This window comes from Bacillus sp. 5w2 (assembly GCF_054353775.1).
The window spans coordinates 303,406-357,419 of the sequence record NZ_JBTIWT010000004.1 but is presented as its reverse complement, the minus strand read 5'-3'; the positions used below and the strand labels follow the sequence as shown (position 1 = coordinate 357,419).

General features: G+C 34.3%; 61 protein-coding genes, 4 pseudogenes and 2 riboswitches (1 of these 67 running past the window's edge). Of the genes and pseudogenes, 18 read left to right on the top strand and 47 right to left on the bottom strand.

From position 1 onward, the window contains the following. The 9 genes from ACXY7N_RS11725 to ACXY7N_RS11685 all read right to left on the bottom strand — a co-directional run. A partial coding sequence (locus ACXY7N_RS11725; RefSeq protein WP_488592417.1) for a recombinase family protein occupies positions 1 to 770 on the bottom strand: 770 nt, incomplete at its 3' end. Between the two features lie 675 nt (positions 771 to 1,445). After that, entirely contained in the window at positions 1,446 to 1,790 is a 345-nt protein-coding gene (locus tag ACXY7N_RS11720; protein ID WP_098486219.1) for a hypothetical protein, read from the bottom strand. Positions 1,791 to 1,804: 14 nt separating this feature from the next. After that, the gene (locus ACXY7N_RS11715; RefSeq protein ID WP_142327545.1) at positions 1,805 to 2,260 is read right to left on the bottom strand and encodes a hypothetical protein; all 456 of its coding nucleotides are present in this window, start codon (positions 2,258 to 2,260) and stop codon (positions 1,805 to 1,807) included. Between the two features lie 336 nt (positions 2,261 to 2,596). Next, on the bottom strand, positions 2,597 to 3,298 hold the full coding sequence (locus tag ACXY7N_RS11710; RefSeq protein WP_098413129.1) for an SMI1/KNR4 family protein: 702 nt from the start codon (positions 3,296 to 3,298) through the stop codon (positions 2,597 to 2,599). A gap of 32 nt (positions 3,299 to 3,330) precedes the next feature. Next, positions 3,331 to 5,022 carry a hypothetical protein gene (locus ACXY7N_RS11705; RefSeq protein ID WP_116363457.1) on the bottom strand — a complete coding sequence of 564 codons (1,692 nt, stop codon included), beginning with the start codon at positions 5,020 to 5,022 and terminating at the stop codon, positions 3,331 to 3,333. A gap of 32 nt (positions 5,023 to 5,054) precedes the next feature. After that, positions 5,055 to 5,381 (bottom strand): MFS transporter, encoded by a 327-nt coding sequence (locus ACXY7N_RS11700; protein WP_116363458.1) that lies wholly within the window; start codon positions 5,379 to 5,381, stop codon positions 5,055 to 5,057. Further along, positions 5,381 to 6,100, bottom strand: a complete 720-nt coding sequence (locus ACXY7N_RS11695) for a DUF5081 family protein (RefSeq protein ID WP_098986132.1) — start codon at positions 6,098 to 6,100, stop codon at positions 5,381 to 5,383. The genes ACXY7N_RS11700 and ACXY7N_RS11695 overlap by 1 nt, the downstream gene beginning before the upstream one ends. A 22-nt stretch (positions 6,101 to 6,122) precedes the next feature. Further along, complete coding sequence (locus tag ACXY7N_RS11690) at positions 6,123 to 6,428, bottom strand: WXG100 family type VII secretion target (RefSeq protein WP_016087084.1); 306 nt, start codon at positions 6,426 to 6,428, stop codon at positions 6,123 to 6,125. A 26-nt stretch (positions 6,429 to 6,454) separates the two neighbouring features. Continuing rightward, positions 6,455 to 6,877, bottom strand: a complete 423-nt coding sequence (locus ACXY7N_RS11685) for a hypothetical protein (protein ID WP_116363459.1) — start codon at positions 6,875 to 6,877, stop codon at positions 6,455 to 6,457. 366 nt (positions 6,878 to 7,243) lie between these two features. Between ACXY7N_RS11685 and ACXY7N_RS11680 the strand changes: the two genes are divergently transcribed. After that, positions 7,244 to 8,326 carry an S-layer homology domain-containing protein gene (locus tag ACXY7N_RS11680; protein WP_116363460.1) on the top strand — a complete coding sequence of 361 codons (1,083 nt, stop codon included), beginning with the start codon at positions 7,244 to 7,246 and terminating at the stop codon, positions 8,324 to 8,326. 147 nt (positions 8,327 to 8,473) lie between these two features. Here ACXY7N_RS11680 and ACXY7N_RS11675 read toward each other — a convergent pair. After that, a pseudogene (locus ACXY7N_RS11675) lies at positions 8,474 to 8,922 on the bottom strand (VOC family protein). A 364-nt stretch (positions 8,923 to 9,286) separates the two neighbouring features. On the opposite strand from ACXY7N_RS11675, the gene ACXY7N_RS11670 reads away from it, so the two are divergent. Beyond that, entirely contained in the window at positions 9,287 to 9,697 is a 411-nt protein-coding gene (locus ACXY7N_RS11670) for a DUF4279 domain-containing protein (RefSeq protein ID WP_016087080.1), read from the top strand. Positions 9,698 to 9,798: 101 nt separating this feature from the next. On the opposite strand, the gene ACXY7N_RS11665 is transcribed toward ACXY7N_RS11670, so the two are convergent. From ACXY7N_RS11665 to phaZ, 4 genes are all read right to left on the bottom strand, one after another. After that, on the bottom strand, positions 9,799 to 9,999 hold the full coding sequence (locus ACXY7N_RS11665) for an NETI motif-containing protein (protein ID WP_000166302.1): 201 nt from the start codon (positions 9,997 to 9,999) through the stop codon (positions 9,799 to 9,801). After that, the gene (locus ACXY7N_RS11660; RefSeq protein WP_016134993.1) at positions 9,983 to 11,179 is read right to left on the bottom strand and encodes an MFS transporter; all 1,197 of its coding nucleotides are present in this window, start codon (positions 11,177 to 11,179) and stop codon (positions 9,983 to 9,985) included. Before ACXY7N_RS11660 ends, ACXY7N_RS11665 begins: the two co-directional genes overlap by 17 nt. Before the next feature lie 119 nt (positions 11,180 to 11,298). Beyond that, positions 11,299 to 11,532, bottom strand: coding sequence for a hypothetical protein (locus ACXY7N_RS11655; protein WP_016087078.1), 234 nt, complete (start codon positions 11,530 to 11,532; stop codon positions 11,299 to 11,301). Between the two features lie 60 nt (positions 11,533 to 11,592). Beyond that, on the bottom strand, positions 11,593 to 12,510 hold the full coding sequence (phaZ, locus tag ACXY7N_RS11650; protein WP_116329296.1) for an intracellular short-chain-length polyhydroxyalkanoate depolymerase: 918 nt from the start codon (positions 12,508 to 12,510) through the stop codon (positions 11,593 to 11,595). Positions 12,511 to 12,684: 174 nt separating this feature from the next. Between phaZ and ACXY7N_RS11645 the strand changes: the two genes are divergently transcribed. The 3 genes from ACXY7N_RS11645 (at position 12,685) to ACXY7N_RS11635 (ending at position 15,676) form a co-directional block, all read left to right on the top strand. Further along, positions 12,685 to 13,101 (top strand): MarR family winged helix-turn-helix transcriptional regulator, encoded by a 417-nt coding sequence (locus tag ACXY7N_RS11645; RefSeq protein ID WP_016087076.1) that lies wholly within the window; start codon positions 12,685 to 12,687, stop codon positions 13,099 to 13,101. Positions 13,102 to 13,116: 15 nt separating this feature from the next. Next, complete coding sequence (locus tag ACXY7N_RS11640) at positions 13,117 to 14,316, top strand: MFS transporter (protein ID WP_016087075.1); 1,200 nt, start codon at positions 13,117 to 13,119, stop codon at positions 14,314 to 14,316. Between the two features lie 100 nt (positions 14,317 to 14,416). Continuing rightward, positions 14,417 to 15,676, top strand: coding sequence for a serine hydrolase domain-containing protein (locus tag ACXY7N_RS11635; RefSeq protein WP_488592416.1), 1,260 nt, complete (start codon positions 14,417 to 14,419; stop codon positions 15,674 to 15,676). 175 nt (positions 15,677 to 15,851) lie between these two features. Here ACXY7N_RS11635 and ACXY7N_RS11630 read toward each other — a convergent pair whose 3' ends face one another. Continuing rightward, positions 15,852 to 16,511, bottom strand: a complete 660-nt coding sequence (locus ACXY7N_RS11630) for a serine/threonine protein kinase (RefSeq protein WP_033660097.1) — start codon at positions 16,509 to 16,511, stop codon at positions 15,852 to 15,854. A 554-nt stretch (positions 16,512 to 17,065) separates the two neighbouring features. Here ACXY7N_RS11630 and ACXY7N_RS11625 point away from each other — a divergent pair. Then, positions 17,066 to 18,412 carry a short-chain fatty acid transporter gene (locus ACXY7N_RS11625; protein ID WP_016134996.1) on the top strand — a complete coding sequence of 449 codons (1,347 nt, stop codon included), beginning with the start codon at positions 17,066 to 17,068 and terminating at the stop codon, positions 18,410 to 18,412. Between the two features lie 40 nt (positions 18,413 to 18,452). Here the strand turns inward: ACXY7N_RS11625 and ACXY7N_RS11620 are convergent, their stop codons facing one another. From ACXY7N_RS11620 to ACXY7N_RS11605, 4 genes are all read right to left on the bottom strand, one after another. Further along, positions 18,453 to 18,806: a hypothetical protein gene (locus tag ACXY7N_RS11620; protein ID WP_016087071.1), complete on the bottom strand. Its 354-nt coding sequence runs from the start codon at positions 18,804 to 18,806 to the stop codon at positions 18,453 to 18,455. Continuing rightward, the gene (locus tag ACXY7N_RS11615; protein WP_016087070.1) at positions 18,803 to 19,378 is read right to left on the bottom strand and encodes an NAD(P)H-dependent oxidoreductase; all 576 of its coding nucleotides are present in this window, start codon (positions 19,376 to 19,378) and stop codon (positions 18,803 to 18,805) included. Before ACXY7N_RS11615 ends, ACXY7N_RS11620 begins: the two co-directional genes overlap by 4 nt. A 23-nt stretch (positions 19,379 to 19,401) precedes the next feature. Next, complete coding sequence (locus tag ACXY7N_RS11610) at positions 19,402 to 19,839, bottom strand: SWIM zinc finger family protein (RefSeq protein ID WP_116329297.1); 438 nt, start codon at positions 19,837 to 19,839, stop codon at positions 19,402 to 19,404. Between the two features lie 204 nt (positions 19,840 to 20,043). Then, entirely contained in the window at positions 20,044 to 20,301 is a 258-nt protein-coding gene (locus tag ACXY7N_RS11605; protein WP_000171478.1) for a hypothetical protein, read from the bottom strand. A 101-nt stretch (positions 20,302 to 20,402) separates the two neighbouring features. Beyond that, a riboswitch (SAM riboswitch) is annotated at positions 20,403 to 20,501 on the bottom strand. A gap of 122 nt (positions 20,502 to 20,623) precedes the next feature. Between ACXY7N_RS11605 and ACXY7N_RS11600 the strand changes: the two genes are divergently transcribed. Continuing rightward, a complete protein-coding gene (locus ACXY7N_RS11600) occupies positions 20,624 to 20,815 on the top strand; it encodes a hypothetical protein (protein ID WP_000544998.1) in 192 nt (63 codons plus the stop codon). A gap of 32 nt (positions 20,816 to 20,847) precedes the next feature. Here ACXY7N_RS11600 and ACXY7N_RS11595 read toward each other — a convergent pair whose 3' ends face one another. The 7 genes from ACXY7N_RS11595 to rraA all read right to left on the bottom strand — a co-directional run bounded on the left by ACXY7N_RS11595 (position 20,848) and on the right by rraA (position 28,385). Further along, positions 20,848 to 21,570, bottom strand: coding sequence for a YwiC-like family protein (locus tag ACXY7N_RS11595; protein ID WP_353811133.1), 723 nt, complete (start codon positions 21,568 to 21,570; stop codon positions 20,848 to 20,850). 184 nt (positions 21,571 to 21,754) lie between these two features. After that, positions 21,755 to 22,456, bottom strand: coding sequence for an ECF transporter S component (locus ACXY7N_RS11590; protein ID WP_353811132.1), 702 nt, complete (start codon positions 22,454 to 22,456; stop codon positions 21,755 to 21,757). Then, positions 22,429 to 24,090: an ABC transporter ATP-binding protein gene (locus tag ACXY7N_RS11585; protein WP_016087066.1), complete on the bottom strand. Its 1,662-nt coding sequence runs from the start codon at positions 24,088 to 24,090 to the stop codon at positions 22,429 to 22,431. The genes ACXY7N_RS11590 and ACXY7N_RS11585 overlap by 28 nt, the downstream gene beginning before the upstream one ends. Continuing rightward, positions 24,063 to 24,941 carry an energy-coupling factor transporter transmembrane component T gene (locus tag ACXY7N_RS11580; RefSeq protein WP_353811131.1) on the bottom strand — a complete coding sequence of 293 codons (879 nt, stop codon included), beginning with the start codon at positions 24,939 to 24,941 and terminating at the stop codon, positions 24,063 to 24,065. Before ACXY7N_RS11580 ends, ACXY7N_RS11585 begins: the two co-directional genes overlap by 28 nt. A gap of 22 nt (positions 24,942 to 24,963) precedes the next feature. Continuing rightward, positions 24,964 to 25,785 (bottom strand): DUF4430 domain-containing protein, encoded by an 822-nt coding sequence (locus tag ACXY7N_RS11575; protein WP_488592415.1) that lies wholly within the window; start codon positions 25,783 to 25,785, stop codon positions 24,964 to 24,966. 57 nt (positions 25,786 to 25,842) lie between these two features. Next, the gene (locus ACXY7N_RS11570; protein ID WP_488592414.1) at positions 25,843 to 27,567 is read right to left on the bottom strand and encodes a DUF4430 domain-containing protein; all 1,725 of its coding nucleotides are present in this window, start codon (positions 27,565 to 27,567) and stop codon (positions 25,843 to 25,845) included. 338 nt (positions 27,568 to 27,905) lie between these two features. Then, positions 27,906 to 28,385: a ribonuclease E activity regulator RraA gene (gene rraA, locus ACXY7N_RS11565; RefSeq protein WP_016087063.1), complete on the bottom strand. Its 480-nt coding sequence runs from the start codon at positions 28,383 to 28,385 to the stop codon at positions 27,906 to 27,908. A gap of 200 nt (positions 28,386 to 28,585) precedes the next feature. Between rraA and ACXY7N_RS11560 the strand changes: the two genes are divergently transcribed. Further along, positions 28,586 to 30,016 (top strand): YfcC family protein, encoded by a 1,431-nt coding sequence (locus ACXY7N_RS11560; protein WP_098413123.1) that lies wholly within the window; start codon positions 28,586 to 28,588, stop codon positions 30,014 to 30,016. Positions 30,017 to 30,163: 147 nt separating this feature from the next. On the opposite strand, the gene ACXY7N_RS11555 is transcribed toward ACXY7N_RS11560, so the two are convergent. The 6 genes and pseudogenes from ACXY7N_RS11555 to ACXY7N_RS11530 form a co-directional block, all read right to left on the bottom strand. Beyond that, the gene (locus ACXY7N_RS11555) at positions 30,164 to 30,991 is read right to left on the bottom strand and encodes an endonuclease I family protein (RefSeq protein ID WP_016135002.1); all 828 of its coding nucleotides are present in this window, start codon (positions 30,989 to 30,991) and stop codon (positions 30,164 to 30,166) included. Positions 30,992 to 31,438: 447 nt separating this feature from the next. Then, a complete protein-coding gene (locus tag ACXY7N_RS11550; RefSeq protein ID WP_001229419.1) occupies positions 31,439 to 31,795 on the bottom strand; it encodes a hypothetical protein in 357 nt (118 codons plus the stop codon). Between the two features lie 212 nt (positions 31,796 to 32,007). Then, a complete protein-coding gene (locus tag ACXY7N_RS11545; RefSeq protein ID WP_431154064.1) occupies positions 32,008 to 32,889 on the bottom strand; it encodes a 5'-methylthioadenosine/S-adenosylhomocysteine nucleosidase in 882 nt (293 codons plus the stop codon). A gap of 175 nt (positions 32,890 to 33,064) precedes the next feature. Then, a riboswitch (purine riboswitch) is annotated at positions 33,065 to 33,168 on the bottom strand. Positions 33,169 to 33,384: 216 nt separating this feature from the next. After that, positions 33,385 to 33,615, bottom strand: a pseudogene (locus ACXY7N_RS11540) (hypothetical protein); the annotation flags it as partial. Positions 33,616 to 33,947: 332 nt separating this feature from the next. After that, positions 33,948 to 34,406: a DUF2262 domain-containing protein gene (locus ACXY7N_RS11535; protein WP_016087058.1), complete on the bottom strand. Its 459-nt coding sequence runs from the start codon at positions 34,404 to 34,406 to the stop codon at positions 33,948 to 33,950. Between the two features lie 186 nt (positions 34,407 to 34,592). Then, positions 34,593 to 34,763: a DUF4083 family protein gene (locus ACXY7N_RS11530; RefSeq protein WP_016087057.1), complete on the bottom strand. Its 171-nt coding sequence runs from the start codon at positions 34,761 to 34,763 to the stop codon at positions 34,593 to 34,595. 353 nt (positions 34,764 to 35,116) lie between these two features. Here ACXY7N_RS11530 and ACXY7N_RS11525 point away from each other — a divergent pair, with 353 nt between their 5' ends. From ACXY7N_RS11525 to ACXY7N_RS11515, 3 genes are all read left to right on the top strand, one after another. Further along, positions 35,117 to 35,260, top strand: a complete 144-nt coding sequence (locus ACXY7N_RS11525) for a hypothetical protein (RefSeq protein WP_016087056.1) — start codon at positions 35,117 to 35,119, stop codon at positions 35,258 to 35,260. Positions 35,261 to 35,325: 65 nt separating this feature from the next. Further along, a complete protein-coding gene (locus ACXY7N_RS11520; RefSeq protein WP_016087055.1) occupies positions 35,326 to 36,084 on the top strand; it encodes a MerR family transcriptional regulator in 759 nt (252 codons plus the stop codon). A 13-nt stretch (positions 36,085 to 36,097) separates the two neighbouring features. Next, on the top strand, positions 36,098 to 36,754 hold the full coding sequence (locus ACXY7N_RS11515) for a GAP family protein (RefSeq protein ID WP_488592413.1): 657 nt from the start codon (positions 36,098 to 36,100) through the stop codon (positions 36,752 to 36,754). A 194-nt stretch (positions 36,755 to 36,948) separates the two neighbouring features. Here ACXY7N_RS11515 and ACXY7N_RS11510 read toward each other — a convergent pair whose 3' ends face one another. Further along, positions 36,949 to 37,908 (bottom strand): alpha/beta hydrolase family protein, encoded by a 960-nt coding sequence (locus tag ACXY7N_RS11510; protein ID WP_098486231.1) that lies wholly within the window; start codon positions 37,906 to 37,908, stop codon positions 36,949 to 36,951. A gap of 15 nt (positions 37,909 to 37,923) precedes the next feature. Further along, positions 37,924 to 39,048: a helix-turn-helix domain-containing protein gene (locus ACXY7N_RS11505; protein WP_488592412.1), complete on the bottom strand. Its 1,125-nt coding sequence runs from the start codon at positions 39,046 to 39,048 to the stop codon at positions 37,924 to 37,926. A gap of 719 nt (positions 39,049 to 39,767) precedes the next feature. On the opposite strand from ACXY7N_RS11505, the gene ACXY7N_RS11500 reads away from it, so the two are divergent. Continuing rightward, complete coding sequence (locus tag ACXY7N_RS11500) at positions 39,768 to 40,043, top strand: hypothetical protein (protein WP_001087721.1); 276 nt, start codon at positions 39,768 to 39,770, stop codon at positions 40,041 to 40,043. 67 nt (positions 40,044 to 40,110) lie between these two features. Here the strand turns inward: ACXY7N_RS11500 and ACXY7N_RS11495 are convergent, their stop codons facing one another. From ACXY7N_RS11495 to ACXY7N_RS11475, 5 genes are all read right to left on the bottom strand, one after another. After that, a complete protein-coding gene (locus ACXY7N_RS11495) occupies positions 40,111 to 40,344 on the bottom strand; it encodes a YuzF family protein (RefSeq protein WP_000122224.1) in 234 nt (77 codons plus the stop codon). Between the two features lie 238 nt (positions 40,345 to 40,582). After that, positions 40,583 to 40,816 (bottom strand): hypothetical protein, encoded by a 234-nt coding sequence (locus ACXY7N_RS11490; protein WP_000340028.1) that lies wholly within the window; start codon positions 40,814 to 40,816, stop codon positions 40,583 to 40,585. A 287-nt stretch (positions 40,817 to 41,103) separates the two neighbouring features. After that, positions 41,104 to 41,250: a BC1881 family protein gene (locus tag ACXY7N_RS11485; RefSeq protein ID WP_000738554.1), complete on the bottom strand. Its 147-nt coding sequence runs from the start codon at positions 41,248 to 41,250 to the stop codon at positions 41,104 to 41,106. Positions 41,251 to 41,798: 548 nt separating this feature from the next. Continuing rightward, positions 41,799 to 42,260 (bottom strand): CarD family transcriptional regulator, encoded by a 462-nt coding sequence (locus ACXY7N_RS11480; protein WP_016087051.1) that lies wholly within the window; start codon positions 42,258 to 42,260, stop codon positions 41,799 to 41,801. Positions 42,261 to 42,476: 216 nt separating this feature from the next. After that, positions 42,477 to 43,385, bottom strand: a complete 909-nt coding sequence (locus ACXY7N_RS11475) for an acyl-ACP desaturase (protein ID WP_016087050.1) — start codon at positions 43,383 to 43,385, stop codon at positions 42,477 to 42,479. Between the two features lie 550 nt (positions 43,386 to 43,935). Between ACXY7N_RS11475 and ACXY7N_RS11470 the strand changes: the two genes are divergently transcribed. Then, positions 43,936 to 44,235, top strand: coding sequence for a hypothetical protein (locus ACXY7N_RS11470; RefSeq protein ID WP_016087049.1), 300 nt, complete (start codon positions 43,936 to 43,938; stop codon positions 44,233 to 44,235). Between the two features lie 299 nt (positions 44,236 to 44,534). Here ACXY7N_RS11470 and ACXY7N_RS11465 read toward each other — a convergent pair. From ACXY7N_RS11465 to ACXY7N_RS11455, 3 genes and pseudogenes are all read right to left on the bottom strand, one after another. After that, positions 44,535 to 44,639: pseudogene (locus tag ACXY7N_RS11465) on the bottom strand (recombinase family protein); the annotation flags it as partial. A 348-nt stretch (positions 44,640 to 44,987) separates the two neighbouring features. Beyond that, positions 44,988 to 45,266: an AbrB/MazE/SpoVT family DNA-binding domain-containing protein gene (locus ACXY7N_RS11460; protein ID WP_016087048.1), complete on the bottom strand. Its 279-nt coding sequence runs from the start codon at positions 45,264 to 45,266 to the stop codon at positions 44,988 to 44,990. Positions 45,267 to 45,694: 428 nt separating this feature from the next. After that, positions 45,695 to 45,945: pseudogene (locus tag ACXY7N_RS11455) on the bottom strand (Tn3 family transposase); the annotation flags it as partial. A gap of 662 nt (positions 45,946 to 46,607) precedes the next feature. Between ACXY7N_RS11455 and ACXY7N_RS11450 the strand changes: the two are divergent. After that, complete coding sequence (locus ACXY7N_RS11450; RefSeq protein ID WP_000749684.1) at positions 46,608 to 47,000, top strand: RidA family protein; 393 nt, start codon at positions 46,608 to 46,610, stop codon at positions 46,998 to 47,000. Positions 47,001 to 47,334: 334 nt separating this feature from the next. Here the strand turns inward: ACXY7N_RS11450 and ACXY7N_RS11445 are convergent, their stop codons facing one another. The 3 genes from ACXY7N_RS11445 to ybaK all read right to left on the bottom strand — a co-directional run bounded on the left by ACXY7N_RS11445 (position 47,335) and on the right by ybaK (position 49,053). Beyond that, complete coding sequence (locus ACXY7N_RS11445; protein ID WP_016087046.1) at positions 47,335 to 47,637, bottom strand: hypothetical protein; 303 nt, start codon at positions 47,635 to 47,637, stop codon at positions 47,335 to 47,337. A 155-nt stretch (positions 47,638 to 47,792) separates the two neighbouring features. After that, the gene (locus tag ACXY7N_RS11440; protein WP_002096482.1) at positions 47,793 to 47,990 is read right to left on the bottom strand and encodes a hypothetical protein; all 198 of its coding nucleotides are present in this window, start codon (positions 47,988 to 47,990) and stop codon (positions 47,793 to 47,795) included. Positions 47,991 to 48,576: 586 nt separating this feature from the next. Continuing rightward, entirely contained in the window at positions 48,577 to 49,053 is a 477-nt protein-coding gene (gene ybaK / locus ACXY7N_RS11435; RefSeq protein WP_016087045.1) for a Cys-tRNA(Pro) deacylase, read from the bottom strand. A gap of 345 nt (positions 49,054 to 49,398) precedes the next feature. On the opposite strand from ybaK, the gene ACXY7N_RS11430 reads away from it, so the two are divergent. Both ACXY7N_RS11430 and ACXY7N_RS11425 read left to right on the top strand, forming a co-directional pair. Further along, on the top strand, positions 49,399 to 50,676 hold the full coding sequence (locus ACXY7N_RS11430; RefSeq protein ID WP_016087044.1) for a histidine--tRNA ligase: 1,278 nt from the start codon (positions 49,399 to 49,401) through the stop codon (positions 50,674 to 50,676). Positions 50,677 to 50,837: 161 nt separating this feature from the next. Continuing rightward, a complete protein-coding gene (locus ACXY7N_RS11425; RefSeq protein ID WP_016087043.1) occupies positions 50,838 to 51,149 on the top strand; it encodes a hypothetical protein in 312 nt (103 codons plus the stop codon). Between the two features lie 167 nt (positions 51,150 to 51,316). Here the strand turns inward: ACXY7N_RS11425 and ACXY7N_RS11420 are convergent, their stop codons facing one another. Next, positions 51,317 to 51,985 carry a YczE/YyaS/YitT family protein gene (locus ACXY7N_RS11420; RefSeq protein WP_033659731.1) on the bottom strand — a complete coding sequence of 223 codons (669 nt, stop codon included), beginning with the start codon at positions 51,983 to 51,985 and terminating at the stop codon, positions 51,317 to 51,319. Positions 51,986 to 52,123: 138 nt separating this feature from the next. Between ACXY7N_RS11420 and ACXY7N_RS11415 the strand changes: the two genes are divergently transcribed. Beyond that, positions 52,124 to 52,999 (top strand): LysR family transcriptional regulator, encoded by an 876-nt coding sequence (locus tag ACXY7N_RS11415; protein ID WP_016087041.1) that lies wholly within the window; start codon positions 52,124 to 52,126, stop codon positions 52,997 to 52,999. A 245-nt stretch (positions 53,000 to 53,244) separates the two neighbouring features. Then, entirely contained in the window at positions 53,245 to 53,526 is a 282-nt protein-coding gene (locus ACXY7N_RS11410) for a DUF1292 domain-containing protein (protein ID WP_098413156.1), read from the top strand. A gap of 50 nt (positions 53,527 to 53,576) precedes the next feature. Here ACXY7N_RS11410 and ACXY7N_RS11405 read toward each other — a convergent pair whose 3' ends face one another. Continuing rightward, positions 53,577 to 54,014 carry the final stretch of a pyruvate kinase gene (locus tag ACXY7N_RS11405; protein WP_016087039.1) on the bottom strand. 621 nt of this gene lie beyond the right edge of the window, so the window shows 438 of its 1,059 coding nt (coding positions 622–1,059); its start codon lies off the right edge, out of view; the stop codon is at positions 53,577 to 53,579.

The following is a 54,014-nucleotide window of genomic DNA, read 5'->3' as shown; positions in this document are numbered from 1 at the left end:
GGATGTTTCCCATTTGCTTGTATTTGTCCATATGTATATATCCCTCGATAAAAGCTCTCTCGGTCTAACATGCGTTTCACTTGTACTTTCGTAAACAACTTTCCTTTCTCTGTACAATAGCCTTCTATATTCAGTCGTTCTGCCAATTGAGTCAGTGACCAATGCCTAAAAAAGTGTCGTAATTCAAATAGCCTACGCACAACCGCTGCTTTTTCTGCATCTACTTCTAACACTTTTTGTCCTTTCTTTACTCTATAACCAAACATCACACCGCCACCTGCATATCCACCTTGTTCCGCTTTCTTCTTTCTACCTCGACTTAGCTTTAATGCAATCTCGAGACGTTGATATTGGTCTAGTAGTTCTAACATGCCATTTACTAAAAAGTCATTCGGGTCATGTGTGTATATACTGTAATTTGGTTGTTCAATTGCTTTTACATCAACCTCATGTTTCTTTAGCTCTCGTTGTATCAGTACTTTCGCCATGTCTGAGCGCCATAACCGAGATGTATTAAGTACAATCACGTGCTTCACTTGTTGATATGCCATATCTGACAATAATTCTTGTAAACCTTCACGTTCAACTGTTAATCCATCTTCATCTACTGTCGCTCCACTAATTCCTTTATCTTTGTATATGTGAAGCAGTTGTAGTTCATTCTCGTTACAGTACCGTTCAATTTCTTCTGCTTGATACGTTAAGCTGTATCCTTCACGCACTTGTCCTTCCGTTGAAACTCGTACATAACCAACAACTTTCTCCCCCATATCAAACTCCCTCCCGTTACAGCAATTACAATCCCTGTAACGTTTACCCGTTTTTTGCGGATAACGTGTGCATAACGTCCATCCGTTAAAACGTACTTTACGATGACTTCAAAAAATAATACAACCCTTTATTTTTCCCTCTACTATCGTCGTACACTGTACATAGCCATTACAATCTATAAAACAACAATAAAAATTTAACACTTAATGCACTTATAAAATTATAGTGCTCTTTTAAATTTCTACGCTAAAACGCAAAAAAAGCACTTGTTGCCTTTCATAGACAATCAAGTGCTTTAAGTTCATATGTTTTTAAGTAGCATAAATTTGTAAGTTTTATAACAACAGTATGACACCTTTTATATGTCATGACAACTCCTACGTTAAAACTTACGAGTTTTTACGAGTTCGTTAGTTTTATGTCCATTCCATGTCTTTATATTCGTCGCACAGTAAAATGTCATCTCGCCTAAGCTCGTACTTCGTTTTCTATTCTATCATTGCACACAGTACTCTATGATGGTACAACCATCATGAAGTACTTATTTTCAAATGCCTTATTATTTTTAAGTCAAATGCAAATATACTTTAGTATTCGTTTCTGTATACTTATGCACATTTAATTTTAGCATCACAAGCTTAGTCGTTCTCATATATAAAGACAAACAGTTAGTTTTATTTTTCACTCTCTTCAATGTCCTGTATTATTACCCAATCAATACCGTCTTCCAACTCATTTTCAAGTTCTTCTAACAACTTAAACCCTTCTTGTTCAATACCAGCATCATATCCATAAACTTCAAAATATCTTTTCTTATATTTTGTATACCAATAATATTTACTGTACAATATGGTATTTTTATCTTCTTTTTCCACTAAATCTATTACATTATTAGTAAAGAATTCATAATAACTTAAAAATCTCTTTAGTTTTTCATCACTAATATCCTTTCTAACGACTAAGCTATCTTTTTCTAGTTCAATCATTTTCTTCAATTCTAATTCACTTATTATTTTCATAATGCTACCCCTTTCTATTCTGGATAATACTTCACTTCTATATCAATATCCATTCTCTTAAATAACCTTTTTAGTTGTTCTACAGCTTTTTCTTCAGATACTAACCATTCAACTTTATATTCCGCTACTTTAGCAGCATCAATCTGTCTTAATGCTTCTTGAATCACCTTATCTTGTGCAAACTTAGGCATTTCTTCTACATGATAAAATGATTTTTGTTTAATTATTAATTTACCATCTTGAACTATATCTCCAGCTAAATTTTCAAATTGTACAAATCCACCCTTAGGATGTGGTAAATAGAAACTTTCATCACTTGGGTTTATCTTTAACTCAAATTCATCAACTCTTGGATTTTTTTGAGGTATTCTTTTTCCCCAATATCCCTTTCCATATGGCCTTGCTTCTATATCATTGATTCCCCATTTTATTTTAGTTGTGTACTTAGAATTTCCCGTACCCTTAACCAAAAACATAAAAGAAGAAAGAGGTATTCATTACAAACTACTAGTAGAAGAACGCAAACGTTCAGATAGACGAGAAATAGAATTGTTCATAAACTTAGAAAAGAATACAGAACAATTAGAAGGTATTGCTACTACCCTTTAAAAAGTTCAATTTAGTTATGCTAGCTTAGAGAACAAAGTAATGCAAAACTTCGAGTATCTTGAAAGTAAAATTGAAAATGTAAAAATGCAAGTAACCAAAAAGGAAGGCCACGAATAATTCCTGGCCTTCCTTTTTGGTTTCTAAACCTAAAAATCTCTTTAAGTTTATAGACTTTGTATCAAAATTTTAAAAACCTTTTATTCAAAACCGATAACAATCCATTCATCTACAAAATTCCAAAAGTGAACATTATATTTAGGCTGGCTCTTAGCTGACCAAAAAGTAGCATTGTTATTCTTACAATTTTCATAATCTATAGCTATGTAGCTCCCCATACCATTACTAAAGAATCCAAAAGATGTTTTTAAATTAATCCTTATAGGTTCTTCCAATTCATCTATAATCCCCCACTCTAAGTCATCATCCCCAAAGTAAGTTATAGCTTCTAATGGCATCAATCCCATTGATTCACTTGTGTAATCATAAAATCCATTATGAACATTTTCGTAAAAGTCCCTAATAGATTCAGGAATTTCTCTCCATGAAGATTCTAATTCCTCATTATTAAAACTATCTTTAGGATTTCTTCCTTCATAATATAAATCTTCTCCACCTTGATTTTTTATTGTATACAAGATTGAATAGGTGTCCTCACTTACCATCAGTTCAATATCCTCAAGGTATTCTGATAAGTAAGCAATAGTATTAGATAAATTATTATCTACATATTTTTTCCATATACTTAAAATTTTCTTGATTCTCTTTTCTCTATCCTGTTCACTAAATACTTCCACCCATAAATCAGGAATTAAAGATAAGTTTATATTCTTAAATTCATTTGCATTAATCAATTGAATATCTTCATTATACTCTCTTAATATATCTAACTTAGAACTCATTTTTTCCCCATCCTTTTTAATATTATTTTATATTATTCTTTGTTAAAATCATCAATTTGTTTTTGCAATATTCTTTCAAGTTGTTTTTCTCTTGTAAACATCTTGCTCCTAAAGTCAGGACTAACTTCTATCTCATCTGGTGTTCCCTTTTTATAATGTGTCCATTCTCCATACGATTTAGATTGCTTTGAAGTGTTTGCAGATTTACTTAATCCTGTAAAGTTTTCCGGGTTATTTAATACTTCTAACTGTTGTTTTTCTGTTAAATTACCAAAACCCTCCATACTTGCAATTCTGTCCATAGACACAATATGATCTGCTTCTAGTGAACCTATAAAAGTTTTTCCAGGAAGAGCTTGATCTTCCGTTTCTATCTTTTTATTGTGGCCTTTATTTACTTGTTTTCTTATTTTTGCTGTCGGTGTTTTTTTTCTTAATGCTTCATATTCTTCATCTGTAATCTTTCTCTCACCGTACCTAGGAGGAATTCCACTTTCACCCGTACCCTTAACCCCACCACTCTCCAAATTCGAGATCCTACTCTGAATGCTCGCCTTTGAGGAATCATGGGCTTCTTTTACGCTTTCACTGAAGTTCGTTCCACCATATCTACGTACGCTTCCATCAAGTAATACTTCTTCACCTCTAATGAAGGCGGTTGTTTCGTCCACACCTTTTGCTACTAAACCTTTAATGAAATAGTCCGCATCATTAATCTTATCTACGGTTTTCCAGCCTTGTATTTTTAAATTTTTTAATAGATTATTTTCCTTAAGCGATTGTACCACATTTTTACCCAAATTTGGATTAAAACCAGGCATTCCTTCTTTGAATTTTAATAATTTCGCTAAATCAGCTAATTCATTCGTGCCTTTGAATGCTTTTACTCCTTTTCCTACTGCTCCAACAACTGGGATTGCATCTAATCCGCCAAAAATGATGTTTCCTACCCGCTCTTCTTGGCTCAATTTCCGGTGTGTTCCCCAGTCTTCTCCGTCGATACCGCTTTTTATTTGTACAGCGCCGTATACAACTGCGGCAGCGGTCCCAAGTGGTGGGCAAAGGATTGTTGTGATGATGATTCCTAAGCCTATTCCTATGTCTCGCACCATTTCTAGTTTTTTCTGTTCATCTTCTATCGATTTGTATTCGAATCCTCGTGTGGATGGGACTACTTTCTTGTATTCTTCATAATTTAGTTTTGCATCTGGATTTTGTTTTTTTAGTTCTTTGTATTCCTCTCTCAGTACGTTATCAAATGCGGGTGAATCTTTAAAAATATCTTCTACTGTTATTTTATCTTTCTTCTGTATTGTTTGTGGTACATTTCCGTACCCTGCGTGCGCATCTGGTAATACTGTCGTTGTTGTAGAGCCAATTCTGTTATTTGTTTCGAAACTAAGAATAGATGTATCTCTTATTTTTTGAGCGAATTTATCCATTTCTACTAAAAAAGGTTTATCTATATGTTCAGACACCAATCGCCCTGCTTCTCCGCAATATTTTTGTAATGTCGAATAGCTATCAAGTAATTCCCCTATTTTTTGCGATTGATCTTTTGGGTTAAAATGTATACTACCATCTGAGTCTAAATCTCGTATTCTTCCATCAATTTTTTTCAATAATTCATTTGCGTGCCGTAATTTTATGAGCGCATCTTTTGTAATTCGATTCATACCATCCCCCATGTTTTGCCATGGTTCAGGTCTATATTTCACATCCATTTCGTTTTCATCCCCCAGCCGTATGGTGATTTCTACAACTTACTTAATCTTTCACGTAATTGTTCGTCCTTTTCAAGCATTTCCACGCATACATTCCCTACAACTGTCGCCGACCTCGAATAGTGTTCAGCCAATTCAAGTGTTTTGTGTAATATATCAGGATATTTTTCAATTACTCTCATCGCTTCACCTTTTTGATAAAAATCACTGCTTAATAAACTCTCAATATTCGTTCCAATGACGTCTACATGGATTTTATATATATCTTCTAATTTCATTACTATATCAAGTAGTTCTTGAAAATTAACTAATACTTCTTCTCCACCACCAGAACCACTATCTCCCATTGATACTTGCATTATTCAATACCTCCTAACGAGAATTGTCTCGGGTCAATTAATTTTTTATACGGCATTTTTAACACGTCATACAATTTCTTATTTACCGCATAGAGACTCACCCAGTCATATCGATTACATTCTACATCTATTTGAACGAAATCTTCTCCTTCAGTGAAATATAAAAAACATTCCCATTTTCCTCCTCTATTACTCCGAGGCCTCGTATACGTTTCTATCGCTATAACATCTTTATTTGATAAATCTTTTTCCTCAAATGTTTGTTGTTCTTCTTCTGTCATTCTCTTTGAGAAAAATGTATCTTCTATTTCCCTCGGTTCTCTCAATAAGAAAGGGATGCGTGTTAATAAGGAAAAATATACGTCTGGCTTTGGTATGTAGTCGATCTCGTATTTTTTATTTGGTTCTATTTCTGTTAATACAGCCACTCGGTCTTTATCCTCTTTTAAAAAGCCAATTAATACATTATTCATTCTCGTGTATTCATGACAATTTTCATATTCCTTTAATAGCTCAATTATTTGAAAAGCTGCAGGGGTAATTCCATTTTCACTTGTAAGTAAGCCTTTTTCTTTTAAACTCGTAGTTGCTTTCGTGACACATTCTTCATCAAGTAAAATAATTGCGTCACGGTTTGGCAATCCAAATATATCGGTAACCCCAGCTGCACCTGCGAGAACATATAATTCAGCAGGTGCAAAGTTCATTTCTTTCCCCATTCTTTTATCCCTCATTTCTCCATCACAATTGTTTTATCGCCCTTACTTCCGATATATCGCCGTACGTTTGAATACTTTTCTCTAACTCTTTCAAAGCTTTCGTATGTCCTTCAAATGCCTCTACCATTTCTGAATTATATTGAATAATTAAATCTAGATAACTTAAAAAGGCATCTCTCGTTTTTCCATTCCAGTTCGCACATGTAACGTATGCTTTTAAGTTTTTCGCTTGATTTAAAGAATCCTTCATACCATTTTCAATATTTTGCGCGTAAGAAATGGCACTTGCTGTGTTACTTCCTATAATTTCAACCTCTTTGCCACTCATGTGGATTCCCTCCATTCTTTCTATACTTAATGGATAAGTTTTTCAATTTCCTTTTTCTTTTCTTCAAAAGCCTTGGTCGCTGCAGCGTATGCTGACGCTTTCTCCGCTTCTGCTTTTGCTTTATATTCCAAATACTTTGCATAAGCTGTACTTTTTGCAGATCCAACATCGCTTAATGCACTTTTAAAATAGGATACTAATGTATTTAATTCTTCATCCTTTTCATGACGTTTTTGTTCAAATTCAACTGCCGGAATTTTATTAGCTTCTAAGCCATTACTTTTACTCTCATAATCTCTCTTCGCTGATTCAGCCTCTTGAATGTATTGCTTCAACTCTCTTTCTTGATCTTTTAAATAATCATGTAAATCATCATATCGATCTCGTTTCCTCGCACTTTCTGTAAAACCAGACGCATTTAAAAAGGCATTGTACAATTCATCTAACATATTTCTCCCCCTTTAGCACAATAACTACGTAGTTAAATTCGTATATTTAAACATGAATATTCATTACATTGAGAATTTATAAATAATTATTTTTGCATATTGCTATTTTATCAAAGGGGTTTTAACATTTCCATATTTTATAAAAAGCTTTCGCATTTTTCTTCAATTAAATAGCAATGAATATTTATCATCTAAAAATTATAGTTTTATATAGGTCATTGGAATTTTATCCACATTAAGTGAATTAATGACAAATAATCATCATTTACATGTTATAATTGCGATGTATACATTTAATTGTATTAAATGTATATGTGTAATACGTATATTTAATAAAGTTAAATTAAACTGGGGAGGCTTTCTCAAATGGGCAAGAAAACAAGCAAAGCTAAAAAAATTTTCGGGTTCGTAATCACCACAGCACTAGCAACTACAATGCTGGTAGGCACAGCAAACGCACAAACAACTACGAATAACTATAAAGTAGTTGGCAATATGAACACTGTATTTACAGATGTACCAAAGGACCACTGGTCAAAAGATGCTATTGATTACTTAGCAGCAGCAGGACTTTTTAACGGATATGGAAATGGAAAATTTGGTTTTGGGGATCATATTACTAGAGGCCAGGTAACTTCTTTAATCGCTCGTCATTTAGGTTTAACAGCAAATAATGAACAGAGCAATATGTTTAACGATATTAAAAATCATATGTTTGAAAAGGATATTAAAGCTATTGTACAGGCTGGAATTATGACAGGTGATGGAACAGGTGCTTTTCGTCCAGATGATGCATTAACTCGGTATGAAATGGCAGTAGTATTACAAAAAGCATTTCAATTACAATCCAAAGGACAAAGTAACTTTAAAGATGTACCTCAAGATCATTGGGCCTATGAATTTGTAAATACGCTACGTAGTAACCGAATATCCTACGGTGATGAGGCAGGTAATTACAATGGCAACATGCTTGTGAAACGTGAGGAGTATGCACAATTTTTCTATAATGCAATAGCAAAAAACAGAGATTATAATTTCAACATCAATACAAAAGAAGAAATGAAACAAATGTTAACAACAGCTTTACAAGATGGGACGTTTGGTCCATTTAAATTAAATGCATTGGGTAAAGATATATCTGAGGTGAAAAAAGAATTTGGAGTACCTGATGTTTGGAAGCAAGCACCATGTACAGAATGTGATGCACCTAATACAGCGGTATACGGAGATTATAATATTGACATGTACCCTTCGGACGCTAGATATATATGGGTAAAAATGGATATCTCTATCAATGAATTAAAAGAGTGGTTTGGTGAACCAGATGGAATCGGAGAGGATATGACTAGTGAAGGCTTTATATATAATCGAGGTAGCTATTCTCTTTATTTCAGCTTCTCTGATGGTTATATTCAACGTGCTGAAATATCTAAAAGTGAACATCATTAATACGTTACAAGCAATATACAATATATAAAGCATAAAAAAATCCTTCAAGAACGTGCCTTTTCTTGAAGGATTTTATTTTGTTCCTACCTATTTAACATAATACAAAGCTGTAAAACTACTACTGATTAAAGTTCCACTTTATTTTTCTTAGTGCTCCGCATTCCATTCACTTAAATACGTTGCATATTCAAATTCATCTGGATCATCATCTAGTATAGAAATAAACTCTAATTTATTTCCATCACAATCTAGAAAATATACGCTTGCAGCTGGCATCCACCTTTGGACAATTGGCTCTTCATTTCCTTTCCCCTGACTCCCTACTACCTCTATTCCACACTTCTCTAACCATAATTTGGAACCCTTTAAAAACTCTAAATCTACACGAAAAGCGAAGTGTTTCGTCTTAAAATCTTCATTACTATGTACTTCCCATAATCCGAGCATTTGTTTTTATTTTCTCCTACCCAAAAGAACGCAACTCGTCTTTTCGATAGTCTTTTTGCTAATGTTAAACCTAACTTATTTTGATAGAAATCTATCGCCTTTTCTAAATTTCTTACATGTAAATGAGTTTCATATATGCTTTGTATCATATTATATTTTCCCTCCTCTACATTCTGATTTTTAAAATATATTTTGTTTTTATCATACAAATATTTATATTTTTAAGCATCCTACTTTTGTATCATTGTTCTTTCCTTCAAATGTATAGGTATCCAGCTTTAACGAATACCCCAACGCTGGAGTTCAATACAATGAAACTAGTGAGGTTTTATTCCCCCACACTAATCATGCTTTTATGGAAAATTGACTCTCACCTTCTTTCCTCCCATTAGAAGCTTTACTGCCCACAAATAGCAGGGTAAAAATTCTATTTACATTCATAAATTTTTATAATGTAATAAGATTAACATCTTACTAATAAGAGGAGGAACCATTCTGGATAAAACCAAAGTTATGGCTTATTTTAGTGCAACGGGTGATGTATTTCCTGTTGAAGCAATTACCAATGCCCTACGTATCGAGCCTACAAGAACTTATAAAAAAGATGATGTTGTTGCAAGACGTGATAATCCGAATCTTGTATCCACCAAAACCCTATATAGAAAAGAGACGGATTGGACTTTAAGCACTGGCTATCAAGAATCATACGATATAAATAATCAGTTACATGTTATTCTACAATCTCTTGAAGGAAAAACAGAGCAATTAAAACATCTCAAGAAGAAGTATGGTTTACAGTTTCTTTTTATGGTAGTAATTCAAGTGGAGAATAACGAATCACCTGCAATGTATTTACAAAAAGAGATTATTGATTTTGCTAGTTTTATTCAAGCAGAAATTCATTTTGATCTATATATTCACTAAAAACAAAAACGCTATTGATATTGAAATCAACAGCGTTTTTTTATGTGACTATATGTTTTATCTTGCTTGTACCCAAAAGCAAATTCTTTTTATATAGCGTATTACTTCAATTTCCCCTCAAAGACAATTTTTCTACCGCACGGTTCAACTTCTGTTTTGCCATCTTTCTTCACTTCATGAAAGATTGGCTCTTCCATACGACGAGACGGTGCGTATCCTTCTTGTTCCATACGTGCTAAGCAGTCTGTAATTGTTTCATTTTCAAGTACTTCAAATTTCTTTTTATTAGGTTGTTTTGTCATGCCCTAACCTACTTTCTATTTTTCTTGATGCGAATTGATTCTTCATATAGATCATATATACCATTGCGAGAGTTCCTATTATAATCATAACCGCAATGAAAAAGCTTGTATACTGTATTTTTTCTATAAATAAGCCTCCTAATACAGGCCCCATAATACTTCCTAAACTAAAGGCGATTCCAGATAATATATTACCCGCTGGTAGTAAGTGTCTCGGTAATAAATCAGTCATAAATCCAAGCCCTAAAGAGAAGCACGATCCAATGACCATACCAGCTAACAACATGCAAGCAAAGACGATCCAGTAATATTGATCAAATACGGCTGCAAGCAAGAAAATACCCGTACTTATGCTAAACGTCCATGTTAATATACGGTCTCTTCCGTATTTATCACTTAATATACCGAGCGGAATTTGTGTAATGATGCCCCCAACTGCAAACGCTGGTAATAAGAAGGATACTTCTGAAACAGACCATCCTTTTCGAAGCGCGTATACTGGTAAGTTACTGTTTAACATTGCTTCCAGTACGCCATATGCAAGTGGTCCCAGCAGTGCAATCCATCCTAATCCAACAACTTGTTTATAACGAGAAAATGATGATTCACTTTTCACTTCTCTTTCATCTTGTGCTGGGAATGCATTTTTCGTTGGTAATAGTAAAAGCCATCCTATTAAACAAAGTATCGTAGATATCATAAACGGCGTCGCAAGGCCGTATTGAACAGTGCTCGCTAAATACGGACCAACAGCAAAACCGATTCCGAAGAATACACCGTATATCGATACTTGTCTACCTATTTTACTTGGGTCCGATGTTGTCGTGATCCACGTTTGTGTTCCGACATGAAGCATATGATCTCCGACTCCAACTAGAAATCTAAGGATAAACCATACCCAAAACGAAAATGTTTGTGTAAAAAAGAATAATGAAATAATAACGAGAAACCCACCAATGACGATAATTGGCTTCATTCCAAACTTTTGCATCGGTTTTTCAAGAAACGGTGAAATAACTAATATCCCAATATATAATGCCGTCGCATGAATACCGTTAATACTTGAACTAACCCCTTCTTGTTCAAAAATCATTGCAATGGCAGGTAAGAGCATCCCTTGTGACAAACCCGAGATTGCTACAATTCCAACCATAATCCAAAAAGTAAAACGCATCGACATTCCTTTCCCTCTCCCCCTCCTTCTCACGCTTTCCACTTTTCATTATAAACTGTTTCTTCAAATGCGTGTACGAATATTCATAATAAAAAAGAAGCCAAAAGAATGAACCTTTCAGCTTCTTAACCTTCCCAAACTTGTGCTTTCACATTGTTATGGAATTGCTTGAAATACGGATGTTTATAAAAAGCAGTTTCATACGCGTATTGCTGTGCACTAGCGATTGGTGGCTGCGGATATTGCAGTTGTAAAGGAACTACAGCTGGTGAAACTTGCATATACAGCGGAGCTATCATTATTTTTGTATATAAGTGATGATTATATGGCGAATGCGCAATTAAGAACGGATGATGCATTGATAATCTCCCCTTTTACCTACAATGTTATAGTATATGCAATACGTTTCATTTCGGGGATTATTTCTGTTCTAACCAATCCTCTACATGCTTTATAAACACATCTAAACAATCAATAAACGGCGAATGACCGCAATCTTCTAACACTTTTAACTCTGCATTTGGCAAATATTTTGCTAATTCCTCACCGACTACTTGCGGTACGACATAATCTCTGTCACCTTGTATGACGAGTGTCGGAGCTTTAATACGATGAATTTGTTTATTTCCCTCTACAACCCCGTTATGTTCATCCGAAATATTAAATGTAATGAGCGCATAATTCACATCTACGAAATTACGCTGCGTTAACATATCGTCTAAATACTTTTCATAACGATCCGGTTCAGGTTGATTATGTGTATATATTAATAAATTCCATACTGTACGGTAATATAATTTATTCATGTTTTTTATCGCATCTAGTACTGGAGCAATTTGTACGGGGTCTTGCGCGATTTCTTCTTTCGTCTTTACTAAGCTTGATACGATTGGTTGCCCGTTTATATCCTTTTTAAAAATCGGATATCCTTTCATGCCCACTGATTCTACTAAAATTAACTTTTCAACAAACGTTGGATGATTCGCTGTAAATTGCATCGCAACACCACCGCCCATTGACCAGCCCATTAATGAAAATTTCTCTAATTTTAATTGATCAATAACTAGTTTTAGATCTTCTGCAAAGTCTTGTATTGAATCTATCGACTTATTATATGTTGATTGTCCAAACCCTCTTAAATCAAGAGCGTAAATATGGTATTGATCTTGTAGCTTTTCAATAACTAAATCCCAGTGTTGTGACGATGTCATGTTCCCGTGAATGAGTACAAGAATTTCTGTATTTTGCCTTCCAACTTCCTGATACGCAATCGTTTCTCCGTTCGATAGTGAAACAAACTCCATTGTTGCAGGCTTAATCATCACAAGTTCCCCCATTCTTTTTAATAGAAAGAAAATTCTTTACTTACTTAAAGAATAACATACAGAATGTATGTTCTCAATATAAAACCTATACAAAATTTTTACATGAATCAACATGTCTATTACTAGACAATTATAATAAAAAAGTATATAGTTAGCTAGGTAACTAATTTGAAAGGATCAAAATACATGGACGAAAAACAACATTTTTTTCACATTGTCAGCCAAACTTCTCGAAAATTCACAAAGAAATTTAATGAACGCGTATCTCCAACTGGGTTATTTAGTGCGCAATGGGCTGTTATTTTCCGCATTAATCAAACCGGTTCTTGTACGCAAACAGAATTATGCCAGTATTTAAATGTTGAATCACCAACGATGACTCGCACGTTAACACGTATGGAAACGATGGGCTGGATTATTCGTACAGAAGGAAAAGATCGCCGTGAAAAGCTTATTTCATTGTCTGATACAGCATTAAAGATGATACCTGTATGGCAAGAAGAAGTTGATACTTTCGAAGAAAAAACGCTAGATGGTATTAACGAAGATGAGTTACATCAAGCATTTCAAGTGTTACAACAAATCATTAAAAATTTAGATTAAATTGGAGGGATGACGATGCAAAGTGAAAAACTTTGGACGAAGGATTTCCTCGGAACTTGTTTTAGTAGTCTATTTCTCTTCTTAACATTTTACATGCTTATGACTACTCTGCCCGTCTACGTTATAGACAACCTAAAAGGAAAACCTGAGGAAATTGGTTTAGTTGCAACTGTTTTTCTTATTTCATCTGTTTTATGTAGACCATTTACAGGTAAATGGCTCGATGATTTAGGAAGAAAGAAAATATTATTTATTTCACTTTCATTATTTTTAGCTGCTACTGTTATGTATTTCGGTGCGCAAAGTTTATTTTTATTACTTGCCCTTCGCTTCTTACATGGTATTGGGTTCGGTATGGCAACGACAGCAACTGGTACGATTGTCACAGATGTTGCGCCAGCTCATAGACGCGGCGAAGCACTTGCCTATTTCGGCGTATTCATGAGTCTGCCGATGGTAATCGGTCCTTTTTTAGGTTTAACAATTATCTCTCATTTTTCATTTACTGTACTATTTATCGTTTGTTCCGTATTTTCATTGCTTGCATTTTTATTAGGACTACTTGTAAATATTCCGCATGAAGCACCAGTGAAGAAACAAAAACGAGAAAAAATGAAATGGAAGGACTTAATTGAACCATCCTCTATTCCGATCGCTCTGACAGGATTTGTTTTAGCCTTTTCTTATAGTGGCATTTTATCCTTTATTCCTATTTATGCGAAAGAGATCGGTTTAGGAGAAGTTGCTAGTTACTTCTTTATTGTATACGCACTTGTTGTTGTAATTTCTCGTCCATTTACAGGAAAGATTTTTGATCGCTTTGGTGAAAATGTACTTGTTTACCCTGCTATCATTATTTTCACCATTGGGATGTTTATTTTAAGCCAAGCACAAACTTCATTTTGGTTCCTTGGCGCAGGTATGCTAATCGGTTTAGGCTACGGGACATTAATTCCTAGCTTCCAAACGATTGCAATTTCTGCCGCTCCAAATCATCGACGTGGTTCTGCAACAGCTACGTACTTCTCATTCTTTGATAGTGGTATTGGATTTGGTTCTTTCATTTTAGGTATCGTCGCAGCGAAATCAAGTTACCATAATATGTATTTCATCGCAGCTATTATCGTTGCGTTCACTTTACTTCTCTATTATGGATTACATGGACGAAAACAAAAATTCAAGAAACAACATACAGACGGAAAAGTTTCCGCTTAACAGGAATAAGGAAAGTAAACTTCCCCGTTTACTTTCCTTATTTTGTATTTCTTTTAATAGAAGCGTATACTTATAATAGAAATAAAAAGGAGGGACCTCTATGAAATTTAAAAAATCTCCCCTACTCTTACTCATAATCACATTCATTTTTGTAATTACAGGGCTCGGTTTTACATACTTCAAACATAATAAAACAACCCCATCAAAACATAACGTGACGAAGAAAAATTGGTTAGATGATCCATACTTACGTTGGTCGTATACACATATGAAAGAATTCACTTTAATTAACGAGGTAAATCATAACCCGGATCAAGTTTCCCACTTCTCTACCGCGTTGCAAAACTTAGATGATTTTGCCGTGGAGCGTATGTTTGGAAATACAACTCCTCTAAAAAAACTTTTGGACGATAACAAAACGGATGCTTTTGTTGTTGTACATAATGGACAACTTGTTTATGAACGATATTTCAATGGATATAACGAGAGTGAACCTCATGGCATGGCATCATTAGCAAAGGTTTTTACCGGAGCAATGATACAATCTCTCGCTGAAGAAAACCGTATTGACTTAGAAAAAACAGCTGACGCATATATAAAAGAATTAAAAAATACACCGTTTGGTAATGCCTCGCTTCAGCAATTATTGGATATGCAAGTTTCTGTAGAATACCCTACTCACGGATATGAACATCCAGCGTTAGAAAATCAAGATGCACAACTATATTTAGCGAGCAATATTTTACCTAGAGGTAAAAACTACGACGGTCCGATGAAAATTTATGATATGTTACGAGAAGCAGAAGAAACTGCACCGCCTGGTTCCGATTTTTCTTACGATAACGGATCAGCTGAAACACTCGCTTGGGTGATTCGAAAGATCACAGGTAAATCATTAGCGGAAAATGTTAGTGAACGAATTTGGTCTCAAATTGGTATGGAAGAAAACGCGTATTACGTTACAGATGAAACGAAGATAGAGCAAGCAAGCGCTGGCTTAAATGCAACTGCTAGAGATATGGCTAGATTCGGGCAATTACTATTAAACAACGGGGAATATAACGGAAAACAAATTCTCCCTTCTTCTATTACTGAAGATATAAAAAATGTCCAAGAAGGTGAACTTGCAGTTGGCCCTGGAGCTTCCATTTCTTATCATAATCAATGGTGGATTCCGCACAATGAACAAGGTGCTTTCGAAGTGTTAGGTAGTTATGGACAGACACTTTACATCGATCCGAAAGCAAATATGGTCATTGTTCACTTCTCTTCTAACGCTACGCCAAGTAATGAAATACATTCAGTTTACTCAAATATGTATATCGATATTGCACATCATTTAGAGAAGCTTCCACAGTAGTGGAAGCTTTTTTTATTTACACAAATTCCATTCCAATTAGCACTTGGTTAGTAGGAGTTGCCGAAAGAATTACTATTTGAGCCACGCCTAAACCCTAATTATCGTGATAATATTTTATATATTTGAAAACACTAGTGGTTCACTTATCTAACCTAAAGATAAGTATGTGATCCTTTTACAATTTGAATTTCTTTTTAAGCTTCTTATATGTTCTATACGAACGTCTAACAATGTTTAACATAAAATACGGTATTTTAACAGGAAAAGGAAATTTATAAATGAAAGGCAAGTAAAAGGCAAAATATGCCTTTTCCAGGTCTCTCCACTTACTATCTTCTTTTGTTTTTAGGAAATCAGATACATCGACTACATATCCCCTTCCGTTTTCCATCATCACATTTTTCCCGTGAACATCACAAGGAGTTAGTCCTTGCTTCCTTGCATACTCTATAGCTCCATTGATATCAAGGATTACCTGCTTAGGAATTTTAATCCCCTTATGAATAGCATCGTATAAGGTAATTTCTTTTAAACGTTTTAATACTATGAAATTTTCTCCTTTATATATAAGCTTCGAATAAGAAGGATGATTTCCGATTCTTCGGTATACTTCTGACTCTTTTTCAATTCCTTCTCCTTCTCGCGCGTAGACTTTCACTACCCAATCTTTGTATTCTTTGTGCATAAATACTGCGGCGTAATTACCTGTACCTAAACACTTCCAAAGTCTAGGAATATCTTTAACTACTACAGGCTCAAATTCATCCTCACTTCTTATGCTTACCTCTTTTAATAATTCATCTTTTATCAATCTCACAAAAATATTTATACTCATCATTTCCACTCCGGTTTTGCTACAAGGGGTCCCACCCCATGCCCATCAAGTTAAAAAGTACATTCTTCCCTAATACGAAAAAAACGAGCAGACTTCACTAAGTAACTAACTTTAGAGAAATACATTTTCATTTAGGAGCGTACTTCAAAATCTTAAAATGGATATTCTAGGCAAATATATACTATTGATACAATAAGTTATGTTAACTTCACATAATTATATTATACAAAAACTTAGCAAATACCGTTACGAAAAGTGTACAAATTACATTTATTAATAATATACAACTTATACAGGTTGTTCAAAGAAGAAAAGGAGGTCAGTCATTTTAAAACACGCCTAAACATATTCGTCTATTCCCATCTCTTCCCCTTGTATATAGAGCATCATTTTCAATTTCAGTTCAAAATGAAATAACATTTCAATATAAATTATCAATCTACCTAGACATTATGACAATACCCTTAAATTTCTGAATTTTCTATATATTAAAGGGTATTACTCAAATAACCTCGAATAATTGTAATAAACATACATTAGGAGGTTGATCTATTTTGTTTCGTTCTTTTACTAATGGTTGCGTCGCCTTAGTGCAACGTTTCTTGCCAGAACCGTTTATTTTATCATGTTTATTAACTGTTTTTGTTATCTTCTTCGGCATGTTTGCAACGCACCAAACACCTGTGGAAATGATTAATCACTGGGGTAATGGCATTTGGGGACTACTCGCCTTTTCTATGCAAATGGCACTTGTACTCGTAACAGGATCTGCTTTAGCAAATGCTCCTCTTATTAAAAAAGGATTAACGAAAGCTGCAAGACTACCGAAAACGAATGGACAAGGTATTATTGCCATTTCAATCGTAAGTTTACTAGGAGCATACATAAACTGGGGATTTGGTATTGTTGTATCTGTTTTATATGCAAAAGAAGTGGCCAGGCAGCTTGAAGGATTAGATTATAGACTAGCAATTGCTTCTTCTTACTCTGGATTTCTCATTTGGCATGCGGGGCTTTCTGCTTCTATTCCTCTTACGTTAGCAACTGGCGGCGAAACGTTAATTAAAACGACAGCGGGAAGTATAAAAGAAGCGATTCCAATAACAGAAACATTATTTTCACCATACGCACTCGTTCCAGTTATTATTTTTCTCGTTACGATGCCTCTCATTAATAAAGCGATGCATCCAGATGAAAAACATACGATAACGGTAGATCCTAGCGTATTTCATGAAGAAGCTGCCGCTCAAGAAGTAGGGAACAATACGTTCGCTGAAAAAATGGAAAATAGCATCATTATTACACTTTGTGTTGGATTGTTAGGTCTCATTTATATTTTCAATTACTTTTATACGAAAGGCTTTAACCTTACTCTCGATATCGTGATTTTTATGTTATTAATTGCTGGACTTATTTTCCACCGTACTCCGATTCAATATATTCGCGCTTTTTCGGACTCTACGAAAAGTGCTTCTGGTATTTTACTTCAATTTCCGTTTTACGCAGGAATTATGGGAATGATGATTGGAGCAAATAGTGAAGGACTTTCACTTGGAGGAGCTATTTCGAATTTCTTTATTAGCATTTCAAACGAAACGACTTTCCCGCTCTTTACTTTTTTAAGTGCTGGCATCGTTAATATTTTCGTTCCGTCTGGCGGCGGTCAATGGGCTGTGCAAGCACCCATTATGATTCCAGCTGGTGCTGAACTTGGTGTCCCTGCTGCAAAAACAGCAATGGCAATTGCGTGGGGTGATGCTTGGACAAATTTAATTCAACCTTTCTGGGCATTACCGGCATTAGCGATAGCTGGTTTAGGTGCTCGTGATATTATGGGATTTTGCGTTGTGAACTTACTATATGCAGGATTTATCATTAGTCTATGTTTCTTATTTATCTAAATGAAAAGCTAGTTTTATACTAGCTTTTTTACATAATAAATTATTTATTTCCCACGCAATTTATAATCCTTTCCCACTCTATCTCCGTAAGATGTAACGCCTCAAATGCAAAAAAGTCTTCACATATTTTTTCAATTAAATCTGGATTGTTCTTAAGGAAATTCCACTGTAATGCTTTAGGAAGAAAATATGTTTCATATTCTTTACTTCCTCTTACCACCTCATCAACTTCTCTTTCACAAATCCCTCTTATTAGATAATCATTTCTTAATTGAATCGTCATTTGTTGAAATGTTTCGCTACATTTTTTCAATTGAAGTAAACATGTAATATACGTTCGCAAAAGTTCGTTATCATACCCACAACAGTTTAGAATACGATCGATTTCATTCATAATGTACGAGCCTTTTCTTCTATTTGTACTAACCATTTTTCCCGCTTCTCTAGTTTACTCGTTTTCACTGATTGGAACACTGACCGTTTTATATCGCGAATACCGCAAAAACGTAAAACGCCTCTCTTCATCATAATCCAATCTGCTGATCGGTATAATAATGCGACGTACCATAAAGGCGAGTCCAACGTATTAATAACCCACGCTTTCTTTCCGTTCAATAATCCTTTCGGCAGGGCACCTTCATATTTATAAGCAAATCCAGCTACGAAAATGCGATCAATAAATCCTTTTAAAATAGCAGGCATCCCCCACCACCATATCGGATAGATGAAGAGAAGCGTATCTGCCTCTTCCACTAATTTTCTATATCGCGCTGTCTCTTCCTCATTTACTAAATCACGTCTTTTCTTCTCTTCATTAAATACAAGGACTGGATCAAATTGTTCCTTATATAAATCAAGTACCGTAACCGAATGATTTGTTTCTTGTAATCCTTTTTGCACATGCTTTAAAATCGCCGCGTTAAAACTGGAAGGACTAGGATGAGCGTATACAATTAGTACATTCACTACAAAACAACTCCCTCTATAAGTTAAAGTTTCCCCTTCTTTAACATCTTCTCTACAATTTGTACGTTTTTCGAACTTTGTAATAAACGATTTAATACTGTAAGTAACTCTTCCTTTTCTAAATCTTTCAGTTTCTCTTTTACCGTACTTTCACCAGCACCTTGAATATCATAAACAACTGCCGCCATATGCTTGCAAAGATTCTCATAAGGACACTCGCAGCTACTTTCTGTAAAATCTTCAAGATCAATAATCACTTCATAGTTTCCTGCATTTCCAGTAACGAAAGCAAAAACTTTCTTATCGTGTATTTCAACATCTTCTACATGTCCATCTTCATAATATTCGTATCCTCTATCTACAATGTATTTCGGAATCCATTTCGTTATATCATGTAATAAGTAAGCGTACATAACAACACCTCTTCCTTTAATTCCCTTTTGACTTCCAAAACCCTGCATGTTATTCTAATAACTGTCAAATAGTAAGTCTATATGACAAAACGACTGACACCTATTCGGCGGAGGTGTCTCTTTTCATTTGCAGCCGATATGAAGTGCCTCTTTCAGGCACATTCAATCTTTGACACTACACACTCAACACCATTCCCTTGTATCAGGCTGCTTCAGCAGTCTTTTACTCTACATACTTCAAAAAAAGAGAGCTTAGCTCCCTTTTCTCGCCTTATAAAATACCCCTTTTTCAGTATAGAGATATTCATCAGCTAATGTAATTTTCCCATCCAGTTTCAGTTCATCTAATAGTCTTGATAAATAAAATTGATGTAACATCTTTTTCGTGAATTTTCCTTCATGATGCGAAACGATATGTTCTTGAATATCTAACAATGATATTGGCTTATCTTGCTCTATCATATATTCATAAACTGTACTACGCAGTTTTACGTATTTTTCGAGTGTCACAGTACTTCGCAACCCCTTTCTTCTTAATATAAATTTTCGTAATCGGTTTTTTTGACAACAAAAAAACCTCTCCGATAAGAAGAAGTTACGTATATATCTTCGTCTTATCTCCCAGAACAAATATGTTCTGCTGGAATTAGCACCTGCATCGCGGTTGCTGGGTTTCATCGGGCCAGTCCCTCCACCTCTCTGGATAAGAAAATATTCACTTAAATCTTACTATACGTAATTTCATTTCAATTGTCAAACAAATACAACAAATTATATTTTCTTTCTTCCTGTTCATACTATACATATATGAATATGCAAGGAGGAGTATGAAATGCACGAAAATGCTCGCGGATATGTACAAGATTCTTTTCAATCATTACAAGAAGCAAAACATTGTTTAGAAGCAGCGCTACAGACCGTTGAAAAAGATTTTAATCGCGCACGTATTGAACAATCCCTTTATGCGATCGAACAAGCTATTCAACGTTGTGATTACACGGTTCACATTTTAGAACAAGATTGAAAAAACTTCCCATCATAAGATGGGAAGCTTTTTCAAATGGCATACTTCATAATTATTACCGTTATGATTAAAAAATATACAGAATTAGCAATTTCTAAAATACCTACTTTTATAATAGAAATTTTTTTACCGTACAACATAATTGCTCGCATGACACTTGGTATAAAAATAAGAGAACACCACGGATTCATAGCAAATACAATGATTGTTAATACAATATGATAACCCCAAGATATAAAACGATACTTCGGGTTATTTTTCTCACGTATCATCGTTTTCACATAAAACGTACTTCCTAAAAAATATAAAAATGATATAAGTGCAATAAATAGTGCTGTTTTATCTATAAGTTTCATTGAAAAATAATAACTAACTAAACCGCCAATACAGAAAACAATAATCGCACTAATGTCATTTAGTAACGCTCTTTCATTCTTTTGACGAGCGTAATACATATTTACAATAAATAATGGAATCATTACTGCTACGAATAAAAGGATGCGCCATTCATATAATAGAGAAATCATTCCAAATACGAACGCGATGATAAAATATACAATTGCAGCATGTAACAACTCTTTTTTTCGTCTTTGCTTTATGTACATAAGAAATGGATACGTAGCTAAATAGATAAAGAACCAAGCTAAAAACAATGGAATATGATACATAGTAGGTTTCCCAAGAATAACACTTACTAGAAATGGTATAACGAGCATAGCCCATGCACCGTGTTGCTTCGGAATAACTAACTTCATTAACTATACACCTCCCTTTTGAAAATAACTCTCACCTACTATTATACAAATAATTTTATATAATAACGGATATATATTGAATCGATTTTTTGACAATAAAAAATGCTCCTTACAATATGTAAGAAGCATGAAAGAGGCAAACGAATATGTAAGTCGCGACCCTACCTTATATGAGTATGCTTTTCTATGCCATGTTATGCTTTTCTAATATGCCATATTTCTTTTTAAATCTTGTAAGAATCGTAATCCAAGACGTACTAAATAATAGTAAGAAAACAACATTCGAAATCGCATGGCTCAAATCGAAATAAAAACTTGCGATATAATACGAAATGACAGCTTCCCACGTTGCCTCACGTATGAAACCGAGAAGCCCCCAGAAGTTCATAATCCAGCCAAATAAAAATCCAACAAACAATCCGTATAGAAGTCTTCCCCATAACTTTTTCATTAAAAATGTATTACGTAATAATCCAGCTATAAAACCAATCATACCCCACGAAAACATTTGCCACGGCGTCCACGGACCTTGTCCTAAAAAAATGTTAGATACGATAGCCGCTGTTGCACCAATCATAAAACCAGTTTCACTCCCAAACACAATTGCAGAAACGATAATGACAAATGAAGTCGGTTGTACACTTGGCAATATCGAAAATGGTACGCGGCTAACTGCTGCAATTGCCGCTAACACAGCAACGAGTACAATTTCACGTGAAACAAAAGCCTTTCTTTCAAAGCGGATATAAAACGGTAACATAATAACAACTAATAAAAACAAACTACTTAACATGTAATAACCGTCCATGATAAGTGTAGTAAAGAGTAATGTGCCTATTATTACTGCAAAAATACATATTATGAATGCAACATATCGTTTGGACACGCTTCGTACACATCCTCCCACGTTAATGCATATGGTAACTCTTTTCGAATAAATCGATTAATAGAGGTTGTATAAAAGAAGTTGCCACTAAAAAATTCTTTCGGTGTATCATTCATAATGACTGCTCCGTCAAATAACATCATACATTGATCAACGTATTTCGCTGCAAACTCAATATCATGCGTTGCCATTACAATTGTTGTACCTTCTTTTTGTAGCTTTCTAAATACCTCTCCTACTCTTTCTTTTTTCCACGGATCTAATCCCTTTGTCGGTTCATCAAGTAATAATAAAGTCGGCTTTGATAATAACGTTGTACATAACGCAAGTAGTTGTTGCTCTCCCCCGCTACAATCATGCGGATGGCGTTCTTTAAGCGAGCACAACCAAAACTTCTTCAACATATCTTCTGCTATTTCTTTTCCTTGTTCTCCGTATAACTCGCGTGCACGTTCATACACTTCTTCCCACACTGTATCAAATGTAAAATGATAATACGGATGCTGTGATACATACCCGATACTTTTAAATCGTTCTTTCGAATCAATTTTATGTATCACTTTCCCATTCCACTTTACTTTCCCTCTTCTCGCTTTTTGCAATCCCGCTAAAATCGTCAAAAGCGTGGACTTCCCGGTACCGTTTTTTCCAACGAGAGCTACCCATTTTCCTTTTTCAATCGATACGGTTAAGTCTCGTAAAATAAGTGGACTATTTTTTTCATATTGAAACGAAATATGCTCTGCACTTAAAATAACTTCGTGTTTTTCACTTTTTGCTACTGGCTCATTCACATATGATATCTCTGAAAAGTTATTCAGTTTCATTTGCGCTTCTCGCACTGTAAACGGAATATCTTCTACATTCCATTCTAAAAACAATCTTGGAATTTGCGGAATAAATGGACGGAACTTTTCAACTTCCCACATGTTCGCTATAACCGTTTTAGGGCTGCCATCATACACGATTTGACCATTATTCATACAAATAACGCGTGTTGCAAGTGGTATCACTTCATCTAAACGATGTTCACTTAAAACAATCGTAATGCCAAGTTCTTCGTTAATACGTTTTAACAATCCTAAAAACTCTTTCGCTGCAATTGGATCTAACTGCGCCGTCGGTTCATCTAATAATAATAGTTTTGGCTGCATAACTAATACCGCAGCTAAATTGACGAGCTGCTTTTGCCCGCCAGATAACGTATGAACAGATTGGTGCAATAAATCTTGAAATCCTAAGAAGCTAATAAGCTCTGCTATTCGTTTTTGAATAATCTGTGATGGTAACCCGATATTTTCTAAAGAAAATGCTAATTCTTGAATGACCGTATCCATTACGAGCTGATTTTCTGGATTTTGAAATACCATACCAATTTCTTGTGCAGATAATAAATCAGGTACTTCCTCTAATAAAACGTCCTCATAAAAAATTTCTCCTGAACGTGTACCGATTGGAAGTAATTCCTTTTTAAAATGTTTCAATAAAGTCGTCTTTCCAGAGCCTGACCCTCCAGCAAGTGCAATAAACTCTCCTTTTTGAATAGAAAGAGAAATATGCTGTAACGCATATTCGTTCTCATCAGCATATACAAATGATAAATTGTTTATTTCTGCATGCGCCACCATATCCATTCCTTTCCTTCCATTATAATTGGTAGACTAATAAACATCATAAATACTCCGAACATCACTCCATCGTATTGCTGAAATAGAATAGATTCGACTTTCGGATAAATGATTAGCTTTCCCCCGCCATACGTATTACATATAATAGCAATGATAAGTAGAATACTTAAATAACTGAGCGTACACCAATCTCGTCTTTCCATTCTATACCGAATATATGTCGTACGCTTCGTTACACCAAATCCACGGGCTTGCATAGAATCTGCTGTTTGCAGCGCATCTTCTAATGAACAAATTAATAATACTTGTAGCAATTGCATACCGTTTTTCACCCGTTCCACAATGGAACCTGCATCTACTTGTATACCTTTTGTCTTTTGGACGAATGTTATTTTCTGTAATCGCCTCATAAACAATGGAACAAACCTCACCGTAATCATCGTTAACAATGCTACTTTCGGTGAAATTCTAGAAAACAAATATAAAAATTTATGACTTGAAATAATATCATTATACGAAGCAAACGTAAACATAATCGCAACTAATAATAACCCCATTACTAGTCCGAACATAATCGCCTCAAGCTTAATACGGCTATCACCTAACCAAAATAATGTAGTTCGGCCTCTATGCGTTAATAACGAATTAAATAAAATGACCATAAAAAAGAAAACGATTGTGCTCGGTAACATCTTTCTTATCTTTTCGCTATTCCCTTGCATCACATTGATTATAACGATTAATAGAATTGCCCCAATTAAAAAAAGAGGATGAAGACACATCATACATAGTATCATCACCCCGATATAATAGAAAAAATTCACAAAAGGATGTAAAGAAGAAAAACTTATTTTCATAGTCCTTTACCGAATGCCTTTCTTATTTTAATACATACACCCACTCGATTGTATCTCCTGGTTTAACTGTTACTACACCTGCACTATGGTTTGGAAACGCACCGTTCACACGATATTTCCATCCACTAGTAGCTGTAATATCTTTTTCATATAAATCATTAATCCCTTTTACATAAACATCGCCTTTAGATCCACTCGCATCCACATCTAAACCTGTACGTTGCAATACTTTATACACTGTATCGCCTTCTTGTACATCCATCTTTTTCGCACCTAATAAGTATCCTTCATTACCTTTTACTGAGATCGTAACTTGTTTTGCTTGTGGTTTTGGTGGTTCTGGCGGATTAGGTGGCACTGGTTTCGGTGGTGTTGGAAGAGTAACTTCGTTTCCACCTTTATTCGGATCTTCTTTTTGCTCCTGCTTCGGTGTTTCTTTCGGCTGATTCACAACCTTCGCTTCTTCTTTTACTTCTTGCGCTTTCGGTTGTTGCTGTTTCTCTTCTTGTGCTTTTTGCTGTTCTGGTTGCTTAGTAGCAGGCTGTTCCTGCGGTTTCTCTTCTTTCTTTACTTCCGGTTGTGCCTGTGTTTTTTCTTCTTTCGGCTTCTCTTCTACTTTTTGTTCTTGTTTCTCTTTCTGGTCGTCTTGCTTATTTTGCTCTTGTTCAGCTTGTTTCTCCTCCGGTTTTTCTTCCGGTTTCGCTTCATCTTTTTTCTCTTCTTGTTTTGCTACCTCTTCTTGCTTTGGTTCTACTTTCTTCTCAGGCTTTACAGCTGCTTCTTCACATCCGGCAAGTAACCCAAGTGAAAGCATTAAAGAAATGATCCATTTTATCTTACTCATGTTGTCTCTCACCTTTCATATTAAAAATTAGGAGCAAATGATTGCTCCTAATTTTTGTTAAGCTGCTTTACGTCTCCATAATACATATGCAGAAGCTATACATAATACACCCATACCTACTTCTGTAGCTGCACTATGAGAAGATGCTCCTGTTTTTGGTAACGTGCTACCATTTCCGGATTTTTTATTTTTAACCGGTTCGTTATCGACAACAACTTTTAGAGTGTCATCTCTCGTTTCTTGTTGTACTTGCTTTTGTTCTTCTGGTTGTTCAATAACTTCTTTTTCTACTACAACATTTTCTGAATCCACATTTGGTTTCGTATCGATTTCAGGAACAGATACATTTGACCAGTCATAAATCGATTTTTCAAGATCTTTAAACTGAAGTAGTGCTAATAACGCTTGCTCTGTAGCCATTCCGCTACCGTTTTGATCACTTGGTAACCATTTGAATTCACCATTTGGAAGTTGATATGACAGTAGATTTTGCACTGCCTTATGTAGACGGTTTTGATCTACATCTTTCACAAGTGATAGTCCAATAATTGCTTGCGCAACACTATTAGAGTTTTCTTGTCCATCAGCAGAAAAACCACCATTTTCTAGTTGCTCTTTATATAAATAGGCAACAGCTTTTTCTACAGTTGTCTTCACATCTGGTCGATCTTGATATGGAGCTAATGCTGATAAAACCATACCTGTTACATCAACGCTACTAGCACTGTCTTTACTGCTTGCGCTATCGTAAGTCCAGCCGCCATCTGTATGCTGTGAGTTTAAAAGCGCATCTACTAAAGCAACTCGATTCCATTTTGAATTCACTGGCACTTCATATTTCTTCGTATCAAATGCAAGTAAAGCAAATGTATAACCTGTAACAGAATTTACTTTATCTGATTCATACAATTTTTGAACTAAATTATGTTCGCCAACCTTTGTAGGGTCTGCTTGCATTGCATTCATCATAATAATCGTTCTAGCTAAATCTGTCGCTGAAAAACGGTTAATGCGCTTTTCTACTTTTTCAGTTACTGACTTAACATAATTTAATTTCGCCTCAATTGGAACATTCTTTCCAGAAAGAGAAAGGCCTAAAGCTACCCAATCACTTTCAATTCCATCTTGTAACATCTTTTCAGATGTCTTAGAGATCGCGTCATTTACTTTCGCTGCTGGAACTTGAATGTTCTCTTGCTTTGGTTGTTCTATCTTTTCATCATTTGTTTTTGGTTCTTCTGGTTTTTCTTGTTTTGGATCATCCGTTTTTGGATCATCTGTTTTTGGTTCTTCTGGTTTTGGGTCATCTGTCTTTGGTTCTTCTACAGTTTTACAAGTACCAAATTTATCTAATGTTTGCTGTAATGTTTCCTGGCTCATATTGCTCCAGTCTGCAACAAAACGAAAGACAACAACATCTCCAGACTTTAATTTATAACTATCTGCTCCAACTTCTGCAGATTTATCATTTACATCATACAACCAGCCGCTTGTGTCCCCAGCCATTAAGCCGTCAATGCCTTTAACATACGTTCCAAACGACATCGTCTCTGCTGTTACTTTGTCCCCCATGACTTTTTGCAGCAAACTTAAAGCTGTTTCCCCATCTGTAATTTGCTCTTCTTTCGGACATAACATAATGCCCTTTTGTGATTCACCAATAATTGCAAGTTTTGCTGTATTTCCTTCAGCAAACGTAATATGTACTGTATTCGCAAAAGAAACAAATACAAGTGTAACTGCCATTAACGACGTAAGCAGCCATTTTTTTAACATTGCCATCCCAAAATTTCCTCCCTTACTACTATTCACACAAAAAAAGGCCCTTCAAGGGCGTGCAATTGACACTCTTTTTTTGTAAGTGTCGAACAAACTGTGCAACACCTCCTACCCGCATCATGCGCGGCTATATTTGTATAGGAAAAATAATTTTGTTTATGAACGTATCATTGCGATAACATTCACTTTTCTAGGCACTTCTTACTTCCATTTCAGTTATCGTAAAACGATAAACCTATACATTCTGTAAATTATAAATTTCTGTATTATTTTACTATTGACAAAGAATTTTGTCCATGCTTTATCGGATTTATTTTCTAAGAATAGTAACTTACTAGCCTTTAACGATGCAAACTCTTTTCACTAATAATGACGCCATCTTCATCCGCATACACATATTCATTCGGCTTCCATTCTACTTGTCCAAATTGCAATGAAATATTTCGTTCTCCTTTCCCTTCTTTTACACTTCTATTTGGTAATGTCCCTAACGCTAAAATACCTATATTCATATTCTTTAGTTCACTAGAATCACGAACATAACCATATACAATAATTCCTGCTAGCTTTCTTTCCTCCGCAATAGCTGCCAAATTATCACCAAGTAACGCACAATTCGTAGATGCTCCGCCATCAACAACTAATACCGTTCCTTCTGGTAGTGTTTGCAATCCTTCCTTCACTAGTACATTATCATCCTTCACTTTTACCGTTGCAATTTTCCCGTGGAATTGTTCTTTCTTCCCAAAAGACCGAAAAGACTGGCGACATATTTGCAATTCATTTTCAAACTCATCACATAGATCCGTAGTTTTCCACATCTTTTTCCCTCTTTTCCTTATTCTTTCTATATAACATATTCTTGGATTATTTTCGTTTCCCTGTCTAATGTTGCAAGAATTTGTATGTGCAGAAAAAGGACAGAAAAACTATTGCCTTAGGAAGCAACCTTTATTATAATCGATTTCACAGATAAGTTTCAGAATATTAAAAATTAACCAAGTGAAAAAGGAGGAGTTTTATGCAATTACAGACTGAGGCAAAAAAACAGCCGCGTAAACGAAAATTTAAAATGCCTGACGCGTACGTACTACTATTTTTTATTGCCTTACTTTGTGCAATAGCTACATATTTCGTTCCTGCTGGAGAGTTTAAAAGAGTTACAAACGGGACTGTTACAACGACAATACCAGGAAGTTATCATTCTGTTCCACAATCGCCGGTAGGATTTGTTTCTTTTTTTACCGCTATTGAAAAAGGAATGACCCTTGCTGCTCCTATCATCTTTTTAATTTTATTTACAGGTGGAGCTATTGCCATTCTTGAAAAAACAGGTGCTCTTGACGGTTTAATCTATCATGTGATTAACAAATTTCGTAATCAGCAATTACTTTTCATTTGCATTGTCGCCGCACTCTTTTCTATTCTCGGAACGACTGGTATTATCGTTAACTCAGTTATTGGCTTTATCCCCATCGGCATCATCGTTGCACGTACATTAAAATGGGACGCTATCGTCGGCGTAGCAATTATTTATTTAGGCACTTATGCCGGTTTTAATGCTACTATTCTATCTCCCTCACCTTTAGGCATTTCACAAAAAATTGCAGAACTTCCGATGTTTTCGGGGATTGGTTTACGCACGGCAATTTATATCTCTTTTTTAATTGCTACCATTTTATATATTAATTGGTACGTAAAACGTTTAAAGAAATCGAATAAAGGAAGCATTCTCGGTGACAACTGGTTTCCAAGTAATGCTCTTTCAAGTGAGAAAAAAATAGAGAAAACAGAAGTTCCTTGGACAATACGTCATAAATTAATTTTACTCGTTTCAGCTTTATCATTACTTGTATTTTTAATAGGTGCTTTTCGTCTACATTGGACAGACGCCGAAATGACCGCTACTTTTATTTTTATCGCAATTACAGCGGGAATAATAGGTGGTATGAAAGCAAACGATATCGCTTCTACTTTTCTAGCAGGCTGTCAAAATCTCATATACGGCGCTTTGATCGTCGGAATGGCTCGTTGTATTTCAGTCATTCTAGAACAAGGCAAATTACTTGATACAATTGTGAATCAACTCGCACAGTCTCTCGAAGGACATAGCCCTATATTTGGCGTTATCGGTATGTATGTAAGTAGTGCCGCATTACATTTCCTCATTTCATCCGGGACAGGAGAATCTGTTATTTTCATTCCGATATTAGCTCCATTAGCTGATTTCATGCACATTACACGCCAAGTTACAGTACAAGCTGTTATGCTCGGCGAAGGTGTGGTAAACTGCCTCAATCCAACTTCCGGTGTTTTAATGGGCGTACTCGCAGCGAGCGGCATTTCTTACGGAAAATGGATTCGGTTTATGGCTCCTCTTGCATTCATCTGGTTTATCATCGGACTTATTTTTCTTATTGTTGGCGTGAATATTGAGTGGGGACCTTATTAAAAGACTCATATTATACTTAACTTGATAAAATATCTATTCTATTCCCCTCTCCAATCCTATAAAAATCACTTATTCTAGTATAGATATAAATAGGGATTGATCATAGTGATCAATCCCTTCTCTCAAAGTAAAATACCTTTAAGTATTTTAGTTCCAAATTTTATTTACCCATTCCGGATGATCAATAAAAGGATTACGATTATGTTGATATTTCGTAAAAATCACTTCATTACGCTTTCGCTCTAAATCATCTACCGGGTCTTGTTCATTCCATTTTAGTAAAACGGATAGTTTGCCCATGTATGGATCTTTATTGTTATTCACCTTTTCATTTAATTCTAAGTCTATTTCCCCATTGTCTCCTTCATAACGAACAGCCATGTAAAATAGCATTCTAGCGATATCTCCTTTTACACTATCACGAGGCTCCCAAGAATCACTATCATATTTACATTCTGTCGCTTCCGAATGATTCACGCCACCATTATCAAAATCCAGATTTCCACGTGAACTATTTACAGATACATCCGTCGCTCTTAAATGATGCAAATCTGTTCCAGCTCCTGCAGTCGTGCCAAAATCACCGTGTGATTTTGCCCAAACATGCTCTCGATTCCAATTATCCACTCCTGAACCATTCGTAAGTTTCCCTTGCGAACGCCCAGTATATAAGAGTATCACATTGTTTTTATTATTTGGATCTTCATCAGTATCTCTTAGCGCTTCCCAAACCGCACTGTATGATAACTTTGTATGATCATCAATAATATTATGAAGTTCCTTCTTTAATTCTAAACCCGTTTTTCCTATTGCATTATTATAATATGTATCGTCATAGCTTTTTACAGTAATCTCTTGTGGTGATGCAGAAGCTACTTCACCGTGTATGATATCTGTGAATGATAGAGATGCAGTACCTAAAATAAAAAATGAAGATAGTGTAACCATAGCAAGCTTTGTATTCCGAAACTTCATATACCCATTTCCCCTTTAAAATATAATTTGAAGCTATTAACTAAAAAGAACTTTCTATCCCCCCAAAACTTTTAGAAAGCCATACCCACCCTTTTCTTTTTATTTAATACAAAAACTCTATTGAGTCTGTATCATTTCCCCACTTTGGTTTATCTACTTTTCAAGCAATTTCACTTTTCACAAGGAATATCCTTCTCTAGTAAAGATTATTAAAATATTCCTTACAATTAAAAAGTAGTTTAATGTTAACTTATATATTTCAATTTTTTTATGCAATTATGCATATTTGATAAATCGTTCAAAAAACATTTTGAATAAAAATTAAGATGATAGTTCGACTTTTCCTTTTTCTATAATTGTCTTTATTTTTTGGTGTAAAACCCTTCTTCCTCTGAAGAATAAGTACAAAAATAGATTGGATACCATGTAGGCACCAATCTATTTTAATTAGAGAAACTGTGTCAATTCTGAGTTCACAACACGTTGTGCAGTAATGATAACACTTTCAGCTGTTAGTCCATAAACACTATATAGTCCACCAGGTTGATTAGGAACAATTTGAACTTCATATTCAAATGCTTGTCCAAAAGCAGGATGAACTAAACTTAGAGTTGCAAAAGTAGAAGCATTAGAATTCACATTGAAGTTTACCTGTTCAATTAATGCTAATGAACCGTCAAGTCTAAAAACTCTAGCTACTCCAGTAAGTGGGCCCGCAGTACGGTTAAGGATCTTCACCCTAACTCTATTTGCATTAGCAGGTTGATTTCCTACGTTTTCAATTGGTCCTGTAGTAAGAGCCATATAACATCACCCCCATTATATTATTATGATATTCAATGATACACATTGATGTTATAGTTTAATTACCCAATTTATTTCAAATAAAAAAGCTTGTTTCTTATATTTTTTATAAGAAACAAGCTTTTCTTTTTCAACTACCATTCCTAAGATAAGTTCATCAATCTCGGAAACTTTTAAAGTTACTTGACGTTTATGTTGGGACAGAACTACTACTATTTATTTTGCATCGAATCTATATACTTTTTAACTACTTCATATACATATTCTTGATTTGCCGCCGCTGTATTTGGATTGTATTTTCCGCCGTTTGTTTTATTGTTTGATAATACTCGAATCCCTAAAAATGGTACGTCATAAGCTTTTGCGATTTGCGCTGCTGCAGCGCCTTCCATTTCTTCTACAGATGTACCGTATTTTGTATGGAACCACTTAATTCTATCCACTTCATTATTCCAAAGATCTGCTGAACCTATAGTCCCTTCAACCACTTTACCTTTTGTATATTTATCTTTTACCGCATTAGCTGCTGCAAGTAAATCCTTATCTCCTTCGTAGTATCGGATTTTCTCAGCATTTGGATCTTCTCCTGCACTTCCTTCAGAAGCCATTAAGTCCATTGAAATCCATTTTGTCGGTTCAATCCCTTGATTCTCATCCATATTTGTTGTTTTTAATGAACCTATATTCGCGACTTTTTTTCCTAAAACAATATCAAATACATGTAAATTAGGATCATGTCCACCTGATGTTCCTTGGTTAATAATCGCTATAGGCTTATATTTTTCAATAGCCACTGCTGTAGCGGCTGCTGTATTTTCCATTCCTTTACCTGTTTTCGCAACAATTACAGGATAATTGTCGACAGTGCCTTTATAAAATGTAAAAGTTCCAGACTTTTCTTCCTTCACATTTTTTAACCTTTTGGCAAACTTCTCAGCCTCTATCGGCATTGGCCCTTGAATTAAGATTGGTTGTTGATTATTTTTTGCCTCTACTACTTGTTTTGGACTTGCATTACACCCCGCAAGTATTGAGAATGACAATACCGTAGTAGTTACTAGCGCCGCACACTTTTTCAGCATATTGTTCTTCATAAATAATCTCCTCTTTCTCTTGTTGTTTTCTATACTCGATGCTTTTGGTCCAAACAAAAAAGTTCTAGAAATTGTAGAAAAATCTCTACTTTCTAGAACTACGGTAGTCAAAGTTAATTAAGCAAAAGATAAAACAATTGCCAAATTATAGATCGGTAGCGCTCATTGAACAGCACGGCCGAATACTTTAACCCGTAGTCCAGTTCTTTCATTGGGAACTAGGTAGAAACGCTCGGACCATATTACCGAGTATATACGAGTGATGATGTGTAAAATTATTATATTGGTAATATATCAAACTTTTATTGTACACGCAATCTAAATGTGAACATTTTTATCAAAAATGTCTAAAACGTTCGTTTTTAAAACTAAAACCAATAGGTTTTTTCATTATACAGGGGATAAAAACACAAAAAACTTACAACGCAAATACTAAACTAGATTCACCTACAACAACCGAGCGTATATCAACAATTGATTTTCCTCACTTCCACCTTATATTGAGTTGGAAGTCTTATTCCTCTCGTATTGCGAGATAAAATGCGCCTCTATCCAATTCACAATTATTTCTTCTAGCATCGGGTGAAGTGGCTTTCCCGCTCCCTCTTTATAGTTCTTTTGAAGCTCTAATACTTTAAAATCTCTTTCAAAACTTTTTAAACTATGATCCATATTTTTTATTACATGTACTGCTGAATCACCCTTCACATAATGACCAATTCGCTTCATTTCCCATAAGCTATGACGGTAATTACAAAACCTGAACACTACAAGATTATTATCTACTTTCATTGTTATACCAAACGTTACCTCTTATAAGACGGATTATATGAGGGGCGAAATAAATAGGAACACCAAATGTTTGGCTAAACCAAACCGAAATTCATCTCCCACCTACCGCTAGACTATCGCCTTTCACACGCCCCAGGAAGGAGACTCCTTTCGGATAATACGTTAACACTATGCAACTCTCTACCTAGTATTTCACCGTTATCTTATAATAATGACAAAAAGGATTGATTATAGTAATCAATCCTTTTCATTTTCATCGCTCAAAACTAAATCTCTGCAGCTAATAAATTGTACTCATTGTCAAAAGAAGCATGGATTCTATGTCCACCAAATAAATCTCCATCATTATATTCGCAATATATATCATTTTCTCTCATTACAATGTCCATCAGAGTAATAGACCGCTCAAATGTTTCTTTCGTCATATCATATTCTCCTGCATCTACAGCATCCCAATCTAAATGTTCATCATTCTCATCATATTCAGGCCAAAAATCATTTTTATACTCTATTAATTCTTCCGCTATAGCGACCTTAGCTTTTTTATCAAATTCCTCTAAACATACATAAAGCTTTTCTGCTCTTTTCATCATTTCATGTACATGTACACGTTCATTTCTAATATCCAATTCCCAATGTACTTCTCCTTCGTTTTGTTCATATGTATGAAAAGTTTCATTAAAGATAAACATTCCAATCAATTCACTTTTTATTGATTTTTCCATGATTTCATTTCCTTTCTATATGTGAAAGAGATACTGTTATATTTTAAGTAGTTATAGCGTTGACTTTCATATTATATAAAACCTGCATTATGGAGAAAGTAAAACTTTAATTGAATTGCAGTGAAGTATCCTATACTTCACCCCTCTGCCGATAAAACAGCAACCCCCTCCCGTTTTGGGAGAGGGTCAATCCTTATTTTGTTTTTCTAACAATTGAATAATCCTATCTAACTTTTGCTCAACTGGACTTTGCTTTTTGCGATTACTAGTATGCAAAATTATACGTATAATTCCTCCCAACAATACACCGATAATCAATGCGGTGATGGCGTAATAAATACTAGTTCCTAAAAACATTATCCAAACCCCTTTTTCCTTATTATACCATCCGGAAGATGTGATTTGTTGCGTAATTTCGATTGTATCAGTTATTCATGATACGTTAACATAATGTCTCATTGATGCTAATACATTTCCACACCTCTTATTATTAACACACAGGTCTTCTACAGGTCATCGCTCTCCCTTCCACTCTCCTCAAATCTGCCTAATTTTGATGCGTAAATCTTACTGCCCGGCAAATAGCGGGAGACATTTATTAATAAAAAGTCAAAAACACTTGAAGTTGACGTTGGGTCATTTTATATACTGTTAAGTAGCTACTATTTAGCAATTTCATAAAAGAAATTAGAAAAATAGGAGGTTTTCAGATGAAACAGGGCGATATTATTATTTATGGATGTGTCATTATAGGTGCAGGTATTGGACTATCACTGGATCATGCATTTCCTGGTGCACTGATTGGATTAGGAGCAGGCTACTTACTTAAAATTTTTTTTAGTAAAGAAGAATAGATGTGGAATGAAGAAAATAATCGTTAACGATAGAATCTCAACGTACAGAAAGGTAGGTTTATCAGTTGATACACATTAATAAAGTGGGAGAACTAACAGGCGTTACAGTAAGGACACTGCGTTATTACGATAAAATCGGATTATTAAAACCAGCATCCAAAACAGAGGGTGGCCATCGTTTATATACAAATGAAGAAATAAAAAAACTTCAGCAGGTTCAATTTTTAAAAAAGGTTGGATTTCCGTTACAAGAGATTAAACATATGCTCGACTTCAATAAGTGGGATTGGTCGGATAGTTTAAAGAGTCAATTATCTTATGTAATAAATGAGCAGGAAAATTTAAAGAAAATAGAATTATCCTTACGGGAAATGATAAATGGAATTGCGATAGAAGGAGAAGAAAGCTGGATCGCGATTCAGAAGATCATGCAATTATCCAGCAAAGATAAAGAGATACAACAGTATTATCGCGAATCTGTATTTAAAGAAAAAGAGATACAACTATTGTCAAAGGTTCCTAAAATGGCAAGTGACTGTTCTAATTCACTTGAATGGATTGCTCTCATAGGTCAGTTAAAGCGTTATATGAAGGACGGACCAAAAGCAACGAAAGTCCAAAATATCATAAGAAGAATGGAGGAAAAACGCTTAGAAGAATTTGAAGGTGAGGATGAATTTATAGATAAACTTTGGGAGATACGGATGTCTCCAAAACAATCAGAGAAGCTGAATTTATATCCAATTGATCAAGATGTGCTTCAGTTTATGAACGAAGCATATGCCATTTTCATGATTGAAAAGAATAATCCTAAGCCGAAATAAGGGGGCACGAGCGATGGGTACAGAACAACTTCTCCTAATAGGCGGATTGGCCATATTGGACACGCTAAGCCCTACTACAATAGGAGTAACAATATATCTACTTTTAACAGATAAAGAGAATCTTACGAAACGTTTATTCGTTTATTTATTCATGGTAGCAGGATGTTATTTTGCTGTTGGAGTTTCACTCATGTTAGGATTAGATTTTTTGTTTAAGTTTATTTCTGGCGTATTTCAAAACCGAATCGTAAGCTGGTCGTTCTTTATTATTGGAGTCATATTATTCATCGCAAGCTTTTATATTCCACCTAAGAAAACTTTAGAGATCCCTTCCCCAAAATCAAAAAGTATTTTTTCAATGATTGCGCTAGGATTCACTACTACATTAATTGAAGCGGGGACTGCATTTCCTTATTTTGCAGCAATTGGCATACTTACTACTTCTAATCTATCATGGATAGAATGGTCTTCTATTTTAGCAGGATACAACTTTATTATGATACTGCCCTCTCTCGTGCTGTTTCTCTTCTATCTCCTATTTGGCCGATGGATGCAAAAACTCCTCGAGAGACTTCGAATGAAAATCGCTAATAGTACAGGATCAGCTCTGTCATGGATTATGTGTATAGTTGGCCTCCTCCTAATATTAAATAGCCTGGATTATTTATAGGGTGTTTTACCAAAGTATTAGAAAAGATCTTATTAGCTCAAAAGTAATGTTAAACGAATTAGAGTATTTACAATAAGGAAGGGATTATTATGCTTGAAATTACTAATGTAGAAGAACTTACACTTACAGGCTCAGGCCATACCAATCCTTCTTTTACAGGCAGTTACTCTCCCTTCCCTCTTCCTCATATTCATCTAATTTTGATGCAGGATAAAATTCGTATTCATCCAATTCGTAATTATTTCTTCCAGCTGCGGATGAAGTGGCTTATCTGCTCCTTCCACATAAATCTTTTTAAATTCCAACGCTTTAAAATCACCTTCGAAATATTTCAAGGTATGATCCATATTTTTTATTACATGTACTGCTGAATCACCTTTCACATAATCACCAATTCTCTTCGCTTTTTCAGGATTTGCCTGAAAGTCTTTATCACCAGCAATTGCTAGTACTGGACATGTTACTTGTTGTAAATCTTTATAAATATCATGCTGAAAATGCTCTCTAAACCACTTTGCATTCATTGGCTTAAAACCAATTTTCACAATATCTTTTTTGGAGTTTATCATTTTCTCTGTTGCCTTTTGTGCCTGCTTTTCTCCTCGTTTCTCAATATTGAGAAGACGCATTAACTTTCCTTTTATTCCTTTTTGCTCTTTTAACTCCTTATAAATAATCTCCCTTTGTCTTTTCGTAGCTTCTTCTAATGATTCCGCAGCTCCCGTAAGTAATAAGAGCCCCTTAACTGGTGTTCTTGCGTTTACTACCGTCGCTAACATACATCCTTCACTATGACCAGCTAAAATGATATTTTCCGGATCAACAAATGGTTGTTCTTTTAAATACATAATCGTAGCCTCTATATCACTAACTAAATCCCACATTCCAGTCTTCAGAAATTCTCCCTCACTCTTTCCTACTCCGCGCTTATCAAAACGGAGCGTCACTACTCCAAGCCTCGCCATTATATGTGCTAAATCTTTATATATATTCGCCGCAAGCTTTAGCGGTAATATCGTTCCATCACGATCAATCTCTCCAGATCCAGCAATAATGACAACCGCAGCATACTTCCCGTCAGCTTTCGGTTTAGTAATCGTACCGAGCAAGGTAAATTCACTATTTATCGCTACTTCACATTCGTCAAAAGCCATAATTTTTTCCTCCCTCTATTCTTTTATATCTAATTTAAATTTCAAACTCACTATTATATTTTTATACTCTCTTATATCTTTCATCGGAGTGAAAACTGGATTCTCTGCAATACTTTGTAACATGCTCTTTTTTATAATTTCTTCATTTCTAACCGTTTTAGCGCCGAGCGGAAATTCTGCAAACCATTCATCAATCGCATCAAAATAGGAATCGCCGTGTAAATGCAGACTATTTACTGTGAAACTAGCTGCACAAACTGTTGCGTATTTCTGCAACATTTCTAATGCTCTTTCAAAATTCCCTTGCATGCAATATACTTGTGCAGCAGCATAGTATACTTTTAAAGTCATATTAGGATGTAGTTTTTCTATTTCATACACGTCTATTAACATAAAAGCTCTATTTAAAATTACCTCTACCTTTTCAGCGCTTGAGGCATTTAATATTACATAATTCGGTATTGTCGCAACGAGTTGTATTAAATGTTGGTACATACTAATTTGCATCATTTCATTCGCCTTTTCAGCATTCCCAAGCATTTGATACGCCTGTGCGATTAGATCTTCCTCTGGAAAGTTAGGACGTATCGTTTCGCCAAGTAATTGAAGCACCTCATTTGGTCTATTGAGTATAAGATAGCAAGTTGCTTGAAACGATACCGCCTCTTTCACAAGAGATACATCATCACTTTCTTCTTGCACCCTGCTAAAGAGATACATTGCTTCTTCTAAAATTTCAATTCTTTTATCCGTATCCTCAGTTAACGTATGGTGGTTAATAAAAAGTAGTCCCATTTGAAGTAATAATGGAAAACAAGAATAATATTTTTTAATTATTTCTCTGCACTCTATCATTACTTCATCAAACGGTTCTTCACTAAAAGCTTCCGCTAGTCGATGATATAAATTTTTAATATCTTCCTGCTCCATTTGTGGTGTATAACTAATTAGTTCATCAATACTTATGTTAAAGTACGATGCTAATAGTGGTAAAAATGTAATATCCGGATAACTCTGCCCCGTCTCCCATTTGGAAACAGATGCCTTCGTAATACCGATATACGCCGCTAACTCTTCCTGTGTAATTCCCTTTTCTTTTCTCTTATCCGCAATGATTTTATGAATCTGAATCTCTCTCACTGTATCACCTCATACTTTTATTATATGTACTATATTCTATACAAAATATGGATTTAAAGTCGACTTTCGTTAACAAAATCAACTGTTAGGAAACATCTGTCTAAAATTAAAGGCAGGAACATATTTGATATGTTCCTGCCTTTTTATTGTAGGGTACCGATATATAGCCATCTAGCTAAGATTTAGAAGTGCTGCAAAATCAAAAATTTTATCTCACCACCGTTTTTTATGAGAATCCAGTGATCAGCTTGTTTACATAATTATCGTTATTGGAAGTAAAGTAAACCCCATAGTAGGGGGCCCACCACATCGCTATCAAGCTAACAAAATACAACTACCCCCAGAACGAAATTTTGTGCTAATTTGTAATAAAAAGCTCATTTTTTTCGTTAGGGGTGGATTTCAATTTCTATAGTTTTCACAGTAACATCTCCTAAACAAAATGGTAAAAATTTATTGCGTTCACTATCGCTTTGTTCTTCTTTACAATACATTTAATCTATTAAGATTTAAAAATTATACAACAAAAGAGTGACTCGGTTTAGAATCACTCTTTTCACCTACCTCTTAACTTCATACCATTTATAATTGATTTCTTCACCAAAATCACTTGTGACAATCCCTTTGACCGATGAATGTTGCAAGTAAGAACGGCCCATTCAATATCTTCTATTCAAATATGATAGAATGAAAATATATCCAAAACGGAGGGAAAACAAATGAACTCAAACACAAAACAGTTTATTTATGATATCCAGCAAAGAAAGAACAATTATATAGAAAATGTATTAATAGCAATACAACACCCTAAAAAAGAACAATCTGAACAGGTCATTCAAAATATAGTAGAGAAGATGGATATGATGATTAGTCTAGTTACTACGTACATGGGGATTGAATCAGGATCTACGGAAGAATTAAAAGAACTTCAGCAAGAAATTATCCATGCTCAAGCATATATTCAAAAAAGAAAATTTGAAGAAACACAGAGATAAAATCCTGTGTTTTTATTTGGACGTCTATGAAACCAATTTGTTATAAATCAAATTAGATGTAATTTAATCATTGTTTTGGCATAATCCATACAATTTGTTGAATTCGTACAATATACGGTACCGTATCTTCAATAAGCAAATGATCTGGTTTCACATCCTTTAACTTTCCTCTTACATTACCTCTTACAGTTTCAATAACCACATATTTACCAATTACTGATTGTAATGTCTGATATACGTAGGGATTAGGTGTACTTACCATATGTTGTTCACTCAAGTCATTTCCTTCCGAATAACTCATTCTATAAGACTCCTTTCTAATTTGCATTCTTTCTCCTAATATATGATATAAATCTTATAAATATGCTAGAAGGATAATTCATTATAGGAACGGAAATAACATTTTAATTAAGGTACGGTTTCTATTTCTAAATTGCTAAAAATTATTTATATAAAGTTACTTTTACTAGTTAATAGATGATGATATGCGGATATTTTGAATGTACATCTAGGTTGTTCCTTTTAGGATATGTATGATTTTAAATACGCCCTTTATTAGAATAGTGCTCATACTTTTTTTGAGATTCTTTCGTAATACGTGCATTAAGTAAAATTGCTAACAATAAATACACTCCATATTTTCCTCCTGTAGCTCCTATGATAATCACACTACTACAAACAAGTATAATTAATAGGATAAACGAAACTGAATAAATACGATCATAATTCTTTGATATCTTCTCGTATTTTATGCGCTCTTTCCTTGCATCCATCTAAATTCCTCCTTTAAATTATCCGTTTCACTCTCAAATAAATCTTGCTCTTAAAAAGGAAACAATATATCGTTTTAAATAATTAGTTTATTTTTTTATCAACTAATTTATATAACGTAAAAAGAAATCCTACCAATATTAAGCTTTCCACCATGATAATCCCGACCCTCTCCTTCCAACACATCAGATAAAAGTTACGTATATCCCATATTAGCTGTAGCAAACAAAAAGGATCTGCCCTTCTCGTAAAGGCTGATCCTTTTCTTCGTTCATTCAGCTATTTTTAGCTATTCTTGATTAATTAGAATCACAGCTGGTCCATCTACACGAATTCCACCAACTTCGATTTTTTCATAAGGCTCAACTGTAATAGAAATAATCCCTTCTCGCTTCCTTAATTCATTACTTAATTCTTTTGTTAACATTTTTTTCATGTGTGCACCCCTTCTTACTGCTTCATTTACTATTGTTATGTAAATAAGATTAAAAATGGTTTCCTGGTCTGGAAACCATTTTTTGTAGTTGACCATATGGTGTTACCAGTTCGTTTATCAATTTTACGTAAAGAAGATAAACAATTGCTATTCACTGTCTCAGTAGATGTAAGGAACTCTTAAAGAGATAGCGGTGAGATTAATTGTTTTTTCTTCTAGAAATAATGACTTAGATAATATATTACCTAAAACAATGAAAGCCCTACCTCTCTCTCATCCTTACGGATCCTTGTCCGTGCCAGTGTGAATCAGGATTGCAAAAATCAAGTGACTATTTAATCGAGTTATTTGATGAAACTTTGAACGTTCGTAAAAGAAATTTAAAAATAAAAATGGATAAGATTGAAGTAATAACAAAAGAGGTTCCTACTCTAAAAGTGAGTTGAAGAAGTTGAATGTCTTTGAAATGATTTACTTTTAATAATCATCATATTCCCGAAAAATTCAGGATATTTTCGGAGGATGTAATACATTATATATAATGAATCTTAACAGAAACTTTTTATTTGATTTTCAGTGATCCCTTTAATTAATCCTAGTTCACTAATCAAAAATTCATGTGCGTTATCCAACATTTTTTTTTCGCTTGTATTCAGTGCCTTTTCTTTCTTCATACGCATTAAATCACGTACAACTTCAGCACCATCTTGTATTTCACCCGTTTTTATTTTGTCCGTGTTCACTTTATACCTTTGTTTCCACGGCAATAATTTATCTGATTTTCCATGCTGAAAAATGTGTATAATGTGTTTTAATGCAAGTATATCAGTAACTGGGCGTATACTCGAACTTAGTATTTTACCCATAGGAATCATGACTTGCATATTACTGATTGACATTTTTATAACATAATACTGTTGTTTTTTTCCTGAGAATTCTTTTTCTTCTATGGCTTCAATTATACCTGCTCCGTGCATTGGATAAACAATGTTATCGCCAATTTGAAACATATAATTCACCTCCATATATGGTAACCTTCTTAACCTTAACACATACGTTATTTTTTATCAAATATTTTATAATATCATAAAATTATTTTTATCGTCAACAACTTTTTAACAAAAAATTAAATTAAGTAAAAAACATCCCAAAAACAATAGGGAGTGTGTCAGATTTCCCATAAAGGGAAGAGAATTACCCCGCTTATATTGTGAAATCTCTACTCATTAACGTAGATCAGTTTTCCCTTGAAAACGACCAAATCGATCACGTATTTTTTTCAATCTTTTGTGGTATTCCAAAATCTCAATTCTTGCTTTTTCAGCTAAAGGTGCAATTGGTCGTAAGTCTTTTAACCCCCAATAATCAACCACTACATCAAGTACTTGATCAAAATATTGTAGTGGTCCATAATTCGCTTCTTTTGCAATCACAGCCATTCTATTTTCAAAATCAGGCATGACGGCACCTGGCATTTTAAAATTCTTAATCACATTGGCAATATGATAGCAATAATTAGGTTCCAATTCTAAATGTGTTCGAATCACGTCTCGATAAAACGCATAATGAAGAGTTTCATCTTTTGCAAGACGGCGTAATAATGTAGCAAGATCTGGATCATGCTTACTTGCAACCTTAGCAACATTATTGTAAAACACCATCGTTGCAAGTTCTTGTAGTGTCGTATATGTCATGGCTTCAATTGGTGTATGAAAATCAGGCTCAAATCCACCCTCAACGACTGATTTTCTTAATTCATGTATCCGTTTAGGGTTCACACTTCGAGTGAGTAGTAAATATGTCTCCAATAAATTTGAATGTTGATCCTCTTCTGAGGTCCAAGTATGAATAAAGTCTGTAATAACAGAAAGGGAACCTTTAAAAGTCGCAGATAAATACGTTGTAAACCATGGTAAATTCACTTCTGTTAATAAAGCTGTTTCAATGGCCGTAATTACACCAGAAGGAAGAGTAACTTGACTTTCATCCCAAGGAACTCTTTTAAAGTCCATTCCCTTATCCCATGGTAAAAACTCATGATAACCCCAGTCTATCTTCTGCGCTCTTATTTTATGCTGTTCATACAGTTCTTTTAAACGTGGTTCTAATCGGAAATCTAAATCATTTGTTAGCATCTATAAGTGCCCCCTTTTCTTATCATATAAATATTCATTCTATTTTTACTCTTAAAATTTTCTACAAATAAATATTACGTTCCTTTTTTAAAGTCAAACATAATAAATTTGTAACAAAATTCTTTAAGAGCGCTATATTTTTATAGGATTTTTTTATATCAAAAGGGGGACCGTTACATATATTTTCTTTTTTATAAAATAGATACTGAGGCATACAATATGTTAGTTAGCCTTAAAAAACTAACCTCAGTAAATACAGAATAACATTCATGGATGAAGATTCTCGTCATGTTGTAAATCTTGGTGAGTGTAAAAAGGTGCACGCCTATAAAGAATCGTTTTATAATAAAGTTTGATAGTGTTTTATACACACTATCAGCTTATTTAGATGTAAAATCCAATATATTAGATTAAGCGCTTGAAAAACAAATATAGTTGATTAGATAGCCTTAAAAGACAATTCCCAACAAGATCAATGTACATTGGCTATGGATGAATTAGACCAAATTTTGTGAAACGGTATACAACACAAAGGGAAGAGGCGATAAACATGCAGTCAACGGAAGCGCATATGAAGGAAAAACAACGCAGAGAAAAAATAGAAATTATATTTAGTCACATGGTAAAAGGAGAGAGTTATTTTCACGGCTCTTCCTATCAATGGAAAAACATTGTATATCAAAATTATAATAGAATACAACAAAAAGAGTTGGAAGTTGAACAACTCATTTCGAAAATGGAAAAAGCAGGGGTTCGTTTTACGCAGCATCGTTCACTCATACACTATCCCGTCATTGATTTTGTAAAATATATAGCTAAGATTTATAATGACCCCCTCGAAATACAATAATCATATTTAAAGGAAACCTTTATAAAAGGTTTATTTTCGAGACTTTTTTAACTAAAACCTTAAAAACTCATTACACCATTCTTTTTATTCTCAATACTCTTCGGTTTTGTTATAATATCAACCATAACGTATTATATTCGTTTGTATATCTTCATATTTTGGGGATTTTATTACACAAAAAGACAACTCTTAATTAGAGTTGTCTTTTATTTTTTTCGATATACACAATACTATTCTGATACAAAAACTTCAAGATTCTTACAACCAGAGAAAAAGTAGGATTTCTCATAGGAGAGATGCTACTTTATTTCCTCATATTCCTTCATTATTTTGTAAAACGTGTTTTTCTTTAGCTCTAACATTTGCATAAACATAGTAGCTGTTATTTCTCCGCTTTTCCATTTAACAAGCCTAATTGTCATTTATTTTTCTTTATAACCTGATTCTATGATATACTTATAATGAGTCGGGGAATCACTCTCCCCTCTATGTACTTATATTTTATCTATTCATTTTGGCGTTTAGTCTCTTAAAGCTAAGCGTCCTTTTTCTTTTTTTCCTATAATTCAGCATCTGGCACTAACTTATTTGCTAATCTTTTCAAAACAAACAATACAGTATCTATTTAACGGATTAACTCAACATAAGATTAAATTCAGACTATTGATTATATATATATCATTTTTATTGAATATCAAGGTACATTAAGTTTTATATTTCCTATATTAAAAAAGCCCCTTGAAAGGAGCCTCTTATTTTACAAGGTATTGTTCTATTTCTTTTATTAATAATTCTGCACCTTCTGGACTTAATGCTATCTTACCATTTGCTAATGCTATGTTATGATTTGACACTTCTCCTGTTAATGCACAAACACCACCAGGCTGATACTTCTGTAAAACAATGTCTTCCCCTTCTACAAAAATCTCTAATGGTGATTTTTCTTTAATACCAAGCGTATTTCTAAGTTCCTTTGGAATTACTACACGCCCTAATTCATCTACTTTTCTAGTTACTCCGGTTGCTTTCATCTAGCATCTTTCCCCATTTCATTATCAATTTGTACCCAAGCTATTCTTGACTATTGTAACAAGATTTCGCCATACATGAGAAACATAACGATCCAAAAACTAATGATTATAACAAAAAATTCTTTAAAACTTTGCTGAAAGGAAATACGTCCTTCTCCCGTTCTACATGCTGTAGATTTAAAAGAAAGTTTAATTAGAACCTAGTAAAAAAATTTGATTTCATCAAAATAATTGGAATTAGTTATTCTATACTACAAAATTTTATAAAAGGATTCATTATTCCAATGATTCAAATGTCTCTTAAGCACTCTTCAACGTTTGAGAATTATTCATAATCACAGCCCGTGATTCAATTAGGGGCACAGCCTAGATACGTACAAAAATAATTCATATACTCACTTTTATTTCCAAACCATGCCCCATTAGGCTTATAGAGGGATTGTTTTTTCTATTGGTTGAGTGATCTTCTGTAAATCAATCACATAATCCCCAAAGCGTTTTATATGTCTTGTTATATAAGGATTTAGCGTTTCCAAAATCTTGGCGTGAAAAGCGATAACCTTCATTTTTTAGTTGCCATAAAATCATAGTGATATCTACAACATTTTGAAAAAACATTATAGGCTTCTACTTTATTTGTACTAGCTATAATTTGTTCACGTAATTTCATATCAGAAATTACAAAGTAAAAACAGAACATGAAATGCTCAAAAAATTATCACAGGGTGGATTCGCAAAATATTTGAAAATCCACCCTGCGATACCGTGCTCATTCATATGTACCTCTACTTCAGCTGAAACCACTCCAAAAGAAATCTGTGGAATACCAATCGATAATTTGCTTACTTCCAAGTTTTTTGTCGTTTTAAACATTTCACACTGAATCGCCGAAATCTATTTGATGTTCTGTACATAGGGTACCGCCATATAGCCATCAACCTAAGATTTTGATGCCCCCCCACAACGATAAAAATAAACTTAGTTGCCATAACAAAACGCGAATTTCGTACGCTAAGGAATTTCTAAGTTGAAAAACTTGGTTTTACCGTACGTTAACAAAGTACCATAAACGACATTTAATGTTTGTTATGGTACTTTGTTTTTGATAATGAGTTTTGGAACTGGTTTTTGACCGTATTTCTTTCAGTTTTATTAGAACTAAATAGTGTTCCTTAAACGTTCGTTTTCGGTACTTTTAGAGAAACTTAATTGGATAAATATATTATAAAAAAAGATTATGAAGAAATATAATTCAACTAACAAGGCGGGTTAACACCCTACTCAGAAAACTGATATAATAATTTAGATTATTATAAAATTTCAGTAAAGGAATGATTCTAGTTGAAGAAATCTCGAAATCCCGAAACAGTACATAAACCAGTAGCACCATATGTCCATCAAATAGAAGTAACGGGTCCTAATAAATGGCTCACATTATCAGGTCAATTAGGCATGGAAATAGATGGAATGGTTCCAGAGGATCCATTGGAACAGTTACAATTAGCTCTAGATAATATTAGAAGAAATCTTGTGGCTGCTAATATGAACGTAGAAGATTTAACTAAGATGGTATTTTATTTAGTAGGTGATTTTAATGCAGATAAGAGAAGAAAAATTATTGGAGATTTTCTAGGTGAACATCTCCCTTGTACTACTATGATTTATGTGGTGGCATTAGCAGCTCCTGTATTTAAAGTAGAGGTAGACGCTTGGGCATGTAAGGAAATTATTTAATTTCTCTTGATAAACAATAATTAATTATATGATGAATCTTATTGTATTATCGGGAGTTTTAGTCAAATATATCAATCTAAAAAAGTCGAGTCCCTAGCGTACAGGAAATCGGCTTTTTCTTTATGAAATTTTGCTTAGCGTACGAAATTCGCGAAATGTTGGTGCTACCCCTAGTAGCACGAACACTGTTCTTGTTATAATTAATTTTTTTCAGAACGTCTATAATCCTCTTTTAAAAAATATATGTAAATATAATAAAAAACGAATGATTAATAGAAATATTCTACGCCACTCGTTTTTTATTGGACTTCTTTTTACTGTACTTTTATTTTCTTTATGAGTTATTAGAAAAATAATTGTCTATATAAGTCTTTATTTTTTCAAAATCCTTTTCCATAAATAAGATTGCTGGTACTTCAATTATTGGAAGATTATTTTCATTATCAAAAGGTGGACACGGTTTGGGAACTACCAAATAGTCAACTGAGTTTTTATCCCTAATATAATTAATTGAAACATCATAATACTTAGAAAAACATTCCTTCAAATCATCCTGATTCCTTAAAAATGGTAGAGAAAATATTGAACCATAATTTATACCAGCGTCGACAATTAATACAAAGCATATTTTTTTCATGATACACCCTCCTCGTATAATAAGTTTTAAGTTAATAACTGTTCCTTGAAAATTAAATAGTTTTTATCTTCAAGAGCTAGATCCAAAAAATGATGTATGGGTAAAATTTAGTCTTGGATACTGGGGGATTTCCCTACCTTATTCAAAGAAAGGCATTACATGCTATTCCGAATGCAATAAAACAAATAAAATACTAAGACAACAACAGTAATAATACTCGATGCTGTTTTGAAAGTTTTGTTTTCATACGTTTTATTTAACAAGAAGAAGAACAAAACGACCCAGACCCCGTTGGAAAAGAATGATGTCAGTGCATTGAAAACAACTCGAAACGCAAACATAGAGTCGTCCATTAGTTTTTCACCTCTCTTTTTCCTTATTATACCATTTATAAAAAGTGATGTATCGTGTTTTTCTTGTATATTCTATACATGTGAGGTTAACATAACGTCTCATTATCAGTAGCAAGGAAAAAAGAGAACCCTGCTCTCACAAGGGCATCTTCTTTCTTAGTTCTATGAATCTATACATTTTTTATACATTCCTATCCTAACGCGGTTTTAGTGTTCTTGTTTGTTACTGGATTAGCTAAAAAACTGTATAAAATCTTGCATACTCTTAGCGTAGGATTTCCCCAAAATACTGGTCCCCCATACGTGCTTTCTTATGGGTATTTCTTGAACCCCCATTAAACACTCTCCCGTCACTTGTCTATCTTTAAGAGTAACTCTGCTTGTTTATTTAAAGTCATCGCACCGAGGCTTTGTCCCCCCTCCCAAAGCCAAACAAACGATTCAGGTTACATGCTTATCTCAAACTGAACATTCAATCTTTATTCAGTTTGTAAATAAAAAGGACAATCAGCCCCATAATGGACTAACTATCCTATAAATTATTATCTAAATTCAATAAAACTAGAACTTCTTTTCCTATGTATCATTATTTCGTTATTTCACCAAACTGCGCTCTCGTCACTTTCGCCAAGTCATCCACTTTCAGCTCAATTTGTATACCAATTCTCCCGCCGCTCACTATGATCATTTCAAGATTTTGAGCACTCTCGTCAATACATGTAGAAAATAACTTCTTCATTCCGACTGGTGAACAACCACCTCGAATATATCCTGATACTTTCGTAATATCTTTTACAGGAATCATTTCAATCTTCTTTTCACTGACCGCTTTTGCGGCAGCTTTTAAATTCAGTTCCTCATCTACCGGGATGATAAACACATGATAATTTTTACTATTTCCTTGAGCGATTAACGTTTTATATACTTCTCTCACTTCTCGCCCAATTTTCTCGGCTACTGATACGCCATCGATTTTCCCATCGTTTGAATCATATGACATCATCGAATATTCAATTTTTTCTTTATCTAGTATTCGCATCGCATTTGTTTTATCTTTTTTCATAATGATCTCCTTAAAAGGTTATTTCATATTATTAAGTTTTCTTTTATTATACACCCTTTTCCATTTCTCCTACATAACTTCACTTATATTTCAAAACTAAAAATATTGATAATTCAAAAATCATCTGATATAATTTGGAAAAACTTATGTTAAGGAGAGATTTGTAATGCGAAATTTTAATGCTTCTTTCCAACTTCATCATCATACGTAACGCCGTGTATCCGGAGAAAAATTTTTCTTCGTGGGTACAGGGCTTTTCCTGTTGACCCACGAAGCGTTCATAAAGCTATGTGGGTATTTTTATACCTGCATAGCTTTTTTTAATTTAAAAAAGGAGTGATTACAATGGAAATGAAAAATGTAAAAGGAACGAAAGACTATTTACCAGAGGAACAAGTGTTGCGAAATAAAATGAAAAGAGCGTGTGAAGATACGTTTGAACGTTATGGTTGTAAACCGTTAGAAACACCAACGTTAAATATGTATGAACTTATGTCATACAAGTACGGCGGCGGTGATGAAATTTTAAAAGAAATATATACACTTCAGGATCAAGGAAAACGCGATCTTGCGTTACGTTACGATTTAACTATACCATTCGCAAAAGTTGTGGCAATGAATCCGAACATCCGCCTTCCTTTTAAACGGTATGAAATTGGGAAAGTATTTCGAGATGGGCCAATTAAACAAGGGAGATTTCGTGAGTTTATACAATGCGATGTTGATATAGTCGGTGTTGAGTCTGTCATGGCAGAAGCTGAACTTATGAGCATGGCGTTTGAACTGTTCCGAACGTTAAACTTAGAAGTAACGATCCAATATAATAACCGAAAATTATTAAACGGCATTCTCGAGTCCATTAACATCCCTACTGAACGAACGAGTGACGTCATTTTATCATTAGACAAAATCGAAAAGATTGGGATTGATGGTGTACGAAAAGATGTATTAGAGCGCGGAATTTCTGAAGAAATGGCTGATACGATATGTAATACTGTTTTATCTTGTCTAAAGCTTACAATTGCTGACTTTAAAGAAGCTTTCAATACTCCACTCGTTATCGATGGCGTAAACGAATTACAACAATTACAGCAATATTTAATCGCCCTTGGAATAAATGAAAATGCTATATTCAATCCGTTTTTAGCGCGTGGACTTACAATGTATACAGGTACTGTGTATGAAATCTTTTTAAAAGATGGCTCAATTACATCCAGCATCGGTAGCGGCGGTCGATACGATAACATTATCGGAGCATTCCGTGGTGATAATATGAACTATCCAACAGTCGGTATTTCATTCGGTTTAGACGTTATTTATACAGCACTATCACAGAAAGAAACGATATCATCTACAGCGGATGTATTTATCATCCCACTCGGGACAGAATTACAATGCTTGCAAATTGCCCAGCAATTACGCAATACAACTTCCTTAAAAGTCGAACTCGAACTTGCAGGACGCAAACTAAAACGTGCCCTTAATTACGCAAATAAAGAGAATATCCCTTATGTGCTTATTATTGGGGAAGAAGAACTTAGTACAGAAACCGTTATGCTGCGGAATATGAAGGAAGGTAGTGAGATGAAAGTCTCCCTTTCTTCTTTAAGTAGTTATTTATAATACAAACCACCCTCGTTTGGGTGGTTTTTCTATTTTATAGATAACCAATAATTAGTTAACATAAAAAAATTACATTCTACTATAATCTACAAATATATAATATCCAATCACCTGTTATATTTGGTAATATATAGATAAAAATCATTTTAGGAGGAATAACTTTGAAAGCTTTCATAAAAGCACTAAAGTGGACTACAGGTATCTCCCACCTTATACTAATTCCTTGTTATTATTTAACTCCAGGATTAGTTGACTTGTATGGGATACCACCGTTTACAGTGATTACTTTACATATCATTACAATACTATTAGCTAAAAAAGAAGACATGAATACGTACGCTCATTTTATAGGTATTATCGTTACTCTAGTTGCCTTTTTCCCTTATATAGACATCGTTCTACATATGATAGCAGCTATTTTCCTTTTATTAGACGCCATATCCACAAATAAAAAACAAGTTTGTGATTCATAGCGAAATAAAAATTAGAAGTACATGTTTTTCAACAAATCACTCTTTTGGTCACAGCGATAATATATAACGCAATTCTTCCCTATAATTTCATAGAAAGAATTGCGTTTTTTCATTGATAAGAACATAGATTTATCAATATCACCTTTTAGAGATTTGAAGTATATAGTCTAAGCAGCCTTCTCTGCTTTAAATACCCACCCGTGAAGAGTTGGTTGATAATACGGTATCATCCACCCTAAAATTTTGCCGATACAATAGGCGGCAATGAGTGTACCAATTCCGATTGAGCCTAAAGATTGAATAAAAACTATACAGATTGTACCAGCTACACAAATGTTTATTAAATCGCTCAAAATTTTTGCTTTACCAAATTTCAAATTAAATTTTTCACTAATTGCATACGTTAACGCATCATACGGCATTAATGGTAATTTCGCTGTTGTATAGCCCATTAAACCGACCGCTATAACAAATAAACTAACAATTAAATATACACTTCGAGCAAAGATCGTTTCAGGCGTAGGGAAAAGTTGTACAAGGAAGAGCGTTGCATCCATGAAGAACCCAAATAAAAACGAAATAATGAATTGACTTATAAATTCATTGAACTCCATTCTTTTACTTAATATGACTTGAATAATAATGTATAAAACATTTGCAAGCGCCATTGTCACACCAACTGACAAACCAATCGTTAGCGTACTTGCATAGGCTAATGATGACACAGGCGATACACCAAATCCTGCTTGAATCGACATGCTAATACCAATTGACATAAAAAATAACCCGAGCACATACATGAGGATGCGCCTCAAGGTTCTGTTCCAATGATTCATACTATCTCCCACTTCCTAGTTAACATTATTTATATAAAGACTATAGCTATACAATTAAATATAACGTCAATTTCAACATATGAAAAATATATATATGATAAACTAATCATATGAAAAAACATATAATGGAGAGATACAATGGATTTCAGGCAATTATATTACTTTAAAGAAATTGTGAAACAAGGAAGTATTTCTAAAGCAGCAGAAGTGCTTCATATCGCGCAACCACCACTTAGTCAATTATTAAAAAAGCTCGAAACTGATCTTGGCACAACTTTAATTCATCGATATCGTCAAAAATGGGAGCTTACAGAAACCGGTGAAATACTATACGAATATGCCACACAAATGCTAATGCAAGTGCAAGATATAAAGCAGCAAATTCTAGAAATTGAACAAGGTATAGGCGGGACAGTAAGCATCGGTGTATCTTCTACATGTTCAAATATGCTCGTTGACTATGTTAGTACGTTTAGAACACAATACCCTAATGTTAAAATAAATATAGTAACAGGAAATTCAGAAGAATTATTAAAAAAACTAGAACAAAGAGAAATTGATATTGCCCTACTTTTACGATTAGGCACTAGTGAACACTATGAGCTGAAATTATTAAAAAAACAACCAATCGCTGTAATTATCCCTGCAAGTTGGGCACCATCATTTCCATCACAACACGTGACAATTGAAAAGATTACACAGTTCCCATTCATTATGCTCGGAGCAATGGAAGGACTCTCCTTCAATGAAAACTTACTCAAAGCGTTTGATACATACAAAGTCCAGCCAAATATTATTATCGAGTGTAAAGATATAAGTATGGTTGTAGCACTTGTTAGTAAAGGACTCGGCTTATCCATTATTCCAAAAATGGATTATACATCACCATTTTTAGCACATACAACTCTTTTGGAATTGGAACAATTTGATTTCCATCTCGAGCCTGTAATAGTAAAATTAAAAAATCAACGAATCTCCACAGCAGCAACTCTATTTTGGGAAATCGTTGATTAGAAGATGTAAACAAATGATTAATAACCCACACCATCAGGTAGTTACTGTGAGATATAACAAGACAAGCTATGGAGAGAATGAATTTCATATTATAGCACTCACAAATAAAACTCCTTCTAGCTAAATACTTATTCTATTGAAGAATCAGTTGTTTTTCTAATGTATGAAATTGATTTTTCATGGAAAGATATGTTAGTATGTATGCAGTTTGAGCACTCTATTCTTTAGAGTCGAACAGGAGGAGAATGAATATGTCTGATATTGAAGTTGGCGAAGTGTTTACTCTCAGTGATGAGAATAATGAGGATCAGGAAGTAGAAGTACTCGGAGCGATGGATGTTGAAGGCGCAGAATATATTGCAGTTGCCTTCGTAGAAGACATTCAAACAGAATCTGAGGAAGACATTGATATTTTCTTTTTAAAAGTAGAAGAAGATAATGAGTTTTCATACATTGAAAATGATGAAGAGTTTGATAAAGTATCTGCTGCTTTTGATAAAATTTTGGACGAGCAAGAGCAAGAATAATATGAATGAAACACACGAGGGCGGATGCATATCCGCCCTCGTGTGTTTCATTACTCATCCAGAGATTCATGCAGTAATTGCAGTACATCTTTCATCACAAAAGGACCGTCTTTTTTCACATGTTCAGCGAATTCAGAAACGAGACGTAATGTTCTTACACTTTCAATCGGATGTTCTCCTGATGCACTTTCAGCAGAAAGCATAACGGCATTCGTTCCGTCCAGTACAGCTTGAAACACATCCGTTACCTCCGCTCTTGTTGGAATAGCATGATCTACCATAGATTGAAGCATTTGTGTTGCTGTAATGACATATGTATTCGTTCGATTACATTCCTGAATTATCATTTTCTGCAAGAGCGGAATAAATTGATACGGCAACTCTACTCCTAAATCGCCCCTTGCAATCATAATTCCGTCTGCTTCTTTACATATATCTTGAAAATTCTCGATCGCTTCCATCGTTTCTATTTTGGCAATTAAATTAGG

What these genes read in the sequence shown, in the direction of transcription:
- ACXY7N_RS11720 (WP_098486219.1), bottom strand. Translation starts at nt 1,790, where the DNA reads ATGAAAATAATAAGTGAATTAGAATTGAAGAAAATGATTGAACTAGAA.
- ACXY7N_RS11710 (WP_098413129.1), bottom strand. Translation starts at nt 3,298, where the DNA reads ATGAGTTCTAAGTTAGATATATTAAGAGAGTATAATGAAGATATTCAA.
- ACXY7N_RS11705 (WP_116363457.1), bottom strand. Translation starts at nt 5,022, where the DNA reads ATGGATGTGAAATATAGACCTGAACCATGGCAAAACATGGGGGATGGT.
- ACXY7N_RS11700 (WP_116363458.1), bottom strand. Translation starts at nt 5,381, where the DNA reads ATGCAAGTATCAATGGGAGATAGTGGTTCTGGTGGTGGAGAAGAAGTA.
- ACXY7N_RS11695 (WP_098986132.1), bottom strand. Translation starts at nt 6,100, where the DNA reads ATGGGGAAAGAAATGAACTTTGCACCTGCTGAATTATATGTTCTCGCA.
- ACXY7N_RS11690 (WP_016087084.1), bottom strand. Translation starts at nt 6,428, where the DNA reads ATGAGTGGCAAAGAGGTTGAAATTATAGGAAGTAACACAGCAAGTGCC.
- ACXY7N_RS11685 (WP_116363459.1), bottom strand. Translation starts at nt 6,877, where the DNA reads ATGTTAGATGAATTGTACAATGCCTTTTTAAATGCGTCTGGTTTTACA.
- ACXY7N_RS11680 (WP_116363460.1), top strand. Translation starts at nt 7,244, where the DNA reads ATGGGCAAGAAAACAAGCAAAGCTAAAAAAATTTTCGGGTTCGTAATC.
- ACXY7N_RS11670 (WP_016087080.1), top strand. Translation starts at nt 9,287, where the DNA reads ATGGCTTATTTTAGTGCAACGGGTGATGTATTTCCTGTTGAAGCAATT.
- ACXY7N_RS11665 (WP_000166302.1), bottom strand. Translation starts at nt 9,999, where the DNA reads ATGACAAAACAACCTAATAAAAAGAAATTTGAAGTACTTGAAAATGAA.
- ACXY7N_RS11660 (WP_016134993.1), bottom strand. Translation starts at nt 11,179, where the DNA reads ATGTCGATGCGTTTTACTTTTTGGATTATGGTTGGAATTGTAGCAATC.
- ACXY7N_RS11655 (WP_016087078.1), bottom strand. Translation starts at nt 11,532, where the DNA reads ATGCATCATCCGTTCTTAATTGCGCATTCGCCATATAATCATCACTTA.
- phaZ (WP_116329296.1), bottom strand. Translation starts at nt 12,510, where the DNA reads ATGGGGGAACTTGTGATGATTAAGCCTGCAACAATGGAGTTTGTTTCA.
- ACXY7N_RS11645 (WP_016087076.1), top strand. Translation starts at nt 12,685, where the DNA reads ATGGACGAAAAACAACATTTTTTTCACATTGTCAGCCAAACTTCTCGA.
- ACXY7N_RS11640 (WP_016087075.1), top strand. Translation starts at nt 13,117, where the DNA reads ATGCAAAGTGAAAAACTTTGGACGAAGGATTTCCTCGGAACTTGTTTT.
- ACXY7N_RS11635 (WP_488592416.1), top strand. Translation starts at nt 14,417, where the DNA reads ATGAAATTTAAAAAATCTCCCCTACTCTTACTCATAATCACATTCATT.
- ACXY7N_RS11630 (WP_033660097.1), bottom strand. Translation starts at nt 16,511, where the DNA reads ATGAGTATAAATATTTTTGTGAGATTGATAAAAGATGAATTATTAAAA.
- ACXY7N_RS11620 (WP_016087071.1), bottom strand. Translation starts at nt 18,806, where the DNA reads ATGAATGAAATCGATCGTATTCTAAACTGTTGTGGGTATGATAACGAA.
- ACXY7N_RS11610 (WP_116329297.1), bottom strand. Translation starts at nt 19,839, where the DNA reads ATGCAGGGTTTTGGAAGTCAAAAGGGAATTAAAGGAAGAGGTGTTGTT.
- ACXY7N_RS11600 (WP_000544998.1), top strand. Translation starts at nt 20,624, where the DNA reads ATGCACGAAAATGCTCGCGGATATGTACAAGATTCTTTTCAATCATTA.
- ACXY7N_RS11595 (WP_353811133.1), bottom strand. Translation starts at nt 21,570, where the DNA reads ATGAAGTTAGTTATTCCGAAGCAACACGGTGCATGGGCTATGCTCGTT.
- ACXY7N_RS11585 (WP_016087066.1), bottom strand. Translation starts at nt 24,090, where the DNA reads ATGGATATGGTGGCGCATGCAGAAATAAACAATTTATCATTTGTATAT.
- ACXY7N_RS11580 (WP_353811131.1), bottom strand. Translation starts at nt 24,941, where the DNA reads ATGAAAATAAGTTTTTCTTCTTTACATCCTTTTGTGAATTTTTTCTAT.
- ACXY7N_RS11575 (WP_488592415.1), bottom strand. Translation starts at nt 25,785, where the DNA reads ATGAGTAAGATAAAATGGATCATTTCTTTAATGCTTTCACTTGGGTTA.
- ACXY7N_RS11570 (WP_488592414.1), bottom strand. Translation starts at nt 27,567, where the DNA reads ATGGCAATGTTAAAAAAATGGCTGCTTACGTCGTTAATGGCAGTTACA.
- rraA (WP_016087063.1), bottom strand. Translation starts at nt 28,385, where the DNA reads ATGTGGAAAACTACGGATCTATGTGATGAGTTTGAAAATGAATTGCAA.
- ACXY7N_RS11560 (WP_098413123.1), top strand. Translation starts at nt 28,586, where the DNA reads ATGCAATTACAGACTGAGGCAAAAAAACAGCCGCGTAAACGAAAATTT.
- ACXY7N_RS11555 (WP_016135002.1), bottom strand. Translation starts at nt 30,991, where the DNA reads ATGAAGTTTCGGAATACAAAGCTTGCTATGGTTACACTATCTTCATTT.
- ACXY7N_RS11550 (WP_001229419.1), bottom strand. Translation starts at nt 31,795, where the DNA reads ATGGCTCTTACTACAGGACCAATTGAAAACGTAGGAAATCAACCTGCT.
- ACXY7N_RS11545 (WP_431154064.1), bottom strand. Translation starts at nt 32,889, where the DNA reads ATGAAGAACAATATGCTGAAAAAGTGTGCGGCGCTAGTAACTACTACG.
- ACXY7N_RS11535 (WP_016087058.1), bottom strand. Translation starts at nt 34,406, where the DNA reads ATGGAAAAATCAATAAAAAGTGAATTGATTGGAATGTTTATCTTTAAT.
- ACXY7N_RS11530 (WP_016087057.1), bottom strand. Translation starts at nt 34,763, where the DNA reads ATGTTTTTAGGAACTAGTATTTATTACGCCATCACCGCATTGATTATC.
- ACXY7N_RS11525 (WP_016087056.1), top strand. Translation starts at nt 35,117, where the DNA reads ATGAAACAGGGCGATATTATTATTTATGGATGTGTCATTATAGGTGCA.
- ACXY7N_RS11515 (WP_488592413.1), top strand. Translation starts at nt 36,098, where the DNA reads ATGGGTACAGAACAACTTCTCCTAATAGGCGGATTGGCCATATTGGAC.
- ACXY7N_RS11510 (WP_098486231.1), bottom strand. Translation starts at nt 37,908, where the DNA reads ATGGCTTTTGACGAATGTGAAGTAGCGATAAATAGTGAATTTACCTTG.
- ACXY7N_RS11500 (WP_001087721.1), top strand. Translation starts at nt 39,768, where the DNA reads ATGAACTCAAACACAAAACAGTTTATTTATGATATCCAGCAAAGAAAG.
- ACXY7N_RS11495 (WP_000122224.1), bottom strand. Translation starts at nt 40,344, where the DNA reads ATGAGTTATTCGGAAGGAAATGACTTGAGTGAACAACATATGGTAAGT.
- ACXY7N_RS11490 (WP_000340028.1), bottom strand. Translation starts at nt 40,816, where the DNA reads ATGGATGCAAGGAAAGAGCGCATAAAATACGAGAAGATATCAAAGAAT.
- ACXY7N_RS11485 (WP_000738554.1), bottom strand. Translation starts at nt 41,250, where the DNA reads ATGAAAAAAATGTTAACAAAAGAATTAAGTAATGAATTAAGGAAGCGA.
- ACXY7N_RS11480 (WP_016087051.1), bottom strand. Translation starts at nt 42,260, where the DNA reads ATGTTTCAAATTGGCGATAACATTGTTTATCCAATGCACGGAGCAGGT.
- ACXY7N_RS11475 (WP_016087050.1), bottom strand. Translation starts at nt 43,385, where the DNA reads ATGCTAACAAATGATTTAGATTTCCGATTAGAACCACGTTTAAAAGAA.
- ACXY7N_RS11470 (WP_016087049.1), top strand. Translation starts at nt 43,936, where the DNA reads ATGCAGTCAACGGAAGCGCATATGAAGGAAAAACAACGCAGAGAAAAA.
- ACXY7N_RS11460 (WP_016087048.1), bottom strand. Translation starts at nt 45,266, where the DNA reads ATGAAAGCAACCGGAGTAACTAGAAAAGTAGATGAATTAGGGCGTGTA.
- ACXY7N_RS11445 (WP_016087046.1), bottom strand. Translation starts at nt 47,637, where the DNA reads ATGAAAAAAATATGCTTTGTATTAATTGTCGACGCTGGTATAAATTAT.
- ACXY7N_RS11440 (WP_002096482.1), bottom strand. Translation starts at nt 47,990, where the DNA reads ATGGACGACTCTATGTTTGCGTTTCGAGTTGTTTTCAATGCACTGACA.
- ybaK (WP_016087045.1), bottom strand. Translation starts at nt 49,053, where the DNA reads ATGAAAAAAGATAAAACAAATGCGATGCGAATACTAGATAAAGAAAAA.
- ACXY7N_RS11430 (WP_016087044.1), top strand. Translation starts at nt 49,399, where the DNA reads ATGGAAATGAAAAATGTAAAAGGAACGAAAGACTATTTACCAGAGGAA.
- ACXY7N_RS11420 (WP_033659731.1), bottom strand. Translation starts at nt 51,985, where the DNA reads ATGAATCATTGGAACAGAACCTTGAGGCGCATCCTCATGTATGTGCTC.
- ACXY7N_RS11415 (WP_016087041.1), top strand. Translation starts at nt 52,124, where the DNA reads ATGGATTTCAGGCAATTATATTACTTTAAAGAAATTGTGAAACAAGGA.
- ACXY7N_RS11410 (WP_098413156.1), top strand. Translation starts at nt 53,245, where the DNA reads ATGAATATGTCTGATATTGAAGTTGGCGAAGTGTTTACTCTCAGTGAT.